Consider the following 55,946-nt stretch of genomic DNA (forward strand, 5'->3'; position numbering starts at 1 on the left):
CAATGGTCGGCTCGAGCACCTTCGAGGATCGGCACTCGGGTTTCGTAACCTGACTCATTACATCGCGAGGTGCCTACTTGAGTCCGGTGGTTTCAGACCGGTTCTACACTCTTATTTACGATGAGCCGAATAACCCGGCGCTGGGGTTGGAATAACAGTCTGATTGCTTCGCAAGATTGACACTGTGTCAAGGTTTTGGCGGTTCGTGTCAGTGGCTGTGTCAGTGCCTCGGCATACCCTTGTCACATGTTCACGCATCCCGCGAACGACCCGGACCACCCCGAATATCGGGGTCCTGGTTCGTGGGCCCGGACACCGGGCATCACCACCGATATCGATCGGTGGTGTCAGACGCTGCGTGACCTCGAACCAGCAGATGATGCGTGGGAGGCTCAGACGCGCATTCGCGCTCTCGAGGAGCTCACGTCTGCCGCGGCAGCTGCTCAAGCGCGTGAGGCTGTGGCTTTTCACCAGTACCGCCAACGCGAAGATGCCGCCAATGATGTGCCCAAGCGAGAGCAGGGAAAATACGCCGGCAATGAGATCGCCTTGGCCAAGAGAGTCTCACCCTCGACAGGACGAAAATTTCTGTCGACCTCGAAGGCTGTGGTCAACGATCTGCCCCGCACATTTGAGGCTCTGGCCAGCGGATCCATCTCCGAAGCCAAAGCTCGCATCATCGCCGATGAGACCGCCTGGCTCACTCCCGAAGAGCGTGAGTTCGTCGACGAGGAACTCAAAGACCGGGCTACGGCAGCCGGCAGTCGCCGGCTGCGTACAGAAGCTCGCGCGCTGGCGGCCAATGTGTCGTCCGACAATGCGCATGAGAGGGCCGAATCAGCGAGGGCGGACCGCCATGTGTCTCTGAAGGCGCTCAACAACGGCATGGCTCAGCTCAGTGCCACGCTGCCTCTGCAGCAGGCTGTCGCCGCCTATGAGAGTTTGGAGGCCACCGCCGCCGAGCGCGGGATGATCGGCCAAGACTTCGACCGTACTCGCAATCAGCTGATGGCAGATATCTTCGTGGAACGTCTTACCGGTCAGGACTCTGCCGACAACGTACCCACCGAGGTCCATGTCGTCATGGAAGCCGAGAGTCTCTTCTCGGACGGTCGGGTTCCTGCGTGGATTCCGAGCTATGGCCCGCTCCCTGCGAAGACGGCACGGAACTTCGTGGCGGCGAATAGAGCCAGAACTTTCATTCGGCGCATGTTCACTTCACCGGACACAGGACAATTGGTCAGCATGGACTCGCGCAAACGCACCTTCCGTGGTCTGTTGCGACGTATGGTCGTCTTCCGTGACGATGTCTGCCGGACTCCGTGGTGCGACGCCCCGATCAAGCACGCCGATCACGTGACTCCGGTCGCCGAGGGCGGAGAAACAGAGTGGTCCAACGCATCCGGACTCTGCGCTGCCTGCAACTACGCCAAGGAACACCCCGGGTGGAAGCACAAGGCAACTGCCGATGATCTCACCGTCTCCACCCCCACCGGCGAAGAATTTGAAACTGCCACTCCCCCATTCGTCACCAAGTTCAGTCACCCACCGCCAGGTCCGAGTTCGTCTTCCACCGAGAATGCGAGAGATGGTGTTGTCGACTTCCCCGCTCCGAGTCCCGTAGAAGAGCTCTTCGACAAGCTGGTCCTCAGGGATACAGGCTGAACCCGCATCGCGGCTGAGAAGCTGCATTATTGGCAACAGCGGGGCTCGATGTTGCGGACGTGAGCACTTCTGCGACTCATACTGCGCAGTCCAGGATCACCCCGACCTCAGATCAGGTCAGGTCAGGTCAGATCGAGTCAGATCGGGTCAGGCCAGATCAGATCGGGGCGGGTGCAATCAGGTCAGGTCAACTTCGATGATCCGACGGCCGCGACGCATCCGCGTCACCTGGTTTGATTCCAATCCGTCGACACCACGCGCGGCCGTCCCGATCTCTGAAGTGGAATCGACCTCTGAGTTGGAGTCGAACTCCGCGATGAAATCGTCGAGCAGGCTGGACTCTTTGCGGGATCCCACCCGCGAGTACTCCCATCCATAGCCCACAGCAAGATTCTTGAAATCTCGACCGTGAGGAACAGTGAAGTATCTTTCGAGGTACGGCGCCACATGCTCCTGCGAATGTTCGAGCCCGGAGAAGATCGCACCACCATCATCGTTGAGTACGACGATGATCACATCCCCACCCTCTTCTGCGCTCGGCGTCAGCAGACCGCCGACGTCGTGGAGCATTGCGATATCGCCGATGACGAGCACCACCTGCTCACCAAGACCAAGGGATAGCCCAGTCGCTGTGGAGATCAGGCCGTCGATACCAGCCAGCCCGCGCGACGCGTGAACGTGCGCGCGAACATCGGTGGCTTCGCTGAGATAGCGAATCGTGTTTGAACTCGCTGCGAAGAGGTTGATATCCCGGTTGGCCAACTCTTCGGTGATCGCCCGTGCGCTCGACTGCGTCGACTCGACCTCACGTGTCCGACGCGACTCGGCGATGATAGCTTCACCGGCCCTTACCCACTCATCTCGCCAACCCGTGTCCATGCTCGGGTGAAGGGGTGTCCCGCCTGAGACGGTGTTGGGGGCGGCCGCAACGTCGGAGACAGTGCTGTCGCCGCCGCTGCCGGCAACCTCGTCGACCGAAGGTGATTCCGACGACCTGGCCGAGAGTGACACGGCGTCGACGTCATCAGGTAGACGCTGGACCAGTACCTCGGAGTCGGCAAGCAGAGCAGCAACGGGCCTGGTCAAAGTCGGTTTTCCGTGCACGATCACGGTTCTGATCGCTGTGCGCAGATCCTCGCGTTCGCTGAGCACCCTCGCGTGCGCCGGGACCACGACACTCGAGTCTCGCAACTCGGAAGTCAGAGGGCTCGAGGGCTCAGCCAGAACGGGGATCGCGTGTTCCTCGGCCAATGACTTCAACGCGGTGGCCGCGTGACCTCCTGCATCTCCAGCGACGATGACCGTTCCCGGGAGAATTCTCACTGAGATATCTTTGGCTGAGTCCGAGTACGAGACAGCATCTGAGCCTGCGAACGCAGACTTCGAGGCTTCATTCGCGCTCTTCGCCGCCAATGACTGCACTGCTGCCTTCCACTCGGCGAGCTCCGTGACTGTCGGCACTAGGGGCACGTCGAACTGCACGTTGAACTGGACAGGGCCGACCTCCCCCGTACCCGACTCGGACTCCGTGTCCGAAGCTGCGCCCGTGACCAAATCTCTGCCCGAGCCCGGATCCGTGACCAGGCCAAGCGAATGTGCGACCGCCTCGGCGAAGAGTTGACCTGCGTCAGCACTTCCTGCGGGCACATCGATGCGGACACGCACATCGCTGAGCACCTGCGATTGGTCGTCGATCGTCTGGTTGGCTCCGGTCCCTCGCAGTCGGGCCGGACGATCCGCTGTGATTGCAATGAGCGGAAGGTGACCGTACGAGGCTTCAAGCACAGCCGGATGCAGGTTCGCCACCGCCGACCCTGAGGTCGTCACCAAGGCCACTGCTCCGTCTCGGCCCCCCGCGGTACCGGCACGCGTCCGTACCCCACCAGCACGACTCTGCTTCGCGCGCAGACCCCGCGCCAGCCCCAGTGCCAAGAACCCAGCATCACGCTCATCGATGCGCACGTGCGTACGGATCACCCCCGCCTCGGCGAGGGGGGCGAGCGCATAGATCAACGGCGCCGACCGGGAACCAGGCGCGATGACAACCTCGGTGACTCCGGACGAAGCCAACCCACGGGCAATCTGCTGCGCCACTGCGCTCGAATTCAACATCACCTGATATTCAACCACTAACCCACCTGCGGTTCACGTTGACTCTCTACGGTTGTCCCATGCGCCGATCGATTCTCTTCGCGGTTGGGGCGCGTGCAATCCGTTCGCTGACTGCTGCCCGCTCCAACAGAGGACGCTTCCCAACCCTCGACCAGAACAGCTCGTTCCTCGGTCCCGAGCCTCGCGGCAAGGAGGCGAGGAAATGGCACATCCGCGACAAACGCAAGCTGTCGAACCGGCTGCGGGAGTTCTTCATCTACTCCCCCGCGCTGGGCCGGACCGTCGGTGTGCGCGTGCTGCTGCCCGGGATCCCGCAGGAGGTCAGCCCGGTCATCCACCTCTATCACGGCGGCGGCGATGACTTCCGATCTTGGACTGACTTCGGTGCAGCCGAGGAACTCACACTCAACTCGCCCTACCTGGTCGTCATGCCCGATGCAGGAGCAGGAACCTACTCCCGGGTGGCTGTCGGAAGCGAGGTCCACGACTGGCCGACCTTCCACACCAAAGAGATCCCGGAGTTCCTGGCCAAGAACTTCTCGGTGGATTTCGCCCCGGATAACCAGCTCCTGGCTGGACTGTCCATGGGTGGCTACGGGGCGATGAAGTACGCCGCCTGGCATCCGGACCGCTACAGCTGGGCCGCGGCCTTCTCCTCACCGCTCGACCCGCTGTCTGCGGTACCGGCCTTCGACATCATCGCCATGCGGGAGGGTGCGAAGTCGATGACCCTGTTCGGTGATCCCGTCGCCGACCGCAACGAATGGATCGCGAACTCCCCCTACGGTCTGGCGGAGAACCTGCAGGGTCTTCACCTCTGGCTCAGTGCCGGCTCCGGCAGCCTCGAGGAGTCAAAGGACCGTGACCTCCTCGAATCCATGGTCAACCAGCAGGGAGAACGCTTCTCCGCGCGATTGAACTCACTCGGCATCCGCCACTCGTGGTTCCCCCGCACCACCGGCCTGCACAACTGGATCAGCTGGGAACGAGAGTTGGGAGCCTGGCTGAAGACCCTGCGCCGCCAACGCGACTATGCCAGCTCCGACCACCGCAGCGTCGAACGCCGAGGTGGCGATCTCGAACGCCGAGGTGGCAGTCTCGAACCCAGCGGCAGCATCGTCGAGGATCACGATGCGCCTCGTCCCGAGTCCACCACGGTCAACAACTCCGACCGCCGCCGAGGTGGTCCCCGGGTGGCCGATGGTGGTGAGTTCTCGTATCTGACAGGTCATGCGCTCTTCGACATCCACGGGTGGCGAGTCGAGATCTCACGGCGTCGGGCCCAGATCGTGTGCTTCGGCTCGGTCAGCGCAGCCGGCTTCTCCCTGACCGGCACCGGAAGCTTCCGAGTCCGCACGCCGGGCCTGTATGAACCGGGCCGCCGCTACGACATCTCCGTCGTCGGACCCACCGGAACGAACGACTATCCGCAGCGAGCTGACAAGAAGGGGCGTCTGACCTTCACCGGTCGTCTGGCCGCGGCCATGCACGACCCGATCATCCCCGGCAAGCGCACTCAGCACTTCACGACTGTGGGCCAGGCCGAGGTCACGACAGTGCGCATCGCCTCGGCGAAGAACGACGAGCCGGCAGTCAAAACAACAGATGTGTCGGATTCGGCACATGTCGATGCCAAATCCACCGCAACTTCTGTTTATGGTTATAACGGTCACAACATCGTGACCGCCCTTCGTCCTTCTGAATGAACGTTGACTCCGAGAGGTCACCAATGAAACGCGTACTCCCCGCCATCGCTCTCATCGCCGGATTGGCCCTGACAGGCTGTTCGGGATCCGGGCCCGCAAAAGAAGAGGCTGCAGGAGAGCAGAAGTCCGCAGCCGCCGAGACACCCGAAGCAAAGCAGCTCGACGAGGCTCAGCTCATGAAGATCATCGAATCCACCAATGCCGGCGGCCAGTCCTTCAAGTCGGTCGACATCGGAGATGCCTCAGGCAGCGAAGCCATCAAGGCTCTCGAAAGTGCCGAATACGAGCCTGCCGAATGCAAGGATCTGGCAATGTCTGCGCTCAACGCCAGCGAGTCGAGCAACGGCACCACCCTGGCAGGAGCTTCCGCAGACAACACGTTGAGCGTTGCCCTGATGAGCTTGGCCGATGAGGATGCCGCAGGTTCTCAGCTCAAGAACTCGACCAAGATCGCCGAGAAGTGCAGTGATGTGACCATCAAGTCCCAGGGCATCGAGATGAACATGTCCTACGAGACCTTCGACGCCACCGTTGACGGTGCCGACGAGACCGTGGGCGTGCGTGCCAACATCGAAGCTGGTGGGCAGACCGTCCTCAACACCGACACCGTCACCAGCCGCGTGGGCAACAACATCGTCACCGCCGCCAACATCGCCGACACCGGCGATGAGAATATCGTTCCTGACACCGCGGCGGCCTTCGTCGACGCGGTCAAGAACGCCGGCTGAGCAGAGCAGTCCAGCACTCCTGCAGCCGCTTCTCCCACCAGTCGAATCGTCCCGGATCCACCGCCAGCGTCTCCAGTCGCTGTGGGTCCGGGACGATTCGCGTAACAGGTATCTGCCCGTCGACGGGCCTCAGGCTCTGAGCGGGCTCCACAACATCCTCGGCGAAGAGCCGACCCGTGCCCAGACCGCACGCAGGGTGTTCGCCGAGCAGCTCCCGGCTTCGTTGGGTGCGCGGCAGCGTGGCCGCCAGCTGGGCTCCGGCGGCTAGCCCGACGGAGGATTCCAACGCCGATGACACAACGGCCGGCAGTCCGCAGGCTTCCAGGACTGAGCGTGCGGCAGCGATCCCACCCAGCGGTTGGACCTTGACGATGACAACCTCGGCGGCGCCCAGTTCGGCCACTCTCACCGGATCTTCGGCCTTTCGGATCGACTCGTCTGCGGCCAAGACCACGGGCAGCTCCCGGGCCGAGAGCTGCTCACGCAGTCGCGCCATGTCCTCAACTGCTGCGACCGGCTGCTCGAAGTACTGCAGGTCGAATTCCGCGAATTCCGTGCAGGCCGCAAGCGCTTCGGGCAGCGCATAGCCGGCGTTCGCATCGAGGCGCAGAGTCGTCTCGGGAAACAGCCGACGGAATTCGCGCAACCGGTCCCAGTCCTCCGGCAGCGAGTCGATCCCGTGTTCGGCCACCTTCGCCTTGACTGTGCCGACCGGCCCGTAGCGAGCAAGAATCGGCCCTACCTCCGAGGTCGCACACGCCGGCAGGGTCGCATTGACGGCAACACTCTGGCCGACTGTTTCAGCCGCAGATCCGACGGCGCTGGGCTCAACCTCAGCAGTCGGCAGCAGACCCGCGAACTCGAGGGCTGCCTGCAGCCAGCGGGAGGATTCGACTGAACCGTATTCGGTGAATGGGGAGAACTCCGCCCACCCATCAGGGCCTTCGAAGAGCATGACCTCGCGTTCGGTGATCGACCGAAATCGAGTGACCATGGGGAGTTTGAGAACGTGGAATTTCGGCACGAGCTCGGCGATCGACTCCGGAAACTGCTGCACATCAGCCATGAGGCAACCCTATCGGCCAGTCGACAGGCGATAGGGTTGGGGTCATGACGGTTTCTGAAATCTTTGACCCCTCCCAGTGGCGTGAAGTCTCCGGATTCGACTTCACCGACATCACCTACCACCGCGCGGTCAAACCCGACGGCACCGACCTGGGCTGCGTGCGCATCGCCTTCGACCGTCCCGATATTCGCAACGCCTTCCGCCCTCACACCGTCGACGAGCTCTACCGTGCCCTCGACCATGCCCGCCAGACCTCGGACGTCGGCGCAGTCCTGCTCACCGGCAACGGTCCCAGCTCACGCGACGGCGGCTGGGCCTTCTGCTCCGGCGGCGATCAGCGCATCCGCGGACGTTCCGGCTACCAGTACGCCTCCGGTGAGACCCGCGAATCCGTGGATCCGGCCCGCGCCGGACGCCTCCACATCCTCGAGGTCCAACGACTCATCCGCACCATGCCCAAGATCGTCATCGCCGTCGTTCCCGGCTGGGCAGCAGGCGGCGGCCACAGCCTCCACGTCGTCTGCGACATGACCATCGCCTCTCGCCAGCATGCGAAGTTCAAGCAGACCGATGCCGATGTCGGCTCCTACGACGCCGGCTACGGGTCCGCCTACCTGGCGAAGATGGTCGGCCAGAAGAAGGCCCGCGAGATCTTCTTCCTCGGCCGCACCTACTCGGCCCAGGACATGGCAGACATGGGCGCCGTCAACGAGGTCGTCGACCACGAAGAGCTTGAGACCGCGGCGCTGACCATGGCCAAGGAGATCCTCGGCAAGTCTCCCAACGCCCAGCGGATGCTGAAGTTCGCCTTCAACCTCCTCGACGACGGTCTCATGGGCCAGCAGGTCTTCGCAGGTGAGGCCACCCGCCTGGGATACATGACCGACGAGGCGGTCGAAGGCCGCGACTCCTTCCTGGAGAAACGCGACCCCGACTGGTCTCCCTACCCCTGGTACTACTGAGCACCTCCACTCCATGAATGTTCAGTCCGCATGAACGCACAGTCCGCATGACCGCTCAGACCGTTGAGGATCTGCCGGCAGCCATCGATCGAGCCTTGGCCGGCCGGTCGATCCTTGTCCTGCCCCGCAATCGTGACGATTCCATCACCGAGGTGGCCCCCAGCCAGTGGAGAGGTGCTGGCCGGGCTCCGGCGCTGATCCTCTTCACCTCGGGTTCGACGGGCACGGCCAAGGCCGTCGCCTTGTCCGCAGACGCCCTGACCACCTCGGCGCGGGCAACCGAACGATTCCTCGCCGGCCCCGGAGATTGGCACCTCACCCTGCCGACCAACCACATCGCAGGGTTCCAGGTGGAGCTGCGGGCCCGGCTCGCGGGACGGGAGCCGGTGAGGACCACCTCGGCGTCCTTCACGGCCGAATCCTTCGCCGAGGAGGTCGAGAGTCTGTTCGCACGCGGCGGCAGCCGGCCGAGCTACACCTCACTGGTGCCCACCCAGCTGCACCGGGTCCTGGCCGATGACCGGGCCACGCTTGCGGCGGCGAAGTTCGACACGATCCTCCTCGGCGGGTCCGCGATCTCACCGGCCCTACTCGAGCGCGCTGATGAACACGGGCTGAGCATCGTACGCACCTACGGCATGAGCGAAACCGCAGGCGGCTGCGTCTACGACGGCGTTCCCTTCGACGGTGTCGAGATCACGATCACCGATACTTCGACGATCGACCTGCGCGGTCCCGTCGTCGCCGATTCCTACGTCGAATTCAACGCCGACGGTCAGATCAGTCCTGTGGACAATCCCGGACTGACCACCGACGATGACGGTTCACGCACGATGCGCACCAGCGACCTGGGTCGGCTCGACGATGGGGTGCTCTCGGTGCTCGGTCGTTCCGATGACATCATCGTCTCCGGCGGCACGAACGTCTCTCCTCACGAGCTCGAGACCGGGCTGCTGCCCACCTGGCAGCACCATGGAATCGCCGAGGTGCTCGTGACCTGGGTGCCCGATGATGAGTGGGGAAAGCTGCTCGTCGCACTCGTTCGCCTCGAGGACCAGGTGTCGCCCGCCATGAGAGCAGCGTTGGGATCATCGCGTGAGTTGGCGCGGCATCTGGGCGGACTCGATCATGGGATGGGTGGGCAGCCGCTTCCGCGGTTGGCCTTTCCCGTCACCGAGATCCCCAACCGTTCGATCGGCAAACCCGACCGGATGGCTGCGTCCCGGCTAGCGGCCGAATTGGTTGCAGCCGAGAGACGAAGATCCCGAATACCTTAATAAGTGAACACTCGGTAATATGAGACGATCCTAATTTTTGTGAGGAAGGTATCCCGCCCAATGGCAACTGCTGCGCAGTGGATCTCCGGAGCCCGATTACGAACATTGCCGCTGGCAGTTGCCCCTGTCCTGATCGGGACCGGCGCCGCCATCGGCTCCGTCGGCGGCTTCACTTCCTTCATCATCGGGGACTACACGCGCAACGGCCACGACTTTTCGCTGCCGCAGATCTTCTTGCGTGCGGTGCTGGCCCTCCTCGTCTCGCTCTGCCTGCAGATCGGGTCGAACTTCGCCAATGACTATTCCGACGGGGTTCGCGGCACAGATGACGTCCGCGTCGGTCCCGTGCGTCTCACCGCGACGGGTCTGGCCGAGCCGAGCGCAGTCAAACGTGCGGCCTTCCTGTTCTTCGGCATCGCCGGAGTTGCGGGAGTCGTCCTCGTCGTCATCGCTCAGGCGTGGTGGTTCCTCATCGTCGGCGCCGCCGCCGTGGCGGCAGCCTGGTTCTACACAGGCGGCAAGAAGCCCTACGGCTACATGGGTCTGGGCGAAGTCTTCGTCTTCGTCTTCTTCGGCCTCGTCGCCACCCTGGGCACGATGTGGATGCAGGTCGGCGGACTCAGCCTCAGCGGCTGGGCCGGTGCTGTGGCCATCGGCTCGCTCGCCTCGGCGGTGCTCATGGTCAACAACCTGCGCGACATCCCGACCGACATCGAGGCGGACAAGATCACTCTGGCCGTCCGCCTCGGCGAGCATCGGGCACGCATCGCCTATGCCAGCCTTGTCCTCGTGCCCTTCGCACTGCTGGTCTTGGCGATCCTCGATGGGCATCCGGCGGTGGCGCTGGCCATCCTCGCACTGGTACCTGCCCTCAATCCGCTGAAGACGGTGCTGCGGGGAACCACCGGTCCCGGGCTCATTCCCCCGATCAAATCAACCGGCCTCACCGCACTTGCCTTCGCCGCGCTGATGGGACTCGGCCTGGCTCTGTAGCGGTGAGCTGGGCCCTGTAGCCAGGATCAGTTTTCGTCGTCGACGATGCGGTCTTCCGCTTCTTCGTCGACGTTCTTGCGCTTGGGGGGTGTGGCGCGCTTGGCCACGCGGGTCTCAATGTCCTCCGCCACCTTGGCTCGCATGCCGCCCAAGAAGATGTAGCTGAGGATGGCTCCGATGATGATCGCGGCCATGGCCATCACGAGGTTGAGTCCGAGGAATGGCTCCAGAATCAGCCCTACGGCGACGATGATGCCCAGGCGAGCCAATGTGTAGATCCAGAAGTTGCGCATTGCACCTATTTTAGTCCGTCCACATCAGTGATTCATCACTGCCCATGTGGGCGGTTGTTCAGGTTAGTGGACTATCCTGGGTGCATGGCTCGAATACTCATTGCCGCGATTGTCCTTGCGGCAGCGGTTACGTTGTACGGACTCTTCGATTGCCTTCTGCGCGATCGTGGTCTGATCCGAGTCCTGCCCAAACCCGTCTGGGCGATCATCATTCTTCTCATCCCCGTCATCGGCTTCGTGCTCTGGTACGCGTTCGGCCGCGGGTCTGAGGACAAGCCCACTGCAGCACCGCGCCGTCAGGGGCCCAGCGCCCCTGATGATGACGAGGATTACCTGCGCAAGGTTGATCGCGACGTCAAGCTCGGCAAGCACGCTCCCGAGGCGCAGAAGCCCGAGGACAAGACTCCCGACGCTGATGACTCCGGAGACAGCTCCTCCCCCGACTCCGATCCTCGTTCCGCCGATACCGATGACCACGGTTCCGGCGGATCCACCGGTGACGGACGCGGCCACTCGAACTGAAGCAGTCGGAAGTCATCTGTCCCTAGTGCTTCATTAGTTGCGCTGGGGCATCCGGATAGACCTTGTAGGCAGCTTTCTACTTCTGGATAGAAGAGCTTCTACGCAGACTTTCGTCCGGTAGTCCGGTAGTCCGGTACTCGTGGTCGGTTGTGCACGGGCCCTCGTGGGCAGTCGAGCTCGGCTTCGTAGATAGTCATCGAGGTTGGTAGCGCTACGTCTGTGGGCAGTACAGAGCCCGTGTCGTAGTTCAGCCACGCGGCGCTGTGCAGCCCGCTCCAGCACTGTCACCCGGTTCTACCCAGTGGCGCGGTTCAGGCCAATCTAGACCCACCGAACATCAATACAGCCACCGCGGCATGCGCGGCATGATCGTACGGGCCACCCCGGCACCACCGCGCGGTGCACGCCTACCGCAGTTCAGCCTCGGCGATGGATCAGCTGAGGCCCGAGTACGAGTGCAGGCCGTTGAAGTACATGTTGACGACGGTGAAGTTGAAGATCACCGTGGCGATGCCGATGAGGTTGAGCACGGCGACCTTCGTCGGTCCCCAACCGCGTGTGGCGCGGGCGTGCAGGTATGCGGCGTAGATGACCCAGACGACGAACGTCCAGATCTCCTTCGAGTCCCAACCCCAGTAACGGCTCCAGGCCACCTCTGCCCAGATGGCGCCGGCGATGAGGGTGAACGTCCAGGTGATGAATCCGACCGCGGCGATCGTGTAGGAGAACCGCTCCAGGTCGATGCTCGCGGGCATCCGGCGCATGAACCGCAGCCACTTCGGGTTCTTGGTCTCCTGAGCGTTCTTGAGGATCTGGAACACGGCGAGGATCGCGGAGATGTAGAGCAGCGAGGTCGACAGGATGGCGATCGGCACGTGGATGGCGATCCAGTAGGAGTCGAGCGCCGGGATGAGCTTCGCAGCTGGTGTGTAGAAGACCGTGATGGCCAGGCCCAAGCACAGGAGCACTCCCCCGGCCACGATGGTGCCCAGGTAGCGGATGTCCTTCTTGATATTGACGATCAGGAAGACGATGACGGTGATCACGGTCGCAGTGAGGACGTATTCCATCATGTTGCCCCACGGCACACGCATCACTGACAGCGCGCGAGTGAGCACAGCGGCCACGTGCAGGAGGGCAGCGAGAACGAGAAGTGCGGTGCCGATCCTCGCCCCGCGGCGAGGCTTGTCCTTGCCCGAACTGGTCGTGGCCTCGGCCGAAACGTCAGTCTGCGGCGGATCGAGGAGGGCCGTGGTGGTCTTCCGGTTCGTCCGTCGCACGTTCGAGGGCTTGGCGGCGCTGCTGGCGCTGGCTTCCGTCTGCTTGAGCTCGCGCCCACCGAAGAGGTCGAAGGCGTAGAAGATCATGGCGACGGCGTAGACGATCATCGCCGAGATGATGAGCTGGTTCGACCACATTGCGAGGTCAGTGTTGACGTCCATACATCCTCCGCACCAGCGGTGCTCTTCCATTGCGTCGTGGCTGTTGCTGCGTTCTCGCAGCGTTGACTAGCTGCGTTGTCTCAGTGCCGTGTTGCTGCGTGTAACTGTGTTCGAGCCGCCTGTTTCAGTTTCGGCCCGCGACAATTCTACTCCGCGTAGTACCTAAAGCTAATCATTTCTCTCCGCCTGCACTTCAACCCTGTCTACTCCGAGCGCCGGGGCCAGAGTCCGGCCCTTCGTCCGAATCGCCTTCGGGATCGTAGGGATCGTCGTCGGGTTCGTCAGCAAGGTCCTTCGCCAGGTCCTTCGCCGCCCGCTCGACCATTTGATCCTCACCGCGAGCCAGAGCCGCGACCTCGGCCTGGCCGTCCTTGATGCGCACCCACATGCGGCGGCGTGGGATGAACAGCGACAGGCCCAGTCCCAGCAGCACGGCGATTGCGCTGACGAGCATCAGACCCTGTGTCGGGTCTTGGGAGATGTCGACGGCGATGTAGCGTTTGACTCCGTCAAAGGTCACGGAGCCGCCGTCCGGCAGCTTCTGGGTCTCGCCCTCTGCCAGTTGGATGAGCAGAGGATTGCCCGAGGCGTCGGTCATCTCAGTCATGTTCTCGGCATCGATCGTGTACACCGACTGCGGAGTTCCGTCATCGAGTCCGAGGTCGCCGGTGTAGCCGCTCATCACCAGGTAGGGGTTGCGCAGTTCGGCGAAGCTCGAGACCAGTTCGCCGTTCTCATTCTGGGTCGCCGTCGGCAGGAACACACCGACGAATCCCATCTGGGTTCCTGCGGAATCGGGAACCTTGACGACGCCCTCCGAGGTGTAGCCCGGGTCTCCACCGTCGGGGATGAAGACCTGCGGGCCGGACTGCACGACCTGTCCCTTGGCATCCTTGACCGTGACCTCCGGAGCGTAGCCGTTGCCGGTCAGGTAGACCCCGGTCCCGCCGACGCGTACAGGTTCGTTGACCCGCAGTGTGTGCTTCTCGCTCTTCCCGTCAGCGGTGGCCGTGACCTCCGCATCGAAGGTCCGGGGCTGGCCGAACTGGCTGCCTGGGGCCTGATCGTCGAAGGTGGATTCGAAGCTGTCGAGTTTGAGCCGGAAGTCCGGCAGGTTGTCCGCATCGTAGTAGGAGCCAGGTTCGAACGAGTCGTAGGCGACCAAGGAGTTCGTGAAGGTGTCGCCCTCGACGAGGATCCGCTGCCCCTGATAGCCGAACAGCGAACCGATCGCCATCGTCAGAGTCGCGACGAGGAGTGCGATGTGGAAGACCAGGTTGCCTGTCTCGCGCAGGTAGCCGCGTTCGGCGGCCACATGGTCATCGTGGCGGACTGTGCGGTAGCCGAGCTTCTTCAGGCGCGCCTGGGCGGTGTCGAGGAAGTCCTGATCCGCGCTCTCGCGAGATTCCGCGGATCCCGTCGCCGAGGTGAAGGTTTCGTATCCGGGCATCCGACCCAACCGCCTCGGCGATTTGGGTGGGGCCGAACGCATGGCCTTCCAGTGCTGGGCCGAACGTGGGATCACGCAGCCGATGAGCGAGATCATCAGGAGGAGGTAGATCGCGGAGAACCAGATCGAGGAGTACACGTCGAACATCTGGATCGTGTCGAGGAACTGGCCCCAGGCGCCGTTGGACTCGAGGAACGTATTCACCCGGCCCGGATCCTGGATCCGCTGCGGCAGCAGGGAGCCCGGGATCGCGGCCAGAGCCAGGACGAGGAGGAGGATCAGTGCCACTCGCATCGTCGTCAGCTGACGCCACGCCCACCGGCACATGCCGATGAATCCCAGCTGCGGCTGGGTCACAGCGTTCTTGTCGGCGGTCTTCTTCGCCACTAGATCACCACTTCGAAATCAAGGATCAGACCCTGCAGAGAGGTCATCCACGCGTTCCACAGCCCTGTGGCCATGAGTACACCCAACACGATGAGCATGATGCCGCCGGCACGGACGATCGCCGTCTGGTGTCTGCGCACCCAGGTGAGACGTCCGGCGCCCTTGTGGATCGCCACGGCCAGAATGATGAACGGAATGCCCAGTCCCAGGCAGTAGACGAATGCGAGCATTGCCCCGCGCCAGATCGTTCCATCGCCGCCGAAGCCCACGGACATCGACATGACCGCGGCCAGCGTCGGTCCCACGCACGGTGCCCAGCCGAGAGCGAAGGTCGCACCGAGGACCGGTGCACCCCACAGTCCGGCCCTGGGTCGAGCGCGAATCCGGTGCTCTTTCTGGAGGAGACCGAAACCGCCCATGAAGATGAAGCCGGCGATGATGACGACGACGCCGAGGATCCTGATGAGCACGCCCTGCCACTGTGAGAACAGTGCGCCGAGGGCCGAGAACCCGGTTCCCAGCAGAACGAAGACGATCGTGAACCCGAGGACGAACAGGGCGATCCCGACGACGACCCGCCAGGTTTCCTTGTCCTTGAGGGACGAGCCGCTCAGGCCGGTGACGTAGCCGACGTATCCGGGGACCAGCGGCAGCACGCAGGGTGAGACGAAGGAGACGAGTCCCGCCAGTGCGGCCGCGCCGGCCGCCAGCAGCAGAGGCCCGTTGAGAACCGTCTGGGCGAAGTCCGCCCCGATTCCACTCACTCCGCCTGCACGTCCTCGATGAGTCCCTTAAGCGTCGACTCGTCGACCTCGCCGACGACGCGGGCCGCGGCACGGCCCTGCGCATCGAGGACGACGGTGGAGGGTGTGGCCTGCGGCGGGAGGACACCCGAGAGCAGCGCCACCATGTCACCGTTGGTGTCGAGCATGTTCGCGTAGGGCACCTGGTAGTTCGAGATGAAGGCGTTGGCCGCTGCCTCCTGGTCACGGACGTTGACACCGAGGAACTGAACCTCGTCCCCGAAGTCCTCGGCCAGGGTCTTCAGCGCCGGCGCTTCCTTCCGGCACGGCGGGCAGGCCGCGTACCAAAGATTGATGACGACCGGGGTGGGCCGGAGGTCAGCCAGCGACATCGACTTGCCGTCGAGTGTTTCGAAGCTCAGCTCCAGAGGTTCCCCGCGCTTGTCCTTGGCCACCTGTGACACAACGCCGGATCCGGAGACGTACCCCTGATCGGATCCGGCCTGATCAGCCAGTTCGTCGTTTTCGCTGCAGGCGCTGAGCACCATGGCGGTGCCGGCGACCAGGCCGGTCAGGAGGGTGCGGCGGTTCAGTGGATTGCGGGCATTCATGCTCCCGACACCGCTTGCTTGGGCTGCAGATCTGCACAGATGCTCTCGTAACTCACGGAAACAAGTGTGGACGATTCGAATGTGAAACTGGTGATAGAAGCCAAGTCACATTCCCGTTTCCGGGGGTCGTGGACCAGGGAGCGCTGCTCCCCTGCCAGACGTGTCATCCAGATCGGAAGCTGATGGGAGACGATGACGCCTTCGGCCTCGGGACCATGTTTGGCCAGCTTGGCACGCAGGCTGGCCATGGCTGCCTGCATGCGCAGCACGATCTGCTTGTAGGGCTCACCCCAGGACGGTGTCAGCGGGTTGTACAGACGCACCAGATTGCGCGGCTCAGCCATTCGTCTGGCGTTGACCTTCTGCCCTTCGAAGGAGTTCGCGGCCTCGATCACACGGTCATCGGTGAAGACGGGCAGCTGCAGCCGCTGGTGCAGCGGGTCGATTGTCTGCTGTGCCCGCAGCAGCGGGGATGCCACCAGCTCGACCGGAGTGACCGCCGCTGCGGCGAAGTGCTCGCCGACGCGTCGGGCCATCTCATGGCCGCGTTCGGTCAGTCCGAAGTTCGGCAGCCGACCGTAGAGGATGCCGTCAGGGTTGTCGACCTCCCCGTGCCTGACCAGATGGATCGTCGTCATCAGTTCCCCTGCGTGTTCGGTACGCTCGCCGCGGCCTTGGCTGCGGCGGGCAGGGCCGTGATGATCCGGTCCAGGATCTCATCGGTGTGGGCGTAGGACAGGAACCAGGCTTCGAAGGCGCTGGGCGGCATGTGGATGCCCTGATCGAGCATGGCGTTGAAGAACGCGGAGTAGCGGTCGACGTTCTGGGTCCTGGCGTCGTCGTAGTTGATGACCTCACGGTCGGTGAAGAAGACGGAGAACATCGAGTTCGCCGATTGGATGGTGTGTTCCACACCTTCGGTCTCCAGCGCCGAGGCGACCGCTGGCCTGAGGATGTCCGCGGCGCGGGCGATGTGTGAGTACACATCGAGTTCGGTTGTCAGCTTCAACGTGGTCAGACCGGCGGCCGTGGCCACAGGGTTTCCGGACAGGGTTCCCGCCTGGTAGACGGGGCCAGTCGGTGCCAGATGCTCCATCACGTCGGCGCGTCCGCCGAAGGCCGCGGCGGGGAAGCCGCCGCCCATGACCTTGCCGAAGGTGAACAGGTCGGCCAGTCCCTCCGGGTAGCCGAGCTGTGCGGATTCGTAGCCGTACCAACCGGCGTCCGAGACACGGAATCCGGTCATCACCTCGTCGCTGATCATCAGCGCGCCGTGGGCCTTGGTCAGGCGGCGGATGGTGTTGGTGAATCCCTCGCGCGGGGGCACTACGCCCATGTTTCCGGGGCTGGCCTCTGTGATGACGCAGGCGATCTCGTCACCATGTTCGGCGAAGACGGCCTCCAGACCGGCTGCATCGTTGTAGTCGACGATGATCGTGTCCGAGGCCTGTGCACCGGTGACGCCAGGGGTGTCGGGCAGGGAGAAGGTCGCCAGGCCGGAACCGGCCTGGGCCAGGAGCGCATCGACGTGTCCGTGGTAGCAGCCGGCGAACTTCACGATCTTCGCCCGGCCGGTGTAGCCGCGAGCCAAGCGAATGGCGCTCATGGTCGCCTCGGTGCCCGAAGACACCAGGCGCACCTGCTCGACGGGATCGACTCGGGCCACGATCTCCTCGGCGAGTTCGACCTCACCGGTCGACGGGGTGCCGAAGGAGAAGCCCTTGACGGCGGCTTCCTGCACGGCCGCGAGCACCTCGGGGCGGGAGTGGCCCATGATCATGGGCCCCCACGAACCGATGAGGTCGATGTAGTCATTGCCGTCGGCGTCGCGCAGCCAGGCTCCGGTCGCCGAGGTGATGAAGCGCGGGGTGCCTCCGACGGCTTTGAAGGCCCGCACCGGTGAGTTCACTCCACCGGGGATGACGTGTTCGGCGCGCTCGAACAGCGCGGCCGACTTCGCAGTCTCGTGTTTCATGGGTTCTCCTGAAGAAGTCGCCGGATCGGTGGTCGGTTCAGATGATAGTTGAGTGGCTGCGCTCAGGTGGCAGGAGTCGTGGGTTCGGCGTCTGACGGCGGTGTGTCGACCGGGCCCTCGCCGATCGCACGCATATGGGCGGTGACCTTGCCGAAGATGTGGCCGAGGGTCTCCATCTCCTCCGGTTCGAGGAGGTCGACGAGATGGTCGCGGACGCCTCCCACATGGGTGGGGGCCATCGACACGAGGAGCTGCCAGCCGGCCTCGGTCATCTGGCAGTTGACTCCGCGCCCGTCTTCGGGGATCGAGAAGCGTTCGAGGAGGCCCTTCTTCTCCATCCGCGCCACACTGTGCGTCAGACGCGAGCGCGACATCGTCGTATCCATGGCGAGCAGAGCCATGCGCATCGTCCGATCCTCATGTTCGCTCAGGCGGACCAGGATCTCGTACTCGGGCATACCGATGCTGTGGTTCTCCCGCAGCTCCTTGTCCAGCTGCGTGGTCAGCAGCTGCGAACCGGTGAGATAGCTCCTCCAAGCCCGTTGATCGGGGCCGCTGAGCCAGCGTGGCTCGCTCATCATCGTGCTCCACCCGACTGTTCCGAGTTCAGACGCTGAGCGACTTCCGTGGCCCAATAGGTGAGGACGGCATCGGCGCCGGCGCGTTTGAAGGCGATGAGGGACTCCTCGATCGCGCGTTCGCGGTCGATGGCTCCGGCTGCGGCCGCGAATTCGATCATCGCGTACTCCCCCGACACCTGGTAGGCCCACACCGGCACCGGCGACTCACAGGCCACCTCGGCGAGGACGTCGAGGTAGGGCAGGCCGGGCTTGACCATGACGACGTCGGCACCTTCGGCCAGGTCGAGGTCGAGTTCGCGCATGGCCTCGCGTCCGTTGGCGGGGTCCTGCTGGTAGGTCTTGCGATCGCCCTGCAGCTCCGAGTCCACGGCTTCGCGGAAGGGGCCGAAGAACGCCGAGGCGTATTTCGCCGAGTAGGCCATGATGACGACGTCGGTGAAGCCTTCGAGGTCCAGCGCCTCGCGGCAGGCGGCGACCTGACCGTCCATCATGCCCGAGAGTCCCAGCACGTGGGCTCCGGCCCGAGCCTGTGCCACGGCCATGGATGCGTAGCGGCTCAGGGTTGCGTCATTGTCGACGCCGCCGGAGGCGTCGAGGACTCCGCAGTGTCCGTGGGAGGTGAATTCGTCGAGGCACAGATCGGCCATGATGACCGTTTCATCGCCGAGGTTGTCCCGCAGCAGCGTCAACGCGCGGTTGAGGATGCCCTCGGGATCATCGGCCTGGGAGCCCTCGTTGTCCTTGTGTTCTGGGATCCCGAACAGCATCAGTCCGCCGACTCCGGCATCGACGGCTTCGTTGGCCGCTTCCAGCAGGGAGTCCAGGGTGTGCTGGACGACTCCGGGCATGCTCGTCAGCGGCGCCGGTTCGCTCAGTGTCTCCTTGACGAACATGGGCAGGATGAGATCGGCCGGGTGCAGGCGCGTCTCGGTGACGAGCCGGCGCAGGGCCGGTGTCGTCCGCAGGCGGCGGGGCCGAACGGTTCCGGGGACCATTGTCATGTCAGGCCTTCTTTCTGCGGCGCTTCTGGCTGGGGCGCGTCGGGGTGGTTCCCGCCGCCAGGTCGTCTTCACGTGCGGACATCGCGAATTCGACCAATCCGTCGATGAGGGAGGTGAGGTTGGCTTCTTCTGCGAGGACGTCGACGCGCAGGCCGTGCTCTGCCGCGGTGTTGGCCGTGGCCGGTCCGATGCAGCAGATCACCGAGGTGGATGCCGGTTTCCCGGCGATCCCGACGAGGTTGCGCACCGTCGACGATGATGTGAAGAGGAAGGCGTCGAAGTCGCCTGCCTTGATGGCTTCGCGAATGGGCGCCGGTGGCGGCGAGGCGCGCACGGTCCGGTAGGCCGTGACGTCGTCAGGGTCCCAGCCCTTCTCAAGGAGGCCGGCCACGAGGACCTCGGTGGCAATATCCGCACGCGGCAGCAGCACCGTGTTCATGGGGTCGATGTCATCGACGTAGTCGGGCCAGGCTGCGGCCAGACCGCGGGCCGAATGCTCGCCGTCGGGCACGAGGTCGGGGGTGATGCCCCAGTCGATGAGGGAGGCGGCGGTGCGTCCGCCGACGGCGGCGACCTTGACGCCCGAGAGCGAACGGGAGTCGAGGCCGAAGTCTTCGAACCACATGCGCACGGCACGGACAGCGTTGACCGAGGTGAAGCCCACCCATTCATAGGAGCCGTCGACGAGACCCCGGATGGCCTTCTCCATCTGAGTCGGCGTGCGCGGGGGCTGAACGGCGATCGTGGGGACAACGGTGCCGACGGCACCCAACTCTCCGAGCGCCTCGGCGGTGGAGGTTCCCTGTTCCTTCGTGCGGGGAATGAGGACCTGCCAGCCGAAGAGCGGTTTGGTCTCGAACCAGCTGAGTTCGCTTCGCGATTCCACGCCCTGTCCCATGATCACCACCATACGATCTCCACCGCTCTGAGCCATCGTCAGGGCCTGGCCCAGAGTGGTCTCCACGCTCGTCTGATCGGTTGTGGAGATGCCCCAGCCCAGGAGCACCTTCGTGTCGACGTCCCAGCCGTCGTCGAGCAGAGCGCGAATCGCCTGCTCGTGGTCTGCGGCGGTGCCGGTGAACACGTGTGTGGTGTTGCGGTGGCGGGAGACGTCGACATGAGTCTGGGGTCCGGCCTCGATGAAGCGGACCGAGCGGACGCGGTTCGTCGTCAGGGCGGTGCCGGTGTAGGCGGAGGTGGCCGCGGACAGTCCGACTCCGGGCACGATCTCGACATCGACGTCGGCCTTGCGGCACACGGCGGCCTCGGCCGTCGTCGTCGTGAAGAGGATGCCGTCGTCGGAGCTCAGTCGCACCACGGTCTTATCGGGTCGAGCCAGCTCCGCGAGCTTACGGCCCCGGGTGGACGCGGTTGCGCCCAGCTGAGCGGCTTCGATGATCTCCGTGGCCTGCGATACGTAGGCGGTGACGATCTCCGAGTGCACATGGGTGTCGTAGACGACGATCTCAGCGTTGGCGAGGATGTCGGCGCCGCGGATCGTCATCAGACCCGATTCACCTGGGCCGCTGCCGATGAAGACGACGCGGGGTGAGACGGGCAGAAGGCGGCGGGGCTGGACCTGACCGGTTGTCATACCTGCTCCTGGACTTTTACAGGGGTGAGGTGATCCGCGGACTGGGCGGGATCGATGCCGAGCTGACCCAGCAGGTCCTCGGCGGCTGCGGTGCCGAGTTCATCGGCGAGCCGAGCGAGTTCCTTACCTGTGATGGACAGCTGGTTCGCGCTGCCGGAGTCCAGATCCACATCCGGAGTCGTGGGCAGCGGGGCGACCTGTCGGGTACGGGCGAGCTTGCCGTCGTCATCGGCCATGACGGCGTCGACGACGAAGTCCGAGCCCTGAATTGTGGCCAGGGCGCCGATGGGGGCCGAACATCCGGCCTCTGCACGGGAGAGGATCGCTCTCTCGCAGGTCACGGCCAGGTCGGTGGTCTCATCGTGGAGGCGCTTGAGCTGAGTGCGGACCTCGGCATCTGCCTCCATCACCTCGTTGTCGAGGGCGAATGGGCTGTCGGCTCCACGTGTCTCAACCGCCAGGGCTCCCTGACCGGGGGCCGGAAGCATGGTGTCGAAATCGAGGGAGTCGGTGGCTTCGGCCAGACGTCCGATGCGACGGACTCCAGCCGCGGCGAGCACGACTGCGTCGAGTCGACCGTCGCGGACGTGGGCGATGCGGGTGTCGACGTTTCCGCGCACTCCGCGAACCTCGATGTCGGGGCGGGCGGCACGCAGCTGCACGGCACGACGCGGCGATCCAGTGCCGACGACGCTGCCTGCGGGCAGCTCGGCGAAGCTCAGACCGTCCCGGCCGATGAGGACATCGGCAGGATCGACACGGGGCGGGATCGCAGCCATCTGGATGCCCGCCTCGGGGGTGGTGGGCAGGTCCTTGAGCGAGTGCACGGCGATGTCGATCTTGCCCTGGTGCAGAGCCTGCCTGACGGCGGAGACGAAGACTCCGGTGCCGCCGAAGCCGGTGAGGGGCGACATGTTGACGTCACCTTCGGTCACGACCTCGACGATCTCCACGCGCCACCCGGTCAGCGCCGCCAGCTGGTGGGCGATCGCGGTGGACTGGGAGCGAGCGAGCTTCGACCGGCGGGTGCCCAGACGGATCGTGCGACCGGAGAAATGCTCGGGTTCGACCACGTCGAGGGTGTGGTCAGCGACCGGACGCACACCGTCGGCCTCGACGTGATTCGCGCTTGAGGCCGTGGCGACTTTGGTCTCCGGCTTGGCGATCGAATGGGCGACCTTGTTCGTCGGCAGGTCGAAGAGCTGCATGAGCGCCTGCGCGTAGTCGACGTCCGAGTCGGTCACGGCCAACTCCTTGACCTTGACCGTCGGCGTGTGGATCAGCTTCTCCGCGACCCGGTGGAGGGACTTGCGGATCTCGGCGAAGGCCTTGTCGTCGACATCGGCGCCGATCTTCTTCTCCAGGCGCTTCGTCTCCGCAGCGAGAACGTCCTTGGCGTGGCTGCGCAGAGCGGTGACGGTGGGCGCAACGGCGCGTTCCTTGGCTCCGGATTCGAGCTTGGCCAGCTCCTCCGTGATGATTGCGCGCACGGCTTCGACGGTTTCGACGACCGCAGCATCGCGCTGGTTCTCTGAGCTGGTGAGCATGGTTCTGATCTCACCGAGGCCGAACAGTGCCACATGCTCGAACTCGCGCACCGTGGGATCGATGTCGTGAGGCAGGGCGAGGTCGACGAAGGCCTTGTTCGCAGCACCCTTGGGGTTCTGGGACAGACCAGCCTGGATGTCTTCGCGGGTGACGACGACTTCACGGGCACCGGTGCAGGAGATGATGAGGTCGGCGTCGGCGATCTCCTCTGCCAGGATCCGGGAGGTCAGTTCGCGCGCACGACCGCCCACCTCGGCGACGAGGCGTTCTGCTTTGTCCACGGTCCGGTTGAGCACGGTGGTCTGAGCCACGCCCTCCTTGTGCAGTCCAGAGACGACGAGACCCGACATGGCTCCGGCACCGATGACCAGGGCATTCGCAGCTCGCAGGGAGCCGATGTGAGCCTGGGCGGCTTCGAGCGCCGCGCTGAAGAGTGAGCGGGCAACCTCGTCGAGGCCGGTCTCCGAGTGTGCTCTCTTGCCCACCCGCAGGCTCTGCTGCAGGGCGTGGGAGAGGTCGGAGGTCAGTGCTCCGGCCGACAGTGATTCGGTGAAGGTCGAGCGCAGCTGTCCCAAGATCTGGGCCTCACCGATCGCCATCGAGTCGAGACCGCAGGAGACCTTGAGCAGGTGCTCTTGGGCCTGAGTGTCGTAGTGGGCGTAGAAGTGCCCGGCGATGTCCTGCCATTCCTTGTCGATGGAGGACACGAGTGCGTTGCCGAGGTCGGCGAGTCCGCCGTGGAAGGCCGTGACATCGGCGATGAGCTCGAGGCGGTTGCACGTGGACAGGACTGCCAGTCCCTCCACATTGTCACCGGCCAGTGCGTCGTCGCGCAGTGCTCCGACCTCGCCGGTGCCGAATGCCAGAGCGTCCAACATGTCGATCGGGGCCGACTGATGGGAAATGCCGAGAACCAAGAGAGTCAATTCCTGTGCTCCTCAAAACCTGGGTTGAGCGGTGCCGATTCAAGCGCCGAATAGTATGCGAGTACTTGCAGCTCACTGGCCAGATCGACCTGATGCACACGGACGGAGTCCGGGGCGTCGAGCACGGTGGGTGCGAAGTTCAGGATGCCGCGCACGCCGGCTTCGGCGGCGATGTGTGCCGCCGCCGGTGCCGCGGTTGCGGGTACTGCCATGACGACGAGGTCGATGCTCTCGGGCCAGGTGGCAAGTTCGTTGAGGTCGGAGACCGGCAGAGTGCCGATCACGGTTCCGATCTTGGCCTCATCGGTGTCGAAGATTGCGGTGAGTGAAAGTCCGCGGCGTTTGAATCCTGCGTAGTCTGCCAGGGCCGAGCCCAGGCGACCGGCGCCGATGATGGCGATGGTGCGCGCTCGGTCGAGACCGAGGAATGTGCGCAGAGTCGAGGCGAGGTCTTCGCAGGAGTAGCCGACTCCGCGCCGGCCCGAGCGTCCCAGCTGGGACAGGTCCTTGCGCAGAATCGACGACGAAACGCCGCTGCGGGCCGCCAAGGTCTCCGAGGACACCGTTGACTGGCCCGTTGCGGCGATCGTCTCAACCGTCTGCAGGTAGATCGGGAGTCGGGAGATGACGCGTTCGGGCACGTCCTTGCGGACGACACCCTCAATGCTGTTGGCGGACAGAATCTCGCCCACGTAAACGCGTCACTCCTTCAATCGATCTCATGCGCCCAAGGCCGCAAGGGCCTTCGACAGCCGGTCCGTATCGACCCGATGGAAGCTGTGCTGGCGACCGTTGAGCAACACGACTGGGACATCCCAACCGTATTGACCGGAGAGATCGTCATCGGAGTCGATGTCGATCTCGTCCACATTCACGTCTCTGCCAGCCACCGCCTCGGCGATGGCCTTCCTGGCGGTCTCGCACAGGTGGCAGTCGGCGCGTGTCAGGAAGGTCAAAGTGACCACTGCACACTCCTCTTCGGGCGACAACAAACCCCGCCGAAATCAGATTCGAACGGGGCGTAGGACCTGCGCGGTCTTACTTCTTGTTGCGACGCTGGTGACGTGTCTTACGAAGCTGCTTACGGTGCTTCTTCTTCGACATACGCTTGCGGCGCTTCTTGATGACTGAGCCCACGCGGGTACCCCTTGTGATCGTCGGTGGAGGTGAACATCAGGTGCCCACCCATTGAACTAACCGTACGATTCTATCGCCTGGGCCTCTGCTTTCCCAAAACTGTGTCCAGTTCCACAGCACTCGATAGCACGATCCGCGCGGAGGCGGGCCTCAGTCGAAGTAGGGGTCGAGTCCGAAGAATGGGAACAGGTTCTTCCGGGTCCCCATCACGGCGCGGTCGAGCTCGGATTCGGGGTCGAATCCGTTCGACCAGCGATTGTATGAGCCGTCGTAGCCGTCGGTCATCGACAGGGGTGCCTCACGTCCGGTCTTCGTCTGCGCATAGTGCGCCCACCGGCCCGGAATGCGGGTGCCGGGGTCGATGTCGAGTCCCGCGGAGATCGCGAGCACATTGGTCCAGGCGCGGGGCACCACGTCGATGATCGCGTAGCCCCCTCCCCCGGTGGCCAGCCACTTTCCGTCGGTGTGCTCAGCAGCCAGGTCACGCACCCACTCGGTGGCCACCCGCATCGCGTCCACGCTCAGGCGCATGTGCGTCAGCGGGTCGCTGCGGTGTCCGTCGCAGCCGTGCTGGGAGATGATGACCTGCGGCTGAAATCCGTCGATGATCGCGGGGATGGTGGCGTCGAAGGCCCGCAGCCAGTCCGCGTCGAGGGTGCGCGGGGGCAGTGCGATGTTCGCCGCCGAGGCGGCCGCGCGCAGTCCGCCGATGTCGGCCGGGAAGCCGGAGCCGGGGAACAGGAACTTCCCCGATTCGTGCATGGAGATCGTCAGCACCCGTGGATCGTCCCAGAAGAACTTCTCCACACCGTCGCCGTGGTGGGCGTCGAGGTCGATGTAGGCGATGCGCTCGTAGCCCGCACCCAGGAATTCGGTGATGGCTCCGGCGATGTCGTTGTACACGCAGAACCCGCTGGCGTGGTCGGGCATCGCGTGGTGCATCCCGCCGGTGAAGTTCACGGCGTGGGAGTAGTCACCGGAGATGATGGCCCGCGCGGAGTCGACCGAACCCTGGAACAGCATCGCCGAGGCGGCGTGCATGTTCTCGAAGCCGGGAACGTCCTCGGTGCCGATCCCGTATTTCCGCGCGTCCTCGTCGCTGAGCACGGCTCCGTCCCCGATCTGCTTCACCGCGGCGATGAAGTCGGCGTCGTGGAGCTTCGCCAGGGTGTCCTCTTCGACGTCGCTGACGCCGTGAACGTGGACATTGTCGGCGTCGAAGAGGCCGAAGTCCATGGCCAGCGTCGCGGTCAGATCGAGTCTGAGGGGATGCATGGGATGGCTGGGTCCGAAGTTGTATCCGGTCACCGCATCGTCCCAGACGACATACACATCGCTATCGGCCATGAGCACCATGCTATATGGCACAGCTCACCTACGGAGATTCGCAGGCTGCGGGATCTACCATAGAGTCTGTGTCCAAGAATTCCCCACAGCGCTTCGACCGACTCCTGCGCCCGGGTCGGTGGGTCCGCGACTTCGTCGACGACCTCGCCGTTGCCTCGCCGGCTCGACTGGCGATCGGCTCGTTCGTCGCAGTGGTGGCATTCTTCGCGATCCTTCTGATGCTGCCGGCGAGCATGCGCGACCCCGGGTCTGTCTCCGAGGCCCAGCACATCGCCAATGCGATCTTCGTGGCCGTGTCCTCGGTCTGCGTGACGGGGCTGACCCCTGTGGTCACGGAGAACTATTGGTCAGACTTCGGGATCTCGGTCATCACCGCCGGCATCCAGGTCGGTGGCCTGGGGATCCTCACCCTCGCCTCGGTGCTGGGCATGGCGGTCTCCCGGCGGCTGGGAGTTCGGCAGCGCCTCATCGCCCAACAGGCCACCTCGGCGCTCAATCTGGGTCAGGTCGGCACCTTGCTCAAGACCGTCGTCATCACCATCGTCACCGCCGAGGCGATTCTCGCGGTGCTGATGTTCCCCCGGTTCCTCATCCGCGGTGAGAGCATCGGCGATGCCCTCTGGTACTCGGTGTTCTACTCGATCTCGGCGTTCAACAATGCGGGCTTCACGATCCACCCGGGCGGTGGAGCCTATTTCGCCTCTGATCCGTGGATCCTCTCGCTGCTCATGCTCGGCGTCTTCGTCGGCGCTCTGGGCTTCCCTGTCGTGCTCATGATCGCGATGCAGTGGAATCATCCCAAGAAGTGGGACCTGCACACGAAGCTGACCCTGACGACGACGACCGTGGTTCTGGCCGTCGGTCTCCTGTTCCTCCTCATCTTCGAGTCGGCTAACCCGGACACGCTGGGTGACAAGAACGCCGGACACACCTTCGTCGAGGTCCTGTTCATGGCGGTGATGCCGCGTTCGGGAGGGTTCTCGACGATGGAGATCGCGGACATGAGCCAGTCCTCGCACCTGCTCATGGACCTCATGATGTTCATCGGCGGCGGGTCCTCATCGACGGCGGGCGGCATCAAGGTCACGACCGTGGCCGTGCTCGTGCTGGCCGCCTACACCGAAGCTCGCGGTCTGCAGGACGTGCATGTCTTCGGACGGCGCCTGACTTCCTCGACGATCAAACTCGCGATCTCGGTTCTGCTCACGGGCGCCATCATCGTCTTCATCGGCACGCTGACGATGCTTCAGATCTCCGCCGAACCCTTGGACAAGGTGCTGTTCGAGGTGATCTCCGCGTTCGGCACCGTGGGCCTGAGCTCCGGGGTCTCGGCCACCGTCAATGAGGCAGGCCTGTACTGCCTGTCCGTGATCATGCTCATCGGCCGTCTCGGTACGATTACACTGGCGGCAGCCCTGTCCATGCAGGACTCGGTGCGCCTGTACCGCTATCCCGAAGAAAGGCCGGTCGTTGGCTAACGAACACACCTCAATCCTGGTCATCGGACTCGGACGCTTCGGGTCATCGACCGCTGCCACGCTGGCCAAGCTGGGTCGTGAGGTCATGGCGATCGAACACAGCGCCGAACTGGTCAAGGACTGGAGCGGAAAGCTCACTCACGTCGTCGAGGCCGATGCCACGAACATCGATGCCCTGCGCCAGGTGGGTGCCGGTGACTTCTCCACCGCCGTCGTCGGGATCGGAACCTCGATCGAGGACAGCGTGCTGACGACGGCCAACCTCGTGGATCTGGGCGTGGGTCAGGTGTGGGCGAAGGCCATCTCACCCGCCCACGGCAAGATCCTCCACCGCATCGGCGCCCACCACGTCCTCTACCCCGAATCCGATGCAGGCCGACGGGTGGCGCACCTGGTGAGCTCACGGATGATGGAGTACATCGAGTTCGATGAAGGCCACTTCGCCGTGGTGAAGATGCGGCCTCCGCGGGAGATCCAGGGCTTCACGCTCAGCGAATCGGGCGTGCGCGACAAGTACGGTGTCACGATCGTGGGCATCAAGAGCCCCGGCCGTGACTTCACCTACGCCGAGCCCACCACTCGAGTGGGCAAGCAGGATCTGCTCATCGTCGCCGGCCATGTGGAGCTGCTGGGACGCTTCGCCGGTCGACCGTAGAGGGACACTGCCCGTAGGGGGACTCTGCAGCGTAGAGGGTCACTGCAGCGTGTCGTGATCGGCTTCTACCATGCAGCCTCCATTTCGACTTCTGTCGGATCGTCATCACCCGCAAGCAGTCGAGTACGAGCTTTCTGCATCATCACAGTCAGTTCGGACTCCAGTTCGGACAGAAACCATTCGAGAGTCTCATGTCTGCTGACCAACGCGATCGATCGTCCTCTGATAACGACCCCGGCGTAGCTGCCCTGCTCGCGCGGTCCCAGCCGTGTGATTGGTGAGTCACCGAGCGGAGTCGTCTGCGTGCTGTCGTTGACCGGCAGGCCCTGCGAAAACTCGGTCAGGACCGAACCCACGTGATTCCAGGTAGCGACCATGTCCTCCAACCGCTGAGCAAAGGACAACGTCACGGTCTCCAGCGTGTCGAAGCAGCGTGCGGGCAGGTCGTTCCAGCCGCCTGCCCCACATTCCGCATCCAACCGTTCCACCTCGCTGTCGGCCAAATCGAGGAAGTCCGGCCACAATCGATCAACCAGTCCCCTGCGACGCCTGAGCAGTTCCGCTCTGTCTTCGGCCAGTTTCTCGTCCGCAGCGTCAAGGGCCTTCGCATCAGCGTCGTCAATCGGCAGGTGGAGGGCGATCGCACGTATCGCTGCCTGCTCGTTGGAAACACGCCCGATCTTCTGCAGCTCCCGATCGACCGCCATGAGGTCGGCATGCAGCCGTGCCACGCGAAAGAACTGTTCGTTGTTGTTCACTGAGACTCTCTCCGTCGACTCGTCGCGGCTGCGTCCGATCGCATCTGTGCGAGGCCGGCGACGACGTTGATGACAGAGTATGTGGCAGCACTGACATGGCCACAGGACAGCGTGGTCAGAAGTTTCTCGGTCGCTTCGCCAGACATCCGTAGAGCCACGACGAAAGCCACGACTAGAGCGACGACGAAAGCCACGACACAATGTGAGCGGGCGACGGGAATCGAACCCGCGTCATCGGCTTGGGAAGCCGAGGCTCTACCATTAAGCTACGCCCGCATATCCTCACATCACCCGTTATCACCAGCGCAGATGCCCTGCTGAGGGAAACCGAGCACCGTCGTACGGCGAACTGAAAACCACGGTGATGCGGTGATCGCGACAACTCCCCCAGTGTATATGCTCGGCTGTGATTCCCCACAGACTTGCCCAACCCTCGCGCACGACTGAGGGGGCGGCCGCAGCCACCCCCTCAGCATCATGTCGCACGAACATCACGTCGTACGAGCAACATTTCTCACACTCAGTGTTCGACAGCCTCCTCGGCGCCGAATCCGGTGTGGGCACGAACGTCCATCTCCGCTGCCAGCTCGGGGCTCTCAACGGTCTTATCGGTGATCGACGCGATCCAGCCGAGGATGAAGCCGAGGGGAATCGAGATGATTCCGGGGTTCGACAGTGGGAAGAGCACGAAGTCTGCTCCCGGGATCATCGCGGTTTCGGAACCGGAGACGACCGGGGAGAAGGCGATCAGCAGAATCGCGGATCCCAGACCGCCGTAGATCGACCACACGGCGCCGCGAGTGGTGAAGCGCTTCCAGAACAGCGAGTAGACGATCGTCGGCAGGTTCGCACTGGCCGCAACGGCGAAGGCGAGTGCCACGAGGAACGCAATGTTCTGTCCCTGCACTCCGATGCCGCCGATGATCGCGACAGCACCGATGACGATGACGGTGCGACGCGCGATCTTGACCTCGGCATCGGGGTCTTCGACCTTGCCCTTCTTGATGACGCTCGCATAGATATCGTGAGCGAAGGACGCGGCTGCGGTGATCGCGAGGCCAGCAACCACGGCCAGGATCGTGGCAAAGGCCACGGCCGAGATGAAGCCCATGAGAATGGGCCCGCCGAGGTGAAGGGCCAGCAGCGGTGCCGCCGAGTTCACTCCGCCGGGTGCGTTCTCGATCGCGTCAGCACCCACAAGTGCTGCCGCACCGTATCCGAGGACGAGGGTGAACAGGTAGAACCCACCGATGAGCCAGATCGCCCAGACGACCGAACGACGAGCCTCCTTCGCTGAAGGCACCGTGTAGAAGCGCATCAGGACGTGGGGCAGACCGGCGGTGCCGAGGACCAGCGCAAGCGCCAAGGAGATGAAGTCGAGCGGATTCTCACCGTACTTCTGTCCCGGTTCGAGGATGGCCTCGCCCACGCCCGAATTGTTGACTGCTGAAGAGAGCAGCGTCGACAGGTTGAAGCCGTTGAGCGCGAGCACCCAGATGGTCATTGCGAAGGCACCGAGGATGAGCAGCACCGCTTTGACGATCTGCACCCAGGTCGTTCCCTTCATCCCGCCGACGAGCACGTAGATGATCATGAGCGCACCGACCACGGCGACGACCAGCGATTGGCCGACCTTGCCGTCGATGCCCATGAGCAGCGACACCAGGCCACCGGCTCCGGCCATCTGGGCCAGTAGATAGAAGAAGCAGACCGCCAGGGTCGACAGGGCTGCCGCCATCCGCACAGGGCGCTGTTTGAGGCGGAACGACAGCACGTCGGCCATCGTGAACTTGCCCGTGTTGCGCATCAGCTCTGCGACGATGAGCAGGGCGACGAGCCAGGCGACGAGGAAGCCGATCGAGTACAGGAAGCCGTCGTAGCCGTTGACCGCGATGGCGCCGCAGATGCCCAGGAACGAGGCCGCAGACAGGTAGTCACCTGAGATCGCGAATCCGTTCTGCGGGCCGGTGAAGGACCTGCCGCCCGCGTAGTAGTCGGAGGCCGACTTGTTGTTCCGGCTGGCTCGCAGGACGATGAACATCGTCACCGCGACGAAAGCCGCGAAGATCGTGATGTTGAGAACCGGGTTGTTCTCGACCTCGGTCACGCCTTGGGACACTTTGTCGAGACTGGAAGCGAAGAGGTCTCCTATGGCGACTGTGCTCATGGGGTGGTTCCTTCCGACTGCTGCTGGAGGCGTTCACGGATCGCCGAGGCCGGCGGATCGAGTTTCTTGTTCGCGAACGAGACGTAGAACATCGTGATCGCGAAGGTCGTCACGAACTGCAGGAGTCCGAGGATCAGCCCGAGGTTGATCTCACCGATGACCTTCGTGGACATGAAATCGTGCGCGTAGGTGCTCAGGATGACGTAGAGGAAGTACCACGCCATGAATCCGATCGACAGTGGTATCACCACCGAGAACCGTTTGCGCTTGAGTGCTTTGAATTCGGGATTCTCCTCTTCGACGAGGAAATCGACCCGAGTACTGACGGGATCGGTCATTGCTTCTCCATTCGAAACGTGCGTCGAGCATCAGTGGTCTGAATCACACAGCTTTAAACTAACGGTCAGTTGGCGCTGGGGAATACCACCGAAAGTTGGTAGCTTGTTCACATGAATGCCAAAACCAGAGAATCTCGGGCACTGAAGGCCGAGACTCGACGACTCTTCGTTGAAGCCATCGACTCTCTGCATCGCAGCGGGACCGGTGATGTGGTCTTCGGCGGAGCGGTCGAGGACGACGAAGTCGCCGTCGAAGCAGTTGCCGGGGGCAGCAAAGATCGCCTTGCCTCACTCATCGTCAGCACAGGACGGGGGCTCGGCGGCCGTGCGCTCACCGAGGGTACACCCCAGCTGACCAAGGATTACGGGCTCGATCCCTTCATCACTCATCACTATGACGAGGAGGTCCTCGGCGAGGGGATCCAGGTTCTCATCGCTGTCCCGACTCTGCGCGGCGGCGATGTCACGGGCATGATCTACTGCGGTCACCGCAAGAACTACAACTCTGCGGCACCGCAGACGAGTGACCTCGTCAAACGAGTCAGGCAGCTGTCGGTGGACCTGGGGCGGCTCGGCCAGGCCCGACCGGCCGAGGTACCGGTCGAACCAGAGCGCCTGTACTCCGATCTCGAGTCCTCGAGCCGTGAAGCGCTGCGCCGGACCTATGCGGAGCTGCGTTCGATTCGCTCGGGTGTCGACGAGAACGAAATGCGGCAGCGTCTGACTGCGGTGGAGAACCGACTGGCCGATATCCTCTCAGGCCACAATTCGGAGCTGTTTCCGAACCCGACACCGACCATCAGCCTCTCCCCCAGGGAGACCGACATCCTCTCGCATGTGGCGCTGGGATGGTCGAATGCCAGGATCGCCGAGGGGCTGGGGCTGCGGGAGTCGACTGTGAAGTCCTACCTGAACACGGCCATGGTCAAGCTCTCTGCCGGCACCCGGCACGAGGCGGTGTCCATCGCCAGGTCAGCTGGGGCGCTCCCCTGATCCCGGCGGCGATGGTCTGGGCCGCCGGGTTGGCTCGAACACTCAGCCGTTGATGACCTCGGAGTTCTCCTTCTCCATCTCCAGGGAACGGTTGCCGGCAGCCTGTACTGCCGCCTCGGTGGTGTCGAAGAGTCCCGCATCGATGAAGGTCTGCAGGCCTGCGAGTGTGGTGCCGCCCTTACTGGAGACAGCCTGACGCTGCGCGCTCGGGTCCGGCTTCTCGGTCAGGAGGCGTCCTGCTCCGTCCGCGGTGGCCACGACCATCTGTTTGGCGGTCTCCTCGCTCAGCCCCATCTTCACACCAGCGGCGATCATGGTCTCGGCCAGGAGGAAGAAGTAGGCCACACCGGAGCCTGAGATCCCTGTCATCGCGGGGATCTCGGATTCGTCCAAGGCCACGACGAGTCCGGCTCCCGACAGCAGCGTCCGCAGTGTGTCCACGATGGTGTCGTCCACCTCGGCGGAGGGAGCAAGTGCGATGACGCCGTGCCCGATGGAACTAGGGGTGTTGGGCATGATCCGCACGATCGGGTTCTGCGGTGCCAGGGTGGCCAGATCGGCCATGGCGACACCGGCGGCCATCGAGACGAGGACCGAGTCGGCGTTCAGGCTCGGGGCCAGGTCGCGGACGGTCTCGGCCATCATCCACGGCTTGACGCCGAGAAAGACGAAGTCAGCGCCTTCGGCCGCCTTCCGGTTGGCCTCGGCATCGTCCTCGACGGAGGTGACCGTGGCATTGGGGAGTTCCGCGGCAAGTCGTTTCGCCGAGGCGGCCGAATTCGTCGTCGCTCGAACGTCGAGCTTCTCGTCGGCGCTGAGGATTCCCTTGAGCAGTGCCGTACCCATGTTTCCGGTGCCGATGGAGGCGATGGAGGTCAAATCAGACCTGCCTTTCTGTTGTTCACGTTTTTGTGGTGCGTGTGGTGCGTTCAGGAGTTCGGCTGGCCGTCGTTCGCACGAATCTCGCTCGCGGGGTTCTCGCGCGCGGCGTTTCCATTTGTGCGGACCTCGCTCGTGCGGACATGACTGGAGGCATTGCGGTGGCTGGCCTCAGATGCGAGCCCGAGATGCTCGCGCGCGAAGGCGAGCGAGTCTGCGAGCATCTGCTCTCGCGTGGACTTCTTCGCCACGAAGCGAGTGTTGACTTCGACGACGATGTCGCCGGACCAGTCGTGTTTGGCCAGGTACTGCAGCGTCTCGGCCACAGGCATGGTGCCTGCGCCTGGGATCAGGTGCTCGTCCTTGAGGGATCCGGAGCCGTCGGTGAGGTGGACGTGACGGAGCTTGTCGAAGATCTCTGAGACGGTCTCGAGCGCGTTCATTCCGGCCGTCGAGGCGTGGGAGAAGTCGAAGGTGAGAGCGTCATAGTCCTCGTCGAGAGGGTTCCAGTCGGGATAGTAGACGAGGATCTCGCGCACGCCTGCGCGCCAGGGGTACATGTTCTCGACGGCGAGGACGACTCCGGTCTCCTCCGACACCTGGCGAACACCCTCGACGAAGCCCAGTGCGTACTCCCCCTGCCAGCGGAAAGGCGGGTGCAGGACCACGGTCTTCGCACCGACCGCCTTGGCCAGGTTCGCGGTGATGCGCAGCTTCTCCCAGTGGTCCTTGTGCAGGACGCGGGGCAGGAACAGCAGCGTCGGTGCGTGCAGGGACATGACCTCGAGGCCCGTCTCTGCGGCCAGACCGTTGATGAGGTCGACGTCGCGGGTCTCGGCATTGTGGGTGACCATGATCTCGACGCCGTCATAGCCGTGCTTGGCGGCCTGAGCGAAGGTCTCGGCCACGGTCATCGGCGAGACCGAGGAGCTGGAGAGACCGATCCGGATCGTGTGTTCGGAACTGTGCTGAGTGTCGTGGTCGTAGACCTCGTGCTTGTCGAAGTACTCACGGTGGCGTCGGAAATTGGACCGCGCTGAATTCTTCGCGGTATAGACCTTCCGTGATGACTTCGACCGATTCACACTGCTCATTCCATCCAGTTTAGTCCCCGAAGATTCCATATTCCCTCAGAAAGCATAAGCCGTGAAATCGTTAAGCTGGATCAATGGCTGATTTTCGAGTTCGCCGGGCCCGCGTCGCTGATGCCGCCCAGATCGCCGACGTCCACATCGCTGCGTGGACGGCCGCCTATCGCGGCATCATGGCTGATGAGATTCTCGACTCCCTGAACATCGACCGCCAGACCGCCGGCTGGGCGAGAAACCTCGGCGAGGAGTCGAATCCGATGTCGACGCTGGTGGCGCTGGAGCCAGTCGAAGACTCGGCCGCGACGGAGCGCATCCTCGGGTTCGGCGGGGTGTGCCCGCCCAGGGATAGCCCCGAGGTGCTCGCTTCGCTTCCCGATGTCTCGGGTCTCGGGCAGCTGGCGTCGATCAATCTGCATCCCGACGCCTTCGGCACCGGCGTCGGCGCCGTCCTCCTCCACGCGTTGGAAGACGAGCTGCGTGGGCAGGGCTTCACCCGTGCCTATCTCATGGTCGCCGAAGGCAATGAGCGGGCGATGCGCTTCTATGCCAAACACGGCTGGCACCGCACGGAGATCACCCACGTCTTCGACGGGGTGTCTCCAGCGGTGCCAGAGCGCATGTTCACGGTCGAACTCGGCTGAGGGCCACCTCGGCGAGTATCGACCTCGACCGAAGGTCAGCCGTAGAGTTCTTCGACGTCCTCGTCGACCCAGGTCTTCGACTTGTCGACGGCCTTGTTCCACAGTCGGTAGACGCGATCGACCTTGTCCTTGTCCATGGACGGCTCCCAGCGCTTGCCCTCGCGCCAGTTGGCCTTCACGTCGTCCTCGCCGTTCCAGAACTTCACGGCGATGCCCGCCGCATAGGCCGCGCCCAGGGCCGTGGTCTCGACGACCTCGGGGCGGATGACGGGCACGCCGAGGAGGTCGGCCTGGAACTGCATGAGCGTTTCGTTGGCGACCATGCCGCCGTCGACCTTGAGCTCGGTGAGTGCGACACCCGAGTCGAGGTCCATGGCGTCGAGGACCTCGCGGGATTGGAATGCAACCGATTCGAGAGCCGCACGGGCGATGTGGTTCTTGTTGACGTAGCGGGTCAGACCCACGATCACGCCGCGGGCATCGGACTCCCAGTGTGGGGCGAAGAGGCCGGAGAAGGCCGGCACGATGTAGCAGCCGCCGTTGTCCTCGACCTGTTTCGCCAGCGTCTCAACCTCGGGAGCATCGGCAATGATTCCGAGGTTGTCACGCAGCCACTGCACGAGGGACCCCGTGACGGCGATGGAACCTTCGAGGGCGTAGACAGCCTCGGCGTCGCCGATCTTGTAGGCCACCGTCGTCAACAGACCGTTCTTGCTGGCCACAGGCTCGTTGCCGGTGTTGATGAGCATGAAGTTGCCGGTGCCGTAGGTGTTCTTGGCCTGGCCCTTCTCGAAGCATGCCTGACCGAAGGTCGCCGCCTGCTGGTCACCGAGGATGCCGCAGATCGGGGTGTCGATGATGAGGCCGTTCTTCGCACCGTACCCATAGACCTCGGAGCAGGATTTGATCTCCGGGAGCATCGAGACGGGGATGCCCATCTCACCGGCGATCTCCTCGTTCCAGTCCAGGGTCTTAACGTTCATCAGCATCGTCCTGGACGCATTCGTGACGTCGGTGACGTGGACTCCGCCGTTGACGCCGCCGGTGAGGTTCCAGAGCACCCAGGTGTCCATGGTGCCGAAGAGCAGGTCTCCGGCTTCAGCGGACTCTTTGACGCCCTCGACGTTGTCGAAGACCCACTTGGCCTTCGGCCCGGCGAAGTAGGTGGCCAGGGGCAGACCGACCCGGTCCTTGTACTTGTCGGGACCTTCGTCTCCGGCGAGTTCGTCGCAGATCTTCTGTGTTCTGGTGTCCTGCCAGACGATCGCGTTGTAGACCGGCTTGCCGGTGTTCTTGTTCCAGATCACCGTGGTCTCACGCTGATTCGTGATGCCGACGCCCTCGAGCTGGTGGCGGTTGATGTCGGCGCGGGTCAGGGCCTGACCGATCGCCTCGTTCGTGTTCCTGATGATCTCCATCGGGTCGTGTTCGACCCAGCCTGCCCGAGGGAAGATCTGCTCGTGCTCGAGCTGACCCGAGGACACGATCTGCCCTGAGTGATTGAAGACGATGGCCCGCGACGAGGTGGTGCCCTGGTCGACGGCGAGGATGAACTTTTCCTGACTCATACTGACTCCTATGTCGAGGTGGTGCTGTGGATTGCTGGTGACTCAGACGAGGGTCTGATGGGCTCGCCCCACCTGCTCAGATGAAGGCCCGGGAGAGCAGTCCGGCGATGATGGCGCCGACCAGAGGTCCGGCGATCGGGACCCACGAGTACGACCAGTCCGAGCTGCCCTTGTTCGGGATCGGCAGCAGGGCGTGGACGATGCGGGGCCCGAGGTCACGGGCCGGGTTGATCGCATAGCCTGTGGGTCCGCCCAGTGAGGCACCGATGGCGACGACGAGGAGGCCGACTGCCAGGGGTCCGAGCTCGTGTGGGGTTCCGCCGAAGAGGAGGATGACGAACACGAGGACGAAGGTGGCGATGACCTCGGTGACGAAGTTCCAGCCGTAGCTGCGGATCTCAGGACCGGTGGAGAAGGTGCCGAGGATGTTGCCGGCTTCCTTCTCCTCGTCGTAGTGCTTCTTGTACACGGCCCAGGCGAGGAAGGCACCGATCATGGCACCGATCATCTCGGCCGCGAGGTAGGCGATGGTGTTGCCGAAGTTCACGGCGATGCCGGGAGCGTATTCCTCGGCTCCACTGGACAAGATGCCGATGGTCACGGCCGGGTTGAGGTGCGCACCTGTCTTGAAGGCGACGAAGACACCGGCGAAGACCGCGAGGCCCCAGCCGAACGAGATGAGGAGCCAGCCTCCCCCGTTGCCCTTGGTCTTGCCCAGCACCACGTTGGCGACGACGCCGACGCCGAGCAGTATGAGCATCGCCGTTCCGCCGATCTCATAAAGGAAAATAGTACCCATATCTCACAAACTCCTATGTTTGTCCTGCTTAGCGGATTTACGGTTTGAGTGTTTCCTCGACGAGTGCCGCAGCCGCGGCATCGTCGTGGGTGGATTCAGCGGCGATCTGTGCGTCGACGTGAGCGTTGAAGTCAGCGATCTCCTTCGCTTCCCGTTCGTCGTCCCACCCGAGGATCGGGGCGACGATCGCCGCAACCGCCTCGGCGGCGTACTTGCCTCGGTCCCTGACCTCATAGTTCAGCCGCATCCGTCGTTCGAGGATGTCGCCGAGGTGGACGGCACCTTCCGAGGTCGCCGCATAGTGTGCCTCGGCGCGCAGATAGCTTTCGGCACCGGGCAGCGGGCGACCGAGTTCGGGATCCTCGTCGATAAGGTCGAGGATGTCTTCGAGCAGGGTGCCGTAGCGGCGGATGAGTCGCCTGACCCGGTCTTCGTCCCACCCGTGCTTCTCGGCGATGCCGGACTGGCCGCGGCGCACGGCGCCGACGCCCTGAGCACCCAGCAGCGGGATCGATTCGGTCAGGGAGCGGCGGTCCTTCGCGTCATCGCCGAGGACGAAATCGACGGCGTCTTCTGCCATGACGCGATACGTGGTGAACTTGCCGCCGGCAATCGCTGCCAGAGCGGGCTCGATCTCCATCACCGTGTGTTCACGGGAGACCTTCGTCGAGGCCTGACCTTCCTTGACCACGGGCTGGAGCAGAGGTCGGAGACCGGAGTAGACGCCGATGACGTCGTTGCGGCTCAGCTTCTCGGTCAGGATCGCGTTCGCATGCTTGAGCAGGTAGTCGATGTCATCAGAGTTCGCCACCGGTGCGTCGACATCCTGGTCCCACGGGGTGTCCGTGGTGCCGATGACCCAGTAGCCCTCCCACGGGATCACGAAGAGCACGGACTTCTCCGTCTTCGAGATGATGCCCGTGTTCGGGTCTGCCTTGATCTTGTCCTGCTCGACCGTGATGTGCACACCTTTGGAGGCGAGCACCTGGAGGCCGGCGTCGGCCTTGGCCAGGTCCTGCTGCTCCTCGGTCCAGACTCCCCCGGCAAGGATGGTGCGGCGGGCGTGGATGTCGAATTCTCGGCCGGTCATCTCATCACGGGCACGGACTCCGGAGACCCGGTCCCCGTCGTGGAGGTAGTCGATGACGGAGACGTGATTGGCCGCGGCGGCGCCGTAGCCCACAGCAGAGCGGATGAGCGTCATGACGAAACGGGCGTCGTCGACCTTCGCATCATAGTATTCGAGTGCACCGACCGCTGCATCGTCGGCCAGGCCGGGGAAATGGGCGGTGAGTGCCTTCTTTCCCAGGTGGCGGTGCATCGGCACGGCACGTTTGCGTCCGGGACGGGTGGCCATCGTGTCATAGAGCAGAACGCCGGAACCGATGAATGCCCTGTCGATGAGCCGGTGTTCGAAGGGGAAGACGAAGGCAACAGGTTCGACGAGGTGGGGCGCTGTGTGCTGGAGCAGCAGGTCGCGTTCCTTCAGCGCCTCGGCCACAAGCTTGAAGTCGAGCATCTCCAGGTAGCGCAGTCCGCCGTGCATGAGCTTCGAGGACCGTGACGAGGTGCCGGAAGCCCAGTCCTTGGCATCGACGACACCGACCTTCAGCCCGCGGGTGGCCGCATCGAAGGCGGAACCTGCTCCGGTGACGCCTCCGCCGACGACGAAGACGTCGAGCGGATCGTCCGGGCTGGTGTTCTCCAGGGTGTGCAGGGCTTCATCGCGGAACGATGGGGACAGCTCGCCATTTCGCATTGACAGTTCTTTTCCTTCTCAGAGCGTGTGCGTTCCCACCATTATTGCGCACCAGTCCCAACTGGTGGTCCGTGCGCGGCAGTTAGGAAAAATCTAACAGGCAATGCGCAGAAGCGAAACACACCGCACAATTGCGAAAGGGCTCAGACCGATTGCGAAAGGCCTCAGACCAGCTCGACCCGCATCGCCGAGGAGGTCTCTGCCGAGTCCAGAAGGTCGAGTTTGCGCATGATGATGCCTTCACGCAGCGCCCACGGGGAGATGCTCATCACATTGACGTCGAAGATGGCGAAGGCGGCGTCGGCGACGATGGCTCCGGCGAGGACCTGGCCGGCACGAGCCTGGGAGACTCCGGGCAGCGTCGCGCGTTCTTCGGGGGTCCGCGAAGACAGGGTTTCGATGATCCCGGCGAGGTCTCGGCGGAAGAGTTTGCGTGGGGCGTAGATGCCGTCACCGCTGGGTGCCGCACCGGCGATCCGGGCCAGGGAGCGGAATGTCTTCGACGAGCCCACCACCTGGTCGGCTGTGCCCACGCGGTTGATCTTGCCGGCGATACGGCCGATCTGAGACCGGGCGTACTTCTGGAGGCTGTGGATGTCCTCGGCACTGGGCAGCGGATCCGGGATGAAGTCGGAATAGGTCCGACCGGCCCCCAACGGCACCGACACGGCGGCTTCCGGGTATTCGTCCTGCCCAGCCGCGATCTCGAGGGAGCCGCCGCCGATGTCGAGCAGCAGGATCTTCCCCGCCGACCAGCCGAACCAGCGCCTGACGGCCAGGAACGTCACCCGTGCTTCGTCCTTGCCCGACATCACGTTGAGGGTGACCCCGAGCTGAGCGTTGATGGAGTCGATGAGCTCGGCACCATTCGGTGCATCCCTGACCGCCGAGGTGGCGAACGCCAGGATCTGCTCCGATCCTTGGTCCTCGGCGATCTCCACCGCCTCGGCGATGAAGTTGTGCAGTCGCTCCTGACCGGCCGCGTCGATCATGCCGTCGTCGCCGAGGTACTCGGCGAGGCGCAGGACCTCTTTGTGGGAGGTCGCGGGCAAGGGAGGGGCTCCGACATGAGCGTCGACCACGAGGAGGTGGACGCTGTTGGACCCGATATCGAGGACTGCTAGGCGCATTCGATCAGTTTAACCTCAGAATTCATTCCTCGACCCAGTCCGTGCCCCGGAAGCCGAACTCGGGCGGGCGCTTGGCGAAGAACGCCTCCTGTCCGCGGGCGATCTCTGCCTGGTAGGCCTCATCGAGCCACTGCGGTGGGTTGAAGGCGGAATCGGCCGTGGCGCTCTCCGTCAGCTCCCCGCACAGGACTGCTTTGGATCCCAGCTGGGACAGTCGTGAGAGACCGACGATCTTCTCCCCCATCGTCTGTGCCGACGCCAGCGGAGCCTCGGAGACTTCGTGGAAGAAGCCGAGTTCGCGCATCTGGTCGAACTTCACGATCGATGCGGTGACCAGCAGATACCTGGCCCAGGCGTCACCGAGAACGCTCGCCAGACGCCGAGTCGGACCGGGAGGGTAGACGAGCCCGAGCTTCGCAGCCGTGACCCCGAAGATCGAACCGGGGGCGGCGATGCGGATGTCGCAGGCCGCCGCGATCTCGGTCCCTCCACCGACGCAGTTGCCGGTGATGGCCGCGATCGTCGTGGTGCGCGAGTTGGCCACAGCCGCCTCGGCGGTGGAATTGAGCTCCCAGAAATCATCGAGGGGAACATTGAGATCGGCGATGTCGGAGCCGGCGGAGAAGTGCCCGGCGGCACCCGTGATCACGAGTGCACCGATCGAGTCATCGGCGTCGACACCGGCGATGATGTCCGGCAGTGCCCGCCACATCGGGCGGGAGATGGCATTGCGTTTTTCGGGCCGATCGATGACGAGGGTTCCGACTCCACCGGTGACGGTGAAGTCGAAACCCTCGAGATCGACCGGACGGTATGTGCCGTCAACGGTCATGTGCACAGCCTTTCAGCGTGAGCTTCTCAGCCCCGGTCTGCGGGAACTTCGCGCTGCTCGTGACCGTCGTAGGCGCTCAGCGGACGGATCAGAGCGTTGTTGGCCTGCTGTTCCATGATGTGAGCGGTCCAGCCGGTGATGCGGGCCATGACGAAGATCGGTGTGAACTGATCGGTGTCGAAGCCCATCAGGTGGTAAGCCGGGCCTGACGGGTAGTCGAGGTTCGGGTAGATGCCCTTACGACCCACGAAGTCCTCTTCGAAGGCGTTGTAGAGATCGAGGAGATCGGTTGCGCCCTTGGCCTCGACCATGTTCTCGAAGGCCTTGCGCATGGTGGGCACGCGCGAGTCGCCGTTCTTGTAGACACGGTGTCCGAAGCCCATGATCTTGGCCTTCTTCGCCAACGCATCGTCGATCCACGCCGATGCCTTGTCGGCAGTGCCGACCTCTTCGAGCATCGCCATGACGGCCTCATTGGCACCGCCGTGGAGGGGTCCCTTGAGGGCGCCGACGCCGCCGGCGACTGCCGAGTACAGGTCAGCCGTCGTCGAGGTGATGACGCGGGTGGTGAACGTCGAGGCGTTGAACGAGTGCTCCGCGTAGAGGATCATCGAGATGTCGAAGCAGCGCACGACCGCCTCGTCGGGAACCTCGTCGAAGACCATCTTGAAGAAGTTCGCGGCGTAGCCGAGGTCCTTCGTCGGCGCGACCGGGTCGAGGCCGTGGCGGCGACGGTGGTCGATGGCCACGATCGTCGGCAGCTGTGCGTAGAGACGCTCAGCCTTGGCCAGGTTGGCCTCTTCGCCTTCGACATCAGCATCAGGATCGACGGCGCCGAGGTAGGACACCGCGGTCTGCACCACGTGCATCGGGTGGCAGTCCTTGGGCAGATCGAGGATGAGCTGGACGAGCTTGTCGTCGATTCCGCGCTGCCCACGCTCGCGGGCCTGGAATTCCTCGAGCTGAGCCTTGGTCGGCAGTTCGCTGTTCCAGATCAGATAGGCGACTTCCTCGAAGCTGCAGTTGGCTGCGAGCTCCTGCACGGGGTAGCCGCGGTAGGTGAGCGAGTTCGTTTCCTGGACTACCTTCGAAACGGCCGTGGTGTCGACGACGACGCCGGCGAGGCCCTTCTTGATTTCTTCGGTCACTGGTGACCCTCCTGTGAAAAGTTGAATACGGCCGCGTCAAAATCGTTGTACGCAGCGTAGTCGATCGTGTCGTACAGGTCCGCACGGGTCTGCATTCCCTCGAGCAGGTCCACCTGTGTGCCCTGGTCGCGAATGGTCTGCAGGCCCGATTTGATCGCACCCATGGCGAGACGCAGAGTTGTGACCGGGTAGATCACGACTTTGACTCCGACGTTCGCCAACTGCTCGGTCGTGAACAGTTCGCTCTTTCCGAATTCTGTCATGTTCGCCAGAATCGGAACATCCACGCTGCTGGCGAATTTCTCGAATTCGCCGAGGTCCCGCATGGCTTCGGGGAAGATCAGGTCCGCTCCGGCGTCGACGTAGGCCTTCGCGCGGTCGATCGCCGCGTCCAGACCTTCGCCTGCGCGGGAGTCGGTGCGGGCACTGATGACGAAGTTCTCATCCCGACGGCCCTTGACGGCGGCCTTGATGCGCTTGGACATCTCAGCAGCGGTGACAACCTCTTTGCCGTCGAGGTGGCCGCAGCGCTTCGGGTTGACCTGGTCTTCGAGGTGCATCCCCGAAATTCCGGCGTCTTCGAATTCCTGGATGGTGCGGGCCACGTTCATGGCTTCACCCCAGCCGGTGTCGGCGTCGATGAAGGTCGGCAGGTTCGTCACCCGGGCGATGTTGCGTCCGTGATCGGCCACCTCGGTGAGGGTGGTGAGACCGATGTCGGGCAGGCCCATGGCCGCGGAGAAGGCACCTCCGGAGATGTAGACGCCCTCGAATCCGGTCTGCTCGATGATCTGAGCGTTGATCGGATTGATGGCTCCGGGGAACTGGACGATCTGGTCACCGGCGAGGAGCTCACGGAACTTCGCGCGGCGCTCAGCCGGCGTTGTGGTTGCCCCCAACATCAGAAGATGCCCTTCGAGCCGGTGTGCTCGAGGCCGTCAACGGTGAAGCTGAGTTCGGCCACGCCCTTGGCGTCGAGGTTCTCGAGGTTCTCGGCCAGGTCGATGAAGCGAGTCTGCTCGGCACCGGTGAGGATGCCTTCGGACAGGGTCTTGAACTTCTCGATGTAGTTCGCACGGGCGAAGGGACGGGCACCGAAGGGGTGCGCGTCGGCCACGGCGATCTCATCGACCAGGGTCGAGCCGTCTTCGAATTCGATCTCCACGCGGCCACCGAAGGCCTTCTCGTTGGGATCGGTCGAGTGGTAGCGGCGAGTCCATTCCTTGTCTTCGGTGGTCTCGATCTTGTGCCACAGCTTGACTGTCTCGGGACGTCCGGCACGCTCGGGAGCGTAGGAGTGCTCGTGGTGCCAGCCCTGATCCTCCATGGCCACAGCGAAGATGTACATGATCGAGTGATCAAGGGTCTCGCGGCTGGCCTTGGGATCCATCTTCTGCGGATCGTTCGCGCCGGTGCCGATGACGTTGTGCGTGTGGTGCGAGGTGTGGATGACGATGCGCTTGATCTTCGTCAGGTCCTCGATCTCGCCGCCGAGCTTGCGGGCGAGGTCGATGAGCGCCTGCGCCTGGTATTCGGCGGAGTGCTCCTTGGTGTAGGTGTCGAGGATCGCGCGCTTGGCCTCGCCTGCACCGGGCAGAGGGATGGTGTAGCGGGCCTCGGGGCCGGAGAGGATCCAGGCGATGAAGCCGTCTTCACCTTCGTAGATCGGGTTGGGTGCACCCTCGCCGCGCATGGCACGGTCGACGGACTCGACGGCCATCTTGCCGGCGAACGCGGGAGCGTGTGCCTTCCACGAGGAGATCTCGCCCTTGCGGGACTGGCGGGTCGCGGTGGTCACGTGCAGGGCCTGCTGGATGGCCTGGAAGGTGACCTCGGTGTCGAGGCCGAGCATGGCGCCGATGCCGGCTGCTGCCGATGGGCCGAGGTGGGCGACGTGGTCGATCTTGTGCTCGTGCAGGCACATTCCCTTGACCAGGTCGACCTGGATCTCGTAGCCGGTGGCGATGCCGTTGATGAGGTCCTTACCGCTGATGCCCTTGTGCTGGGCGACTGCGAGGACAGGTGGGATGTTGTCGCCGGGGTGTGAGTACTCGGCGGCGAGGAAGGTGTCATGGAAGTCGAGTTCGCGAACGGCGACTCCGTTGGCCCAGGCTGCCCATTCCGGGGAGAAGTGCTCACCAAGTGGCAGACCGAAGACCGTGGCTCCGGGTGAGTAGGGGTGGGTCTGTGCTTGTTCCCGAGCGTGCAGCGGGGCCGAGCGGCGCACCGAGGCTGCGGCTACCGAGGCGTTGTCGATGACGCGGTTGATCACCATTTCGGTGACCTCTGAATCCACTGGAGTCGGGTCTGAGGCGACCTCGGCGATCTTCCAGGCGAGTTGGTCTTCACGAGCCAGGTTCTCTGAGCTCTTGTACGTGCGGACTTCATGATCGATCATGGTTAACCCCTTCAAACGTCCTTGACCGTTCAGGTCTGAGAGTGGCTGACACAACTGTAGGCTACGTCACTTCTCTGTCACGGTCTGGTCAGAATTTTATCTCGACATCAAGATACTTTACCCGAAGGAACCTCGATCCCACCACCCAGTCCCGCCTACCGAAATTCGGTCGGGCAGTCGCGGTGGAAGGCAGTGATTCCAGGAAGTTCCGGCGCGAGGACTCAGTCGTGGAGAACTTGTGGAACGCTCGGTCGTGGAACGCTCAGTCACGGAGTGGGGATCCGACGACGTCGAAGTGGAATCCACCGAACTCTCCCGACAGCATGGGGCGGGCGGCCTCAATCGAGGCCTGCACTTCAGGGAGTTCCAGCGAGGCCCGATGCGCCTCGGCACTCTCCCACAGCTCGACGACGAAGACGGTGTCGGGCTGTTCATCATTGACGCCGACCTCGTAGCTGAGACAGCCGACGCGAGACAGATGATCGCTGCGCGCGGTCAGATGCTCAACCAGGGCGTCACGCTGTCCGGGTCGAACCCCAAGGGCGCCTGCATTCGCGAAGACCATGCTGCCGATAATACCAACAGCAGTGACCTGCGTCACTGTCGCCTGCCAGGCTGGGCCGCCAGTGAACTGTGCCACAATTGACCCATGACGCGCACTGCTCTGGACTTCGACGAGAACTGGTTCGACGATGCCGAGTTCGCCCAGCTGCGACGGCGACTGCCGATCCCCTATGTCAATGCGATCCCCGTGCGAGTGGGCGAATCGGGAGACGTCGAGCGAATCGGCCTCCTGCTGCGCAGCCTGGACGACGGAACGCTCGGGCGAGAGGTCGTCGGCGGGCGAATCCGCTTCCACGAGAGCATCCGCTCGGCGCTGATGCGCCATGCGGAGAATGATCTCGGACCGATGGCGCTGCCGGTCATCCCGCCTGCGATCGCACCGTTCCACATCGCCGAGTACTTTCCCACCGAAGGATCGTCGCTCCTCCACGACCCCCGCCAACATGCGATCTCGATGTGCTTCATCCTCGAAGTCCGCGGCGAGTGCACCCCTCGTGCGGATGCGCTGAGTCTCGATTGGCTGACACCGGAGGAGACTCTGCGCTCCGACATCGTCGGCGAGATGTGCCACGGCCAGGAGCACATCCTCCGCTACGCTCTGGCTCATATGGGCTTCGCGATCTGAAGATTTTTCTACACTCCGTAGAAGAACCTTGGTAGACTGAGTCCACGAGGACGGTTCTGATGACGGGGGCCATCGTCCTCGTCCGGGTACAGTCGGCCCCCACGGGAGGTCTGCCATGACTGCCGAGAACCGCTCCGCTGACCAGACATCGACCAACCTCGGAATCCTCGTCGGCTACGACGGCTCCGAACTCGCCGCGCGCGCCCTCGAATACGGTGCAGCCGAGGCCACGCGTCGCAAAGCCCCTCTCACCGTCGTCGCCGCGTATACCGTTCCCGCGATGATCTATCCGAACATCGCCTCCATGCCGGAGGAGAACGAGGAGGAAGCGGCACTTCGGGCGGTCGAGAAGCGCCTCGGCGAGGCAGCCGGACTCCTGCGAGACCATGCGGGCAAGGTCTCCTACCGGGCAGATCAGGGCGACGCGGCCGGTGTGCTGAGGGACCTGAGCGCCCACGCCCGGACCGTGGTCGTGGGAGCCAGGGGCCGAGGCGGATTCATGGGCCGAATTCTCGGCTCGGTGTCTACGGCACTGCCCGCCCATTCCCACTGCCCGACGATCGTCGTCCCGGACCACCGCACGGAGCCGGACGGTGCTCGCGTGGTCGTCGCAGTCGACGGCTCAGACGCCGGGCGTCTGGCGATGTTCACCGCCGCCGAGGTGGCCAACTCGCGAAGTGCCGCCCTCGACATCGTCTCCGTCCTCCCAGCCGGAGACGAGTGGCTCTACTGGTACCCCGAACTGGAACTGAGCGCCGAGGTCTCCGGACGGAGGAAGAAGCAACTCGAGACAGCGCTCGAGGCCGAAGTCGCGGCAGTGGCCCAGCAGTTCCCCGATCTGCCGGTGAGTGCCGAGGTGCCCATCGGCGACCCTGTCGAGGAACTCCTCGAGGCCACGAAGACCGCACAGCTGACCGTCCTCGGCACTCGCGGGCGAGGAGCAGTCAGAAGTGCACTTCTGGGTTCGGTGTCACGCGGAGTCCTCCATCATGCCGATGGCCCGGTCATGGTCGTTCCGAGCTGAGCCGAGCGCGTCAGCGCAGAGTGGCTCAGCGCCGGCTGCGTCAGCGCAGGCTGCGGCGACGTTTGGACACGAGCAGCAGCACGGCCCCGATGATGACTGCGCCCGCACCGAGGCCGATCGGCAGTCCGAGCTGAGTACCGGTGCGCGGCAGATCGCCGCCGTCCGCAGCTGAATCTGAGTTCGCCGAGGTTGTGCCGGAGTCGGCGGGGGCAGCGGAGGCGGCGTTCGCGTCTGCGCCGTCGGATTCGGTTGTGCCGTCGTTGTCAGTCGCACCTTCAGCCTCAGTCGTGCCGTCGTTGTCAGTCGTGCCGGCAGTCGCAGCGTCAGAATCGGCACGTTCCGAGTCCGAGTCCGAGTCGGACTCAGCTCCGTCCGAGCTGGTGCCCGCATCCGCACTGTTCGAGCCGTCGCTTGAATCAGTGCCGTCGGCCTCCGGTGACGCGCCGTCGGCTTCAGCTGACACGCTGTCCGCTTCGGCTGAAGCACCATCCGCGTCCGCCGAAGCACTGTCGGCGTCTGCCGAGGAACCGTCGGAGCTTGCTGCAGCGTCTTCTGCGTCAGCGTCTGCTCCGGCGTCGGTTCCCGGCTCGGGTGCGTCATCGCCGGAGCGGGTGATCTCGACATCGTCGATCTGCTCGGACGCCGCCTGTGCTTCAGCCTGCTGCGCGCCTTCTGCTGGGACCTCGTAGGTCGTCGCGCGCAGCGCTTCGTCGCTGACCCGCGCTCGGGTGAAGGCGGGGATGTCGTTGTGGACGCTCTTGGCCTCCCAATCCAGACCCGGAACATAGTCGTAGAATTTCGATCCCGAGGACGAGGTCAGAGTCAGGTACATCGTCTGCCCTTCCTCCTTCTCCTGCTCGAGACCGGCATCGGAAGACTCGACCTTCTTGCCTTCGGCATCCATGAGGAAGGTCCGGTTGTAGATGTGGTCGTGACCGGACACCACGAGATCGATGTCGTTGCGCGCAGCCACCGGTGGAATCGCCTCACGCAGCCGCTTCACGTCGAGGTCGCTGTTGTGGGTCGCGGTCGAATAGATGGAATGGTGGAACCCGAGGACCGTCCAGCGCGCCTCGTCCCCGTGCTCGGCCACGACCTCATCGATGAACTCCGCATGCTCGTCGGTGTCGGAGTCATTCGAGTTGATATTGATGAACAGAACCCCCGAATCGATGAACCAGTAGTCACCGCCGGACGCAACGAGTCCGCCTTCACCGTGGTCGCTGCTCACGTTCGGGCGGTTGAAGTGCTGCTCATAGGACTTCGAAGCGACATCATGGTTGCCGATCGTCGTCGCCTGCGGAACTTCCTGAGTCGCCTCCGGAGCCAGGTACTGCTCGTACTGCCCCTGGTCACCTGCTGAGTTCACCTGATCGCCCAGTGAGAAGAAGAACCGCGGATCCTGCGCGGTCTCCAGCCCCGAGTTCAAGGTCCTGTCCCAACCAGTCGCGTCATCGGGCTGCCCGCCGCCGGCCCCGACCTGCGGGTCACCGAAGACAAGGAATTCGCTGTCGCCGCCGGAACCACCCGTGTCGAACTGCGCCACGGCTGAGTAGCCATCCTCTTCGCTGCCGACCTGGTAGGAGTATTCGGTGTCCGGCTCCAGACCGGTCATGCTCGCATGATTGTAGTGGCGCTTGAGATCGGTCGACAGGCCCGAGTCGCTGGTCTCGGCGCTATGGGCATCCTCGGGCAGAGCCGAGCCCTCAAGCTCCGAGGTTTTAGCCCAGCGGACCTCGCCGTCACCGGAGTTCTCGCTCATCCATGACAGGTTGCGAGAGCTCTCATCCGCCCCGACCTGCAGCACCACATCGGAGATCGCGGACTCCTCGTCCGCCTCTGGCTGCGTCGAGGGCGAGGTCGAGGGCGATTGCGTGGGCTCGGCAGGTGTGAGCCCGGCATGCGCAGGGACAGGTACTGCGACGAGAGCCGCCAGCAGTGCCGAAACGGACAGAATACTCATCGGAGATCTCAGGTGTTGTGCTTTCACCCGAATATTCTTACCCGTCGGTAATGAAAGCTCCGCCGCCGACGTGCGACCGCCGAGTCAACGGCAGGTGAACTTTCCGTAACGAGCTCTGCGCGTCGACTGGGGTACAGTGGTTCTCACGACAGGGGAGCGCCGAAAGGGGCGCTGAGAGTGCAGATGAAGCTGCAGACCCTCGAACCTGATGCGGCTAGCACCGCCGAAGGAAGTCGAGACTCTTCTACCCCTCCTTGATATGAGGAGGCACTATGCCAGAAATGACTGCGCCGGATTCCGCTGTGAAGACCGCGCCCCACTATTCCCAGGTACCGGCGACGAAGCAGTGGCGGGTCGTCGACTACGTTGTCACCGCCGTGCTGGGAATCGGCGTCGGACTCATCTTCTGGGTCCTGGCCCTGAGCTGGAAGGTCCTCGAACTCGGGTTCCAGGCCTTCCCTCCATCGATCGGCCTCATCGCCGGCCTCTGGGTCCTCGCCGGCCCTCTGGCCGGTGCCATTATCCGCAAACCCGGTGCCGCTCTGCTGTGCGAAATGATCGCCGCCATCGTCGAGGCGGTGCTGGGCTCTCACTTCGGAGCCACCGTTCTGCTCTCCGGACTCGTCCAAGGCCTCGGCGCCGAACTCATCTTCGCGGCCTTCGGCTATCGCAGGTTCACCCTGTGGGTCACGAGCTTGGCCGGGCTGCTGGCCGCCGCGTTCATGTCCGTGAGCGAGAACATCATGTACAACGCCGAATGGCAGTTCGGCTACCAGGCTGCCTATGCCGTGTGCGCGATCATCTCCGGCATCGTCATCTCCGGCATCGGCGCCTGGTTCGCCTACCGGGCGATCGCGAAGACCGGGGCCCTGAGCGCCTTCGCCTCCGGCCGAGCGCGCTGATGGCCCTGCCGATTCGCGCCCGCGGGTTCTCGTGGCGCCATGCCGACCGTGATGAACCCGCGGTCGGTCCCCTCGATCTGGACATCGCAGCAGGTGAGAAGGTGCTTCTGCTCGGCCCGTCCGGGGCAGGTAAGACCACCCTCCTGCATGCGATCGCCGGAGTTCTGCCTGCCGAGTCGGGTGAGGCAGATGGTCAGCTTCTCATCGGTGACCGTCCACCGGATCCGCGCCGAGGTGAGACCGGGCTGGTCCTCCAGGACCCCGATTCGCAGGTGATCTTCTCCCGGGTCGGTGATGATGTCGCCTTCGGCATGGAGAATCTGGGCCTGCCCGCCGACGTCATCGCCGCTCGCATTCCAACTTCCCTTGCGGCAATGGGCCTGGGTCTCCCCCACGACCATCCCACCGCTGCACTGTCCGGAGGACAGAAGCAGCGTCTGGCGCTGGCAGGAATCCACGCGATGGCACCGCAGGTGATCATCCTCGATGAGCCGACGGCCAATATCGATCCGGATTCCGCCGCCTCCGTTCGGGATGCTGTCCTCGAGACCCAGGCGGCTACCTCGGCGACGATGGTCATCGTCGAACACCGGGTCGGACTGTGGCTCGATCACGTGGACACCGTGATCGTCCTCGGCCCAGCGGGCCTGCTTGCCCAGGGTCTGCCGAGGTCGGTCTTCGGTGATCCTGCGCTCGCCGAGGTGCTGGTTGAGTGTGGGATCTGGGTGCCGGAGACGGCCGGACCCTCCAACCCTGCGGTGCAGCCTGGTGCGGAACCGCTCCCCCACCCCGACGGCGAGGTCGTGCTGACGACCGAGTGCCTCAGTGTGGCTCGCCCCGGTGCGAAGGTTCCGGCGGCGACCGGCCTCGATTTGTCCGTTCGGTCCGGTGAGGCCCTGGGCATCGTCGGCGCCAACGGGGCCGGCAAGTCGACCTTGGCGCTGACCCTGGCCGGCCTCATCCGGGAATTCGAGGGAGAGGTGAGAGCTGTCGGTAATCTGCGAGATGGTGCCAAGCATGCCCGACCCTTCCGGTGGCCCTCAGCGTTTCTGGCTCCTCGCATCGGGATGGTGTTCCAGGAACCCGAACATCAGTTCCTGCGCTCGAGTGTGACCGAGGAGCTGGCCTTGGGACCGCGGCTGGCCGGATGGTCGAGTGCCGAGGTCGACGATCGCGTCGCCGAACTCCTCGAGGTGCTGGGACTTGAGAAGCTCGCCGAGGCCCATCCACAGGGCCTCTCGGGCGGTGAGAAGCGTCGCCTGTCGGTGGCTGCCATGATGGCGCCGCGGCCGCAGGTGCTCATCGTCGACGAACCGACGTTCGGCCAGGATGCCCTGACCTGGGCCGGTCTGGTCGAGCAGTTCATCGACGTCCTTGCCCGCGGGTCCGCCGTGGTCGCGGTCAGCCACGACCATGCGTTCCTCGACGCCATCGGGGCCAGGCGGGTCGAGTTGAGTCGGAGGACGAAGGCAGGTGAGCGAATTGCGTGAGCACGCGATCGAACACACCGATCCGGCTGGGCGAGCCACAGTCGCCACGGGCACCGAGGTCGCGGTTCATGATCCCGGCCAGCTCATTCCCTTGGTGCGCACCACGGCACTGGTCACGTGCAATCCGCTGACGAAGATCGCTGTGGCGCTCATCCTCATGGTCGGAACACTGTTGAGCATCGACATGGTCTCGGCGGGAGTCGTCCTGGGGTTCTGCCTGCTCGCACTGCCGACGACGGGGCTGGACCTGATAGCTGCACTCAAGCGTCTGTGGTTCCTGCCTCTCGGCGCACTTCTGGCGGCGTGGGGCACGGCGATTCTGGCAGAGAAGACCGGTGCGGTGGTCATCGACCTCGGTCCGGTCCTGATGACGACGGGTTCTCTCGAGGCAGCGGCCGCGATCTTCCTGCGTGCCTTGGCCTTGGCTATTCCGCTCATCGTCCTGGCCTCCACCATTGATCCTCGTGACCTCGCGGATGTGCTCATCCAGCGGCTGCACCTGCCCGAGGTGGTCGTCGTCTCGGTGCTCGCGGCGAGCCGACTGCTCGGGCTGCTTGTCAGCGAATGGCAGACTTTGGCGATGGCCAGACGGGCCAGGGGCCTCGCCGGGGGTTCGATCGTGCGGCGCACGGGGAGTCTCTTCGCCGGTATCTTCGTGCTGCTGGTGCAGTCGATCCGACGCGGTACCACTTTGGCCATGGCCATGGAGGGCAGGGCGTTCGGTCGTCCCGGACGGACCTGGCGCAGGCGCTCGACCTTCGGCGCCGGGGATGGTGTGGCTGTGACGGTGTCAGTGGCCGTCTGCGTTCTCGCGATCGTGGCCGCGCATGCGTTCGGTACGTGGAATCCGATCGTCGGCGGCTGAGGCACTGAAGGTCCCGCCAGCCACAGGCGATCGCATACTCAGAGCTGCCCGAGGAGCTCCTTGAGCGCGGCTCGCCGCTCCTCGAGGGCCTCGGTGCTGGGCAGCTTCGACGCGGTGAGCACCAGCATCGTCCTGCCTTCGTCCTTCGGTTCGGCCGCGGCCTCGAACTTGGTTCCGTCCTCGAGATTCGCCCGCCAGAAGGAACGCTTCTCAGTCGTCGAGGTGCGCGCCTCACCGTCGAGAGCCACGCCTGCCAGCGTTCCCTCGTCGATGAGGAAGGCGAAGCGGGTGATGACATCATTTCGCGTACCGGTCAAGGTGCGCGAGACCGCGACGTCGAAGGTTCCGTCGGCGCGCTGGCCCGGCACACGTCTGCCGATCTCCTGCTCATAGGCCACGACCGCGCCCTGAACCCACCACCCGTGCTTCTCAACGACCCCGTCGAACTGCGGGTAGAGGGCGTCGGCGAGTTCCTTGTGACTCGCCGACGCTCCCCCAGCCGCCTCGAGGCGGGCCCGAGTGTCAACCCAGGGTTCGCCGAGAGCCTTCTCGATCGCCTGCACATTCATCGCTTTGGTTGCCATGGGAGAAGTCTAGGCAACCCAGACCCATTTCAACAGGGCCGCCGCAATGCAGGCGGTGGGAGGAAGGTGCAGATCAGTCGATCTGGAGTTCGCCCATCTCGTCCCAGCCTTCGCCGTCGATCTTGCGCGAGATGATCTTCGGCGTCGACGCAAGGTGGGGGCGCATGGCTTCGAGTCCGGCGGCGAAGTGATCGCTCTTGACGTGGGGTTCTGCCCCTTCGTCGGTGAATGCTTCGACGAGGACGAACTCGTTGTCCTTCTCCAGGCTCTTGGACCATTCGAACCACAGGTTGCCCGGTTCCGACCGTGTCGCCTCGGTGAAGGTGCGCACCGCTTCGGGGAACTTCTCGACGCTTTCGGGCTTCACGTCATACTTCACAACGATGAAAATCATGCTGACCTCACTTCATCTCGAATTGGCTCTGTCTGTTCCAGCAAATCACATTCGCCGCATCTCTCACACGCGCTCGGCGATGAGGACGAGGAATCCGCTGTCTGGTTCGAAGGGGTGGAGCTCCCACGTGGCCAGCTTGAGGTTGACGATCATGCCGGTCGACTTCACATCGTCGATGAAGTCTGCGAAGTCATAGCCGCGGCCGGCTCCGAAGCCGGCGACGAAGCGTCCACCGGGTTTCAGCGTCGATTTGATATTCGACAGGGTCTGGCGACGTGAGGCCGGATCGAGGAAGGACAGGACGTTGCCGGCGCAGAACGCCACGTCGATGTCATTGATGCCTGCGCCAGCGAAATCGAATTCGGCCAAGTCGCCGGTGTGCCATTCACCGCTCGGGAAGTCCTCCTCGGCGACAGAGATGAGGAACTCGTCGAGATCGACACCGTAGACGGTGTGGCCCTCATTGATGAGCAGACCACCGGCCCGACCGGTTCCGCAGCCGGCGTCGAGGATGCGTGCCCCGCGCGGTGCCATCGCATTGACGAACCGCGCCTCTCCCCCGATGTCGTGACCGGAGGCAGCCAGATTGCGCCACCTCTCGGCGTAGTTCGCGGAGTGGTCGGGGTTGGTCTCACGGATGCGGTTCCACTGATGATCGAAGCTCATGGCCCCATCCTAGGACGAAAGACCTCGGCCACCACCTCGGCGACGGCGGCGACCGGATCTGCCGGGTCCGGGGAGGTCAGCACGATGATCTCCCGGCCGCCCGCCTCGGCGATGGGATGCAGATTGACGTCAGGCCCGCCCAGGGACATCATGATCGGAGTCGCCAGCGTCAGGCCGAGTCCCGTCCCGGCCAGGGCGAGCGCGACCGCGGTGTCGGTGACGATGTGGGTCTCCTTGGCGGCAATGCCCAGCGCCGAGGTGGCCAGTCGCATCGCTCGCCCGAAGAGCTCTTCGGCCGGCGGCAGGATCCAATCCGCTTCGGCCAGGTCCAGCGGTGTGAGCCGCGGTGCACCCGCGGGCACGACGATGCCGAAGTCCTCGCTGGCGACGGTTCTCCAGCTCAGCCCCCGCATGGGCGGCAGGGGCACGGCCGGATAGTTGATACCGATGCCCAGATCGATGGCTCCGTCGATGACGGCCGCCGACATCGTCTCGACGTTGATCTCGCGGGCTCGGACCTCGATGTGTGGGTGCCGCTCGCCGAGTGCTCTGACGATCGACGGTAGCGCCCTGGTCGAGGCGGAGCCGAAGACGCCGAGCGTGACGATGGCCTCGCTGCGGAAATCCCTGCCCAGCATCGCCATCTCGGCCTGCTTCTGAGCGGCGAGGATGCTGCGGGCACGTGGAAGCAGCGTCCGGCCAGCCTCGGCGAGGATCATCCCTCTGCCTCGGCGCAGGAAGAGTTCGGAGCCGACGGCCCGACGCAGGGCACTCATGTGCTGGGAGACCGCGCCGATGCTGTAGCCCAGCTGCTCCGCGGCCCTGGTCATGGACCCGAGTTCGGCCACGGTGACGAATGTGCGCAGCTGTCCCAAGGTCCATCCCATGGCGACAGCATAGCTCTTTTCATGTTTCCTAAAAACAGTTTTCATGAACTCGCTCTTGTCCTTAAACGTGACGGGAACCACAATGGGCAGAGAGCCGCATTCCGCCGACATCGACGTCGGCGCTCCCCACTGCAGCGGCGACCAAGGACGGTCGCTGCGGCAGGAGACGAAAGAGGTGGAAGTTGGAGAGCACATCACCGACAGCAACAGCCCCGGCGAGCGCCGAGGTGGTCATCATCGGCGCCGGAGTCATGGGAGCATCCATCGCTTACCACCTGGCCAAACACGGCGCGAAGGACATCGTTCTCGTCGAGCGCAACGTCCCCGGCTCGGGCTCGACGTCGAAGGCCGCCGGCGGGGTGCGTTGCCAATTCTCCGATGAGGTCAACATCGCCCTGGCCACGCGCAGCCTCGAGGTGCTGCGCAACTTCGAAACCGAGTTCGGTGTCGACATCGATCTGGTGAGCAACGGCTACCTGTTTCTCCTCGACTCCGTCGCCGATGCCGAAACCTTCGCGGCCAACGTCGCACTCCAGCAGCGCATGGGCCTGGATTCCCGGATGCTCACCGTCGCCGAGGTGGCCGAACTGGCCCCGTACATCGACACAGAGGGCATCGTTGCTGGGGCCTTCAACCCCGGCGATGGGCACTGCACGCCCGAGGCCGTGGTCTCCGGATATGTCAGCGCCGCACGCGGCCTGGGCGTGCAGGTGCTCAAGAACTGCGAGGTGACCGAATTCGAATCGACCGAGGGCGCAGACTCCCGCAGGGTCACCGCGGTGACCACGAGCAAGGGCAGGATCGAGTCTGCGCAGATCGTGTGTGCCGCCGGCGCCTGGTCCGGACTCATCGGCGAGGCGGCCGGGGTCGATCTGCCGGTCAGGCCGCTGCGCCGCGAGATCATGGTCAGCGAACCTGTGGATGAGGCGGCTCTGGGCATCGATTTGGCGCGCATGCCTTTCACCATCGACTTCAGCACGAGCTTCTACGTGCATCCAGAGGGTCCCGGCTTGCTTTTCGGCTGCCCGGACGAGGCGGATGTGTGGGACTTCGATGACAAGCGCAACCCGGACTGGCTGCCCACTTTGGCCGAACTCATCGAAACCCGTGCTCCTGCCCTGGGCAATGTCGAGGCCAAACGCGGTTGGGCGGGACTCTATGAAATGACCCCGGATCACAATGCGCTCATCGGTGAGGCCGAGGAGCTCTCCGGTTTCTTCTACGCCTGCGGGTTCTCGGGCCACGGATTCCTCATGGGACCGGCCGTCGGGGAGGTCGTCGC

General features: G+C 64.1%; 54 protein-coding genes, 1 tRNA gene and 1 riboswitch (1 of these 56 running past the window's edge). Of the genes, 17 read left to right on the forward strand and 38 right to left on the reverse strand.

Features of this window, described 5'->3' with window-relative positions; translation table 11 throughout:
• Window positions 1-246: 246 nt before the first annotated feature.
• Window positions 247-1,665, forward strand: a complete 1,419-nt coding sequence (locus BAUR9175_RS12380; protein WP_101583963.1) for an HNH endonuclease — start codon at window positions 247-249, stop codon at window positions 1,663-1,665.
• 177 nt (window positions 1,666-1,842) lie between these two features.
• Here BAUR9175_RS12380 and menD read toward each other — a convergent pair whose 3' ends face one another.
• A complete protein-coding gene (gene menD / locus BAUR9175_RS12385) occupies window positions 1,843-3,777 on the reverse strand; it encodes a 2-succinyl-5-enolpyruvyl-6-hydroxy-3-cyclohexene-1-carboxylic-acid synthase (protein WP_226823991.1) in 1,935 nt (644 codons plus the stop codon).
• Window positions 3,778-3,836: 59 nt separating this feature from the next.
• Between menD and BAUR9175_RS12390 the strand changes: the two genes are divergently transcribed.
• Together BAUR9175_RS12390 and BAUR9175_RS12395 are read left to right on the forward strand one after the other, a co-directional pair.
• Entirely contained in the window at window positions 3,837-5,483 is a 1,647-nt protein-coding gene (locus BAUR9175_RS12390; protein ID WP_069599702.1) for an alpha/beta hydrolase, read from the forward strand.
• A 23-nt stretch (window positions 5,484-5,506) separates the two neighbouring features.
• Window positions 5,507-6,211: a hypothetical protein gene (locus BAUR9175_RS12395; RefSeq protein WP_101583965.1), complete on the forward strand. Its 705-nt coding sequence runs from the start codon at window positions 5,507-5,509 to the stop codon at window positions 6,209-6,211.
• On the opposite strand, the gene BAUR9175_RS12400 is transcribed toward BAUR9175_RS12395, so the two are convergent.
• The gene (locus tag BAUR9175_RS12400) at window positions 6,195-7,277 is read right to left on the reverse strand and encodes an o-succinylbenzoate synthase (RefSeq protein ID WP_009882902.1); all 1,083 of its coding nucleotides are present in this window, start codon (window positions 7,275-7,277) and stop codon (window positions 6,195-6,197) included. The two genes, BAUR9175_RS12395 and BAUR9175_RS12400, sit on opposite strands and share 17 nt — an antisense overlap.
• 44 nt (window positions 7,278-7,321) lie before the next feature.
• Between BAUR9175_RS12400 and BAUR9175_RS12405 the strand changes: the two genes are divergently transcribed.
• Genes BAUR9175_RS12405 through BAUR9175_RS12415 form a run of 3 tightly spaced genes read left to right on the forward strand, consistent with a single transcriptional unit; the run spans window position 7,322 to window position 10,509 of the window.
• Window positions 7,322-8,239, forward strand: coding sequence for a 1,4-dihydroxy-2-naphthoyl-CoA synthase (locus BAUR9175_RS12405; RefSeq protein WP_069599701.1), 918 nt, complete (start codon window positions 7,322-7,324; stop codon window positions 8,237-8,239).
• Between the two features lie 17 nt (window positions 8,240-8,256).
• Complete coding sequence (locus BAUR9175_RS12410; protein WP_236850661.1) at window positions 8,257-9,516, forward strand: AMP-binding protein; 1,260 nt, start codon at window positions 8,257-8,259, stop codon at window positions 9,514-9,516.
• Between the two features lie 60 nt (window positions 9,517-9,576).
• A complete protein-coding gene (locus tag BAUR9175_RS12415) occupies window positions 9,577-10,509 on the forward strand; it encodes a 1,4-dihydroxy-2-naphthoate polyprenyltransferase (protein ID WP_101583967.1) in 933 nt (310 codons plus the stop codon).
• 26 nt (window positions 10,510-10,535) lie between these two features.
• On the opposite strand, the gene BAUR9175_RS12420 is transcribed toward BAUR9175_RS12415, so the two are convergent.
• Window positions 10,536-10,802, reverse strand: a complete 267-nt coding sequence (locus BAUR9175_RS12420) for a DUF4229 domain-containing protein (protein ID WP_101583969.1) — start codon at window positions 10,800-10,802, stop codon at window positions 10,536-10,538.
• A gap of 84 nt (window positions 10,803-10,886) precedes the next feature.
• On the opposite strand from BAUR9175_RS12420, the gene BAUR9175_RS12425 reads away from it, so the two are divergent.
• Window positions 10,887-11,324 carry a PLD nuclease N-terminal domain-containing protein gene (locus BAUR9175_RS12425; RefSeq protein WP_009882908.1) on the forward strand — a complete coding sequence of 146 codons (438 nt, stop codon included), beginning with the start codon at window positions 10,887-10,889 and terminating at the stop codon, window positions 11,322-11,324.
• Window positions 11,325-11,758: 434 nt separating this feature from the next.
• Here the strand turns inward: BAUR9175_RS12425 and ccsB are convergent, their stop codons facing one another.
• The 14 genes from ccsB to BAUR9175_RS12495 form a co-directional block, all read right to left on the reverse strand.
• A complete protein-coding gene (ccsB, locus tag BAUR9175_RS12430) occupies window positions 11,759-12,766 on the reverse strand; it encodes a c-type cytochrome biogenesis protein CcsB (RefSeq protein ID WP_101583971.1) in 1,008 nt (335 codons plus the stop codon).
• A gap of 193 nt (window positions 12,767-12,959) precedes the next feature.
• Complete coding sequence (gene resB, locus BAUR9175_RS12435; RefSeq protein WP_101583972.1) at window positions 12,960-14,603, reverse strand: cytochrome c biogenesis protein ResB; 1,644 nt, start codon at window positions 14,601-14,603, stop codon at window positions 12,960-12,962.
• Window positions 14,603-15,358 carry a cytochrome c biogenesis CcdA family protein gene (locus BAUR9175_RS12440; protein ID WP_096162282.1) on the reverse strand — a complete coding sequence of 252 codons (756 nt, stop codon included), beginning with the start codon at window positions 15,356-15,358 and terminating at the stop codon, window positions 14,603-14,605. Before BAUR9175_RS12440 ends, resB begins: the two co-directional genes overlap by 1 nt.
• A 5-nt stretch (window positions 15,359-15,363) precedes the next feature.
• Window positions 15,364-15,957: a TlpA family protein disulfide reductase gene (locus BAUR9175_RS12445; RefSeq protein ID WP_009882915.1), complete on the reverse strand. Its 594-nt coding sequence runs from the start codon at window positions 15,955-15,957 to the stop codon at window positions 15,364-15,366.
• Window positions 15,954-16,595, reverse strand: a complete 642-nt coding sequence (locus tag BAUR9175_RS12450) for a histidine phosphatase family protein (protein WP_009882917.1) — start codon at window positions 16,593-16,595, stop codon at window positions 15,954-15,956. Before BAUR9175_RS12450 ends, BAUR9175_RS12445 begins: the two co-directional genes overlap by 4 nt.
• Window positions 16,595-17,932, reverse strand: coding sequence for a glutamate-1-semialdehyde 2,1-aminomutase (gene hemL, locus BAUR9175_RS12455; protein WP_101583974.1), 1,338 nt, complete (start codon window positions 17,930-17,932; stop codon window positions 16,595-16,597). Before hemL ends, BAUR9175_RS12450 begins: the two co-directional genes overlap by 1 nt.
• A gap of 62 nt (window positions 17,933-17,994) precedes the next feature.
• A complete protein-coding gene (locus BAUR9175_RS12460; protein ID WP_226829762.1) occupies window positions 17,995-18,513 on the reverse strand; it encodes a MarR family winged helix-turn-helix transcriptional regulator in 519 nt (172 codons plus the stop codon).
• Complete coding sequence (hemB, locus tag BAUR9175_RS12465) at window positions 18,510-19,514, reverse strand: porphobilinogen synthase (protein WP_096160213.1); 1,005 nt, start codon at window positions 19,512-19,514, stop codon at window positions 18,510-18,512. The genes BAUR9175_RS12460 and hemB overlap by 4 nt, the downstream gene beginning before the upstream one ends.
• A 1-nt stretch (window position 19,515) precedes the next feature.
• A complete protein-coding gene (locus BAUR9175_RS12470) occupies window positions 19,516-21,108 on the reverse strand; it encodes a bifunctional uroporphyrinogen-III C-methyltransferase/uroporphyrinogen-III synthase (protein ID WP_009882921.1) in 1,593 nt (530 codons plus the stop codon).
• Window positions 21,105-23,582: a glutamyl-tRNA reductase gene (hemA, locus tag BAUR9175_RS12475; RefSeq protein ID WP_009882922.1), complete on the reverse strand. Its 2,478-nt coding sequence runs from the start codon at window positions 23,580-23,582 to the stop codon at window positions 21,105-21,107. The genes BAUR9175_RS12470 and hemA overlap by 4 nt, the downstream gene beginning before the upstream one ends.
• A complete protein-coding gene (locus BAUR9175_RS12480) occupies window positions 23,579-24,274 on the reverse strand; it encodes a redox-sensing transcriptional repressor Rex (RefSeq protein ID WP_009882923.1) in 696 nt (231 codons plus the stop codon). Before BAUR9175_RS12480 ends, hemA begins: the two co-directional genes overlap by 4 nt.
• Before the next feature lie 27 nt (window positions 24,275-24,301).
• Complete coding sequence (locus BAUR9175_RS12485) at window positions 24,302-24,547, reverse strand: glutaredoxin family protein (protein ID WP_009882925.1); 246 nt, start codon at window positions 24,545-24,547, stop codon at window positions 24,302-24,304.
• A gap of 73 nt (window positions 24,548-24,620) precedes the next feature.
• Window positions 24,621-24,719, reverse strand: coding sequence for a 30S ribosomal protein bS22 (locus BAUR9175_RS12490; protein ID WP_009882927.1), 99 nt, complete (start codon window positions 24,717-24,719; stop codon window positions 24,621-24,623).
• A 150-nt stretch (window positions 24,720-24,869) separates the two neighbouring features.
• Window positions 24,870-26,075 carry an acetoin utilization protein AcuC gene (locus tag BAUR9175_RS12495; protein WP_009882928.1) on the reverse strand — a complete coding sequence of 402 codons (1,206 nt, stop codon included), beginning with the start codon at window positions 26,073-26,075 and terminating at the stop codon, window positions 24,870-24,872.
• A gap of 59 nt (window positions 26,076-26,134) precedes the next feature.
• Here BAUR9175_RS12495 and BAUR9175_RS12500 point away from each other — a divergent pair, with 59 nt between their 5' ends.
• Window positions 26,135-27,544, forward strand: coding sequence for a TrkH family potassium uptake protein (locus tag BAUR9175_RS12500; protein ID WP_029416952.1), 1,410 nt, complete (start codon window positions 26,135-26,137; stop codon window positions 27,542-27,544).
• Window positions 27,537-28,199: a potassium channel family protein gene (locus BAUR9175_RS12505; RefSeq protein ID WP_009882930.1), complete on the forward strand. Its 663-nt coding sequence runs from the start codon at window positions 27,537-27,539 to the stop codon at window positions 28,197-28,199. Before BAUR9175_RS12500 ends, BAUR9175_RS12505 begins: the two co-directional genes overlap by 8 nt.
• Window positions 28,200-28,264: 65 nt before the next feature.
• On the opposite strand, the gene BAUR9175_RS12510 is transcribed toward BAUR9175_RS12505, so the two are convergent.
• The 4 genes from BAUR9175_RS12510 to BAUR9175_RS12525 all read right to left on the reverse strand — a co-directional run bounded on the left by BAUR9175_RS12510 (window position 28,265) and on the right by BAUR9175_RS12525 (window position 31,462).
• Entirely contained in the window at window positions 28,265-28,957 is a 693-nt protein-coding gene (locus tag BAUR9175_RS12510) for a hypothetical protein (protein ID WP_009882931.1), read from the reverse strand.
• Between the two features lie 205 nt (window positions 28,958-29,162).
• Window positions 29,163-29,233 (reverse strand) — tRNA-Gly (locus tag BAUR9175_RS12515).
• Between the two features lie 244 nt (window positions 29,234-29,477).
• Complete coding sequence (locus BAUR9175_RS12520; protein ID WP_180959242.1) at window positions 29,478-31,124, reverse strand: monocarboxylic acid transporter; 1,647 nt, start codon at window positions 31,122-31,124, stop codon at window positions 29,478-29,480.
• Complete coding sequence (locus BAUR9175_RS12525) at window positions 31,121-31,462, reverse strand: DUF485 domain-containing protein (protein ID WP_101583976.1); 342 nt, start codon at window positions 31,460-31,462, stop codon at window positions 31,121-31,123. The genes BAUR9175_RS12520 and BAUR9175_RS12525 overlap by 4 nt, the downstream gene beginning before the upstream one ends.
• 111 nt (window positions 31,463-31,573) lie before the next feature.
• Between BAUR9175_RS12525 and BAUR9175_RS12530 the strand changes: the two genes are divergently transcribed.
• Window positions 31,574-32,455, forward strand: coding sequence for a helix-turn-helix transcriptional regulator (locus BAUR9175_RS12530; protein WP_101583978.1), 882 nt, complete (start codon window positions 31,574-31,576; stop codon window positions 32,453-32,455).
• A 42-nt stretch (window positions 32,456-32,497) separates the two neighbouring features.
• Here BAUR9175_RS12530 and proC read toward each other — a convergent pair whose 3' ends face one another.
• Together proC and BAUR9175_RS12540 are read right to left on the reverse strand one after the other, a co-directional pair.
• Window positions 32,498-33,334: a pyrroline-5-carboxylate reductase gene (proC, locus tag BAUR9175_RS12535; RefSeq protein WP_009882936.1), complete on the reverse strand. Its 837-nt coding sequence runs from the start codon at window positions 33,332-33,334 to the stop codon at window positions 32,498-32,500.
• A 50-nt stretch (window positions 33,335-33,384) separates the two neighbouring features.
• Window positions 33,385-34,428 carry a sugar phosphate isomerase/epimerase family protein gene (locus BAUR9175_RS12540; RefSeq protein ID WP_035278627.1) on the reverse strand — a complete coding sequence of 348 codons (1,044 nt, stop codon included), beginning with the start codon at window positions 34,426-34,428 and terminating at the stop codon, window positions 33,385-33,387.
• A 74-nt stretch (window positions 34,429-34,502) separates the two neighbouring features.
• On the opposite strand from BAUR9175_RS12540, the gene BAUR9175_RS12545 reads away from it, so the two are divergent.
• Complete coding sequence (locus BAUR9175_RS12545; protein WP_096158399.1) at window positions 34,503-35,066, forward strand: GNAT family N-acetyltransferase; 564 nt, start codon at window positions 34,503-34,505, stop codon at window positions 35,064-35,066.
• Window positions 35,067-35,101: 35 nt separating this feature from the next.
• On the opposite strand, the gene glpK is transcribed toward BAUR9175_RS12545, so the two are convergent.
• The 9 genes from glpK to BAUR9175_RS12590 form a co-directional block, all read right to left on the reverse strand.
• Complete coding sequence (gene glpK, locus BAUR9175_RS12550; RefSeq protein ID WP_009882939.1) at window positions 35,102-36,634, reverse strand: glycerol kinase GlpK; 1,533 nt, start codon at window positions 36,632-36,634, stop codon at window positions 35,102-35,104.
• A 76-nt stretch (window positions 36,635-36,710) separates the two neighbouring features.
• Window positions 36,711-37,433, reverse strand: a complete 723-nt coding sequence (locus BAUR9175_RS12555; protein WP_009882940.1) for an MIP/aquaporin family protein — start codon at window positions 37,431-37,433, stop codon at window positions 36,711-36,713.
• A gap of 37 nt (window positions 37,434-37,470) precedes the next feature.
• Window positions 37,471-39,192: a glycerol-3-phosphate dehydrogenase/oxidase gene (locus BAUR9175_RS12560; RefSeq protein ID WP_009882941.1), complete on the reverse strand. Its 1,722-nt coding sequence runs from the start codon at window positions 39,190-39,192 to the stop codon at window positions 37,471-37,473.
• 164 nt (window positions 39,193-39,356) lie between these two features.
• Entirely contained in the window at window positions 39,357-40,322 is a 966-nt protein-coding gene (locus tag BAUR9175_RS12565; protein WP_009882942.1) for a Ppx/GppA phosphatase family protein, read from the reverse strand.
• Window positions 40,323-40,344: 22 nt separating this feature from the next.
• On the reverse strand, window positions 40,345-41,154 hold the full coding sequence (locus BAUR9175_RS12570) for an enoyl-CoA hydratase/isomerase family protein (RefSeq protein WP_009882943.1): 810 nt from the start codon (window positions 41,152-41,154) through the stop codon (window positions 40,345-40,347).
• 26 nt (window positions 41,155-41,180) lie between these two features.
• On the reverse strand, window positions 41,181-42,302 hold the full coding sequence (locus tag BAUR9175_RS12575) for a bifunctional 2-methylcitrate synthase/citrate synthase (RefSeq protein WP_009882944.1): 1,122 nt from the start codon (window positions 42,300-42,302) through the stop codon (window positions 41,181-41,183).
• On the reverse strand, window positions 42,299-43,204 hold the full coding sequence (gene prpB, locus BAUR9175_RS12580; protein ID WP_009882945.1) for a methylisocitrate lyase: 906 nt from the start codon (window positions 43,202-43,204) through the stop codon (window positions 42,299-42,301). The genes BAUR9175_RS12575 and prpB overlap by 4 nt, the downstream gene beginning before the upstream one ends.
• Window positions 43,204-44,700, reverse strand: coding sequence for an MmgE/PrpD family protein (locus BAUR9175_RS12585; RefSeq protein WP_009882946.1), 1,497 nt, complete (start codon window positions 44,698-44,700; stop codon window positions 43,204-43,206). Before BAUR9175_RS12585 ends, prpB begins: the two co-directional genes overlap by 1 nt.
• 262 nt (window positions 44,701-44,962) lie before the next feature.
• Window positions 44,963-45,265: a putative quinol monooxygenase gene (locus BAUR9175_RS12590; protein WP_083248918.1), complete on the reverse strand. Its 303-nt coding sequence runs from the start codon at window positions 45,263-45,265 to the stop codon at window positions 44,963-44,965.
• A gap of 84 nt (window positions 45,266-45,349) precedes the next feature.
• Here BAUR9175_RS12590 and BAUR9175_RS12595 point away from each other — a divergent pair, with 84 nt between their 5' ends.
• Window positions 45,350-45,889, forward strand: a complete 540-nt coding sequence (locus BAUR9175_RS12595) for a DUF4916 domain-containing protein (protein WP_009882948.1) — start codon at window positions 45,350-45,352, stop codon at window positions 45,887-45,889.
• Between the two features lie 115 nt (window positions 45,890-46,004).
• Window positions 46,005-46,913 (forward strand): universal stress protein, encoded by a 909-nt coding sequence (locus tag BAUR9175_RS12600; protein WP_009884290.1) that lies wholly within the window; start codon window positions 46,005-46,007, stop codon window positions 46,911-46,913.
• A 40-nt stretch (window positions 46,914-46,953) separates the two neighbouring features.
• On the opposite strand, the gene BAUR9175_RS12605 is transcribed toward BAUR9175_RS12600, so the two are convergent.
• Window positions 46,954-48,876 (reverse strand): purple acid phosphatase family protein, encoded by a 1,923-nt coding sequence (locus tag BAUR9175_RS12605; RefSeq protein WP_101583980.1) that lies wholly within the window; start codon window positions 48,874-48,876, stop codon window positions 46,954-46,956.
• Between the two features lie 140 nt (window positions 48,877-49,016).
• A riboswitch (TPP riboswitch) is annotated at window positions 49,017-49,125 on the forward strand.
• Between the two features lie 32 nt (window positions 49,126-49,157).
• On the opposite strand from BAUR9175_RS12605, the gene BAUR9175_RS12610 reads away from it, so the two are divergent.
• From BAUR9175_RS12610 to BAUR9175_RS12620, 3 genes are read left to right on the forward strand one after another with little or no spacing between them, the layout of a single operon-like run.
• Window positions 49,158-49,778 (forward strand): ECF transporter S component, encoded by a 621-nt coding sequence (locus tag BAUR9175_RS12610; protein WP_069599686.1) that lies wholly within the window; start codon window positions 49,158-49,160, stop codon window positions 49,776-49,778.
• On the forward strand, window positions 49,778-51,268 hold the full coding sequence (locus BAUR9175_RS12615; protein WP_096158396.1) for an ABC transporter ATP-binding protein: 1,491 nt from the start codon (window positions 49,778-49,780) through the stop codon (window positions 51,266-51,268). The genes BAUR9175_RS12610 and BAUR9175_RS12615 overlap by 1 nt, the downstream gene beginning before the upstream one ends.
• Complete coding sequence (locus tag BAUR9175_RS12620; protein ID WP_009884286.1) at window positions 51,252-52,133, forward strand: energy-coupling factor transporter transmembrane component T family protein; 882 nt, start codon at window positions 51,252-51,254, stop codon at window positions 52,131-52,133. The genes BAUR9175_RS12615 and BAUR9175_RS12620 overlap by 17 nt, the downstream gene beginning before the upstream one ends.
• 38 nt (window positions 52,134-52,171) lie before the next feature.
• Here the strand turns inward: BAUR9175_RS12620 and BAUR9175_RS12625 are convergent, their stop codons facing one another.
• From BAUR9175_RS12625 to BAUR9175_RS19385, 5 genes are all read right to left on the reverse strand, one after another.
• On the reverse strand, window positions 52,172-52,717 hold the full coding sequence (locus BAUR9175_RS12625; RefSeq protein WP_096158395.1) for a hypothetical protein: 546 nt from the start codon (window positions 52,715-52,717) through the stop codon (window positions 52,172-52,174).
• A gap of 73 nt (window positions 52,718-52,790) precedes the next feature.
• Window positions 52,791-53,111: a putative quinol monooxygenase gene (locus BAUR9175_RS12630; protein ID WP_096158394.1), complete on the reverse strand. Its 321-nt coding sequence runs from the start codon at window positions 53,109-53,111 to the stop codon at window positions 52,791-52,793.
• Between the two features lie 63 nt (window positions 53,112-53,174).
• Window positions 53,175-53,777: a class I SAM-dependent methyltransferase gene (locus BAUR9175_RS12635; protein WP_096158393.1), complete on the reverse strand. Its 603-nt coding sequence runs from the start codon at window positions 53,775-53,777 to the stop codon at window positions 53,175-53,177.
• On the reverse strand, window positions 53,774-54,664 hold the full coding sequence (locus BAUR9175_RS12640; protein WP_101583981.1) for a LysR family transcriptional regulator: 891 nt from the start codon (window positions 54,662-54,664) through the stop codon (window positions 53,774-53,776). The genes BAUR9175_RS12635 and BAUR9175_RS12640 overlap by 4 nt, the downstream gene beginning before the upstream one ends.
• 61 nt (window positions 54,665-54,725) lie before the next feature.
• Entirely contained in the window at window positions 54,726-54,917 is a 192-nt protein-coding gene (locus BAUR9175_RS19385) for a hypothetical protein (RefSeq protein ID WP_164513763.1), read from the reverse strand.
• On the opposite strand from BAUR9175_RS19385, the gene BAUR9175_RS12645 reads away from it, so the two are divergent.
• Window positions 54,916-55,946, forward strand: partial view of an NAD(P)/FAD-dependent oxidoreductase gene (locus BAUR9175_RS12645; RefSeq protein WP_240516280.1) — the 5' portion only. 100 nt of this gene lie beyond the right edge of the window; the window shows 1,031 of its 1,131 coding nt (coding positions 1-1,031); it begins with the start codon at window positions 54,916-54,918; the stop codon falls past the right edge of the window. The genes BAUR9175_RS19385 and BAUR9175_RS12645 overlap by 2 nt on opposite strands.

Source organism: Brevibacterium aurantiacum (genome assembly GCF_900169065.1).
Classification (GTDB): domain Bacteria; phylum Actinomycetota; class Actinomycetes; order Actinomycetales; family Brevibacteriaceae; genus Brevibacterium; species Brevibacterium aurantiacum.

Excerpts from the sequence above, each read along its gene's own strand:
- BAUR9175_RS12380 (WP_101583963.1), top strand. The coding sequence starts at position 247 with ATGTTCACGCATCCCGCGAACGACCCGGACCACCCCGAATATCGGGGT.
- menD (WP_226823991.1), bottom strand. The coding sequence starts at position 3,777 with ATGTTGAATTCGAGCGCAGTGGCGCAGCAGATTGCCCGTGGGTTGGCT.
- BAUR9175_RS12390 (WP_069599702.1), top strand. The coding sequence starts at position 3,837 with ATGCGCCGATCGATTCTCTTCGCGGTTGGGGCGCGTGCAATCCGTTCG.
- BAUR9175_RS12395 (WP_101583965.1), top strand. The coding sequence starts at position 5,507 with ATGAAACGCGTACTCCCCGCCATCGCTCTCATCGCCGGATTGGCCCTG.
- BAUR9175_RS12400 (WP_009882902.1), bottom strand. The coding sequence starts at position 7,277 with ATGGCTGATGTGCAGCAGTTTCCGGAGTCGATCGCCGAGCTCGTGCCG.
- BAUR9175_RS12405 (WP_069599701.1), top strand. The coding sequence starts at position 7,322 with ATGACGGTTTCTGAAATCTTTGACCCCTCCCAGTGGCGTGAAGTCTCC.
- BAUR9175_RS12410 (WP_236850661.1), top strand. The coding sequence starts at position 8,257 with ATGTTCAGTCCGCATGAACGCACAGTCCGCATGACCGCTCAGACCGTT.
- BAUR9175_RS12415 (WP_101583967.1), top strand. The coding sequence starts at position 9,577 with ATGGCAACTGCTGCGCAGTGGATCTCCGGAGCCCGATTACGAACATTG.
- BAUR9175_RS12420 (WP_101583969.1), bottom strand. The coding sequence starts at position 10,802 with ATGCGCAACTTCTGGATCTACACATTGGCTCGCCTGGGCATCATCGTC.
- BAUR9175_RS12425 (WP_009882908.1), top strand. The coding sequence starts at position 10,887 with ATGGCTCGAATACTCATTGCCGCGATTGTCCTTGCGGCAGCGGTTACG.
- ccsB (WP_101583971.1), bottom strand. The coding sequence starts at position 12,766 with ATGGACGTCAACACTGACCTCGCAATGTGGTCGAACCAGCTCATCATC.
- BAUR9175_RS12445 (WP_009882915.1), bottom strand. The coding sequence starts at position 15,957 with ATGAATGCCCGCAATCCACTGAACCGCCGCACCCTCCTGACCGGCCTG.
- BAUR9175_RS12450 (WP_009882917.1), bottom strand. The coding sequence starts at position 16,595 with ATGACGACGATCCATCTGGTCAGGCACGGGGAGGTCGACAACCCTGAC.
- hemL (WP_101583974.1), bottom strand. The coding sequence starts at position 17,932 with ATGAAACACGAGACTGCGAAGTCGGCCGCGCTGTTCGAGCGCGCCGAA.
- BAUR9175_RS12460 (WP_226829762.1), bottom strand. The coding sequence starts at position 18,513 with ATGATGAGCGAGCCACGCTGGCTCAGCGGCCCCGATCAACGGGCTTGG.
- hemB (WP_096160213.1), bottom strand. The coding sequence starts at position 19,514 with ATGACAATGGTCCCCGGAACCGTTCGGCCCCGCCGCCTGCGGACGACA.
- BAUR9175_RS12470 (WP_009882921.1), bottom strand. The coding sequence starts at position 21,108 with ATGACAACCGGTCAGGTCCAGCCCCGCCGCCTTCTGCCCGTCTCACCC.
- BAUR9175_RS12495 (WP_009882928.1), bottom strand. The coding sequence starts at position 26,075 with ATGGTGCTCATGGCCGATAGCGATGTGTATGTCGTCTGGGACGATGCG.
- BAUR9175_RS12520 (WP_180959242.1), bottom strand. The coding sequence starts at position 31,124 with ATGAGCACAGTCGCCATAGGAGACCTCTTCGCTTCCAGTCTCGACAAA.
- BAUR9175_RS12525 (WP_101583976.1), bottom strand. The coding sequence starts at position 31,462 with ATGACCGATCCCGTCAGTACTCGGGTCGATTTCCTCGTCGAAGAGGAG.
- BAUR9175_RS12530 (WP_101583978.1), top strand. The coding sequence starts at position 31,574 with ATGAATGCCAAAACCAGAGAATCTCGGGCACTGAAGGCCGAGACTCGA.
- BAUR9175_RS12540 (WP_035278627.1), bottom strand. The coding sequence starts at position 34,428 with ATGAGCAGTGTGAATCGGTCGAAGTCATCACGGAAGGTCTATACCGCG.
- BAUR9175_RS12545 (WP_096158399.1), top strand. The coding sequence starts at position 34,503 with ATGGCTGATTTTCGAGTTCGCCGGGCCCGCGTCGCTGATGCCGCCCAG.
- glpK (WP_009882939.1), bottom strand. The coding sequence starts at position 36,634 with ATGAGTCAGGAAAAGTTCATCCTCGCCGTCGACCAGGGCACCACCTCG.
- BAUR9175_RS12555 (WP_009882940.1), bottom strand. The coding sequence starts at position 37,433 with ATGGGTACTATTTTCCTTTATGAGATCGGCGGAACGGCGATGCTCATA.
- BAUR9175_RS12560 (WP_009882941.1), bottom strand. The coding sequence starts at position 39,192 with ATGCGAAATGGCGAGCTGTCCCCATCGTTCCGCGATGAAGCCCTGCAC.
- BAUR9175_RS12565 (WP_009882942.1), bottom strand. The coding sequence starts at position 40,322 with ATGCGCCTAGCAGTCCTCGATATCGGGTCCAACAGCGTCCACCTCCTC.
- BAUR9175_RS12570 (WP_009882943.1), bottom strand. The coding sequence starts at position 41,154 with ATGACCGTTGACGGCACATACCGTCCGGTCGATCTCGAGGGTTTCGAC.
- prpB (WP_009882945.1), bottom strand. The coding sequence starts at position 43,204 with ATGTTGGGGGCAACCACAACGCCGGCTGAGCGCCGCGCGAAGTTCCGT.
- BAUR9175_RS12585 (WP_009882946.1), bottom strand. The coding sequence starts at position 44,700 with ATGATCGATCATGAAGTCCGCACGTACAAGAGCTCAGAGAACCTGGCT.
- BAUR9175_RS12590 (WP_083248918.1), bottom strand. The coding sequence starts at position 45,265 with ATGGTCTTCGCGAATGCAGGCGCCCTTGGGGTTCGACCCGGACAGCGT.
- BAUR9175_RS12595 (WP_009882948.1), top strand. The coding sequence starts at position 45,350 with ATGACGCGCACTGCTCTGGACTTCGACGAGAACTGGTTCGACGATGCC.
- BAUR9175_RS12600 (WP_009884290.1), top strand. The coding sequence starts at position 46,005 with ATGACTGCCGAGAACCGCTCCGCTGACCAGACATCGACCAACCTCGGA.
- BAUR9175_RS12605 (WP_101583980.1), bottom strand. The coding sequence starts at position 48,876 with ATGAGTATTCTGTCCGTTTCGGCACTGCTGGCGGCTCTCGTCGCAGTA.
- BAUR9175_RS12610 (WP_069599686.1), top strand. The coding sequence starts at position 49,158 with ATGACTGCGCCGGATTCCGCTGTGAAGACCGCGCCCCACTATTCCCAG.
- BAUR9175_RS12615 (WP_096158396.1), top strand. The coding sequence starts at position 49,778 with ATGGCCCTGCCGATTCGCGCCCGCGGGTTCTCGTGGCGCCATGCCGAC.
- BAUR9175_RS12625 (WP_096158395.1), bottom strand. The coding sequence starts at position 52,717 with ATGGCAACCAAAGCGATGAATGTGCAGGCGATCGAGAAGGCTCTCGGC.
- BAUR9175_RS12630 (WP_096158394.1), bottom strand. The coding sequence starts at position 53,111 with ATGATTTTCATCGTTGTGAAGTATGACGTGAAGCCCGAAAGCGTCGAG.
- BAUR9175_RS12635 (WP_096158393.1), bottom strand. The coding sequence starts at position 53,777 with ATGAGCTTCGATCATCAGTGGAACCGCATCCGTGAGACCAACCCCGAC.
- BAUR9175_RS12640 (WP_101583981.1), bottom strand. The coding sequence starts at position 54,664 with ATGGGATGGACCTTGGGACAGCTGCGCACATTCGTCACCGTGGCCGAA.
- BAUR9175_RS19385 (WP_164513763.1), bottom strand. The coding sequence starts at position 54,917 with ATGACTCCGGCGCCGATGATGACCACCTCGGCGCTCGCCGGGGCTGTT.